61 protein-coding genes (1 of these 61 cut by a window edge) are annotated in these 56891 nt (G+C 48.1%); 43 read left to right on the top strand and 18 right to left on the bottom strand.

From position 1 onward, the window contains the following. Nucleotides 1–359, bottom strand: partial view of a homoserine dehydrogenase gene (locus ACTHTU_RS01430; RefSeq protein ID WP_440361544.1) — the start only. It extends 949 nt beyond the left edge of the window; the window shows 359 of its 1308 coding nt (coding positions 1–359); it begins with the start codon at nt 357–359; its stop codon lies off the left edge, out of view. A gap of 205 nt (nt 360–564) precedes the next feature. On the opposite strand from ACTHTU_RS01430, the gene ACTHTU_RS01425 reads away from it, so the two are divergent. Beyond that, on the top strand, nt 565–939 hold the full coding sequence (locus ACTHTU_RS01425) for an Mth938-like domain-containing protein (protein WP_440361543.1): 375 nt from the start codon (nt 565–567) through the stop codon (nt 937–939). Nucleotides 940–1183: 244 nt separating this feature from the next. Here the strand turns inward: ACTHTU_RS01425 and ACTHTU_RS01420 are convergent, their stop codons facing one another. The 4 genes from ACTHTU_RS01420 to ACTHTU_RS01405 are packed head-to-tail and all read right to left on the bottom strand — an operon-like array spanning nt 1184 to nt 6855. Next, a complete protein-coding gene (locus ACTHTU_RS01420; RefSeq protein WP_440361542.1) occupies nt 1184–1870 on the bottom strand; it encodes a DUF4400 domain-containing protein in 687 nt (228 codons plus the stop codon). Then, nucleotides 1863–3911 (bottom strand): type IV conjugative transfer system coupling protein TraD, encoded by a 2049-nt coding sequence (traD, locus tag ACTHTU_RS01415; protein ID WP_440361541.1) that lies wholly within the window; start codon nt 3909–3911, stop codon nt 1863–1865. The genes ACTHTU_RS01420 and traD overlap by 8 nt, the downstream gene beginning before the upstream one ends. After that, nucleotides 3908–6430: a MobH family relaxase gene (gene mobH, locus ACTHTU_RS01410; RefSeq protein WP_440361540.1), complete on the bottom strand. Its 2523-nt coding sequence runs from the start codon at nt 6428–6430 to the stop codon at nt 3908–3910. The genes traD and mobH overlap by 4 nt, the downstream gene beginning before the upstream one ends. Then, complete coding sequence (locus ACTHTU_RS01405; protein WP_107986751.1) at nt 6427–6855, bottom strand: hypothetical protein; 429 nt, start codon at nt 6853–6855, stop codon at nt 6427–6429. Before ACTHTU_RS01405 ends, mobH begins: the two co-directional genes overlap by 4 nt. A 611-nt stretch (nt 6856–7466) precedes the next feature. Here ACTHTU_RS01405 and ACTHTU_RS01400 point away from each other — a divergent pair. The 41 genes from ACTHTU_RS01400 (at nt 7467) to ACTHTU_RS01200 (ending at nt 39039) form a co-directional block, all read left to right on the top strand. Then, nucleotides 7467–8777: a GspE/PulE family protein gene (locus ACTHTU_RS01400; RefSeq protein WP_440361539.1), complete on the top strand. Its 1311-nt coding sequence runs from the start codon at nt 7467–7469 to the stop codon at nt 8775–8777. Beyond that, the gene (locus ACTHTU_RS01395; protein ID WP_440361538.1) at nt 8764–9426 is read left to right on the top strand and encodes a hypothetical protein; all 663 of its coding nucleotides are present in this window, start codon (nt 8764–8766) and stop codon (nt 9424–9426) included. The genes ACTHTU_RS01400 and ACTHTU_RS01395 overlap by 14 nt, the downstream gene beginning before the upstream one ends. After that, the gene (locus ACTHTU_RS01390; protein WP_440361537.1) at nt 9407–9820 is read left to right on the top strand and encodes a hypothetical protein; all 414 of its coding nucleotides are present in this window, start codon (nt 9407–9409) and stop codon (nt 9818–9820) included. The genes ACTHTU_RS01395 and ACTHTU_RS01390 overlap by 20 nt, the downstream gene beginning before the upstream one ends. Continuing rightward, complete coding sequence (locus tag ACTHTU_RS01385) at nt 9801–10343, top strand: OmpA family protein (RefSeq protein ID WP_440361536.1); 543 nt, start codon at nt 9801–9803, stop codon at nt 10341–10343. The genes ACTHTU_RS01390 and ACTHTU_RS01385 overlap by 20 nt, the downstream gene beginning before the upstream one ends. A gap of 12 nt (nt 10344–10355) precedes the next feature. After that, nucleotides 10356–10658, top strand: a complete 303-nt coding sequence (locus ACTHTU_RS01380) for a type IV conjugative transfer system protein TraL (protein ID WP_107986761.1) — start codon at nt 10356–10358, stop codon at nt 10656–10658. A 1-nt stretch (nt 10659) separates the two neighbouring features. After that, nucleotides 10660–11505 carry a TraE/TraK family type IV conjugative transfer system protein gene (locus tag ACTHTU_RS01375; RefSeq protein ID WP_440361535.1) on the top strand — a complete coding sequence of 282 codons (846 nt, stop codon included), beginning with the start codon at nt 10660–10662 and terminating at the stop codon, nt 11503–11505. A gap of 8 nt (nt 11506–11513) precedes the next feature. Continuing rightward, nucleotides 11514–12461 carry a hypothetical protein gene (locus tag ACTHTU_RS01370; protein ID WP_440361534.1) on the top strand — a complete coding sequence of 316 codons (948 nt, stop codon included), beginning with the start codon at nt 11514–11516 and terminating at the stop codon, nt 12459–12461. Continuing rightward, nucleotides 12461–13690: a TraB/VirB10 family protein gene (locus tag ACTHTU_RS01365; RefSeq protein ID WP_440361533.1), complete on the top strand. Its 1230-nt coding sequence runs from the start codon at nt 12461–12463 to the stop codon at nt 13688–13690. The genes ACTHTU_RS01370 and ACTHTU_RS01365 overlap by 1 nt, the downstream gene beginning before the upstream one ends. Next, nucleotides 13687–14322, top strand: a complete 636-nt coding sequence (locus tag ACTHTU_RS01360) for a TraV family lipoprotein (protein ID WP_440361532.1) — start codon at nt 13687–13689, stop codon at nt 14320–14322. Before ACTHTU_RS01365 ends, ACTHTU_RS01360 begins: the two co-directional genes overlap by 4 nt. A gap of 38 nt (nt 14323–14360) precedes the next feature. Continuing rightward, on the top strand, nt 14361–14687 hold the full coding sequence (locus tag ACTHTU_RS01355; protein ID WP_440361531.1) for a TrbC/VirB2 family protein: 327 nt from the start codon (nt 14361–14363) through the stop codon (nt 14685–14687). A 27-nt stretch (nt 14688–14714) separates the two neighbouring features. Continuing rightward, the gene (locus ACTHTU_RS01350; protein ID WP_440361530.1) at nt 14715–16754 is read left to right on the top strand and encodes a DNA topoisomerase 3; all 2040 of its coding nucleotides are present in this window, start codon (nt 14715–14717) and stop codon (nt 16752–16754) included. A gap of 55 nt (nt 16755–16809) precedes the next feature. Further along, nucleotides 16810–17430: a DUF6012 family protein gene (locus ACTHTU_RS01345; RefSeq protein WP_440361529.1), complete on the top strand. Its 621-nt coding sequence runs from the start codon at nt 16810–16812 to the stop codon at nt 17428–17430. A 12-nt stretch (nt 17431–17442) separates the two neighbouring features. Beyond that, nucleotides 17443–18036: a hypothetical protein gene (locus tag ACTHTU_RS01340; RefSeq protein ID WP_440361528.1), complete on the top strand. Its 594-nt coding sequence runs from the start codon at nt 17443–17445 to the stop codon at nt 18034–18036. 66 nt (nt 18037–18102) lie between these two features. Further along, nucleotides 18103–18504 (top strand): hypothetical protein, encoded by a 402-nt coding sequence (locus ACTHTU_RS01335; protein ID WP_440361527.1) that lies wholly within the window; start codon nt 18103–18105, stop codon nt 18502–18504. A gap of 41 nt (nt 18505–18545) precedes the next feature. Beyond that, nucleotides 18546–19103 (top strand): YcbK family protein, encoded by a 558-nt coding sequence (locus tag ACTHTU_RS01330; protein WP_234405108.1) that lies wholly within the window; start codon nt 18546–18548, stop codon nt 19101–19103. A gap of 6 nt (nt 19104–19109) precedes the next feature. Continuing rightward, entirely contained in the window at nt 19110–20066 is a 957-nt protein-coding gene (locus ACTHTU_RS01325) for a hypothetical protein (RefSeq protein WP_440361526.1), read from the top strand. Nucleotides 20067–20284: 218 nt separating this feature from the next. Further along, nucleotides 20285–20788 (top strand): DUF3577 domain-containing protein, encoded by a 504-nt coding sequence (locus tag ACTHTU_RS01320; protein WP_440361525.1) that lies wholly within the window; start codon nt 20285–20287, stop codon nt 20786–20788. A 133-nt stretch (nt 20789–20921) separates the two neighbouring features. Then, on the top strand, nt 20922–21200 hold the full coding sequence (locus ACTHTU_RS01315) for a hypothetical protein (RefSeq protein ID WP_440361524.1): 279 nt from the start codon (nt 20922–20924) through the stop codon (nt 21198–21200). After that, the gene (locus tag ACTHTU_RS01310; RefSeq protein WP_440361523.1) at nt 21197–21328 is read left to right on the top strand and encodes a hypothetical protein; all 132 of its coding nucleotides are present in this window, start codon (nt 21197–21199) and stop codon (nt 21326–21328) included. The genes ACTHTU_RS01315 and ACTHTU_RS01310 overlap by 4 nt, the downstream gene beginning before the upstream one ends. A 1069-nt stretch (nt 21329–22397) precedes the next feature. Beyond that, entirely contained in the window at nt 22398–22745 is a 348-nt protein-coding gene (locus ACTHTU_RS01305; RefSeq protein ID WP_440361522.1) for a hypothetical protein, read from the top strand. Between the two features lie 80 nt (nt 22746–22825). Then, nucleotides 22826–23332 (top strand): DUF3275 family protein, encoded by a 507-nt coding sequence (locus ACTHTU_RS01300; RefSeq protein WP_440361521.1) that lies wholly within the window; start codon nt 22826–22828, stop codon nt 23330–23332. A 285-nt stretch (nt 23333–23617) separates the two neighbouring features. After that, complete coding sequence (locus ACTHTU_RS01295) at nt 23618–23935, top strand: hypothetical protein (RefSeq protein WP_440361520.1); 318 nt, start codon at nt 23618–23620, stop codon at nt 23933–23935. A gap of 254 nt (nt 23936–24189) precedes the next feature. Next, nucleotides 24190–24531, top strand: coding sequence for a hypothetical protein (locus ACTHTU_RS01290; protein ID WP_440361519.1), 342 nt, complete (start codon nt 24190–24192; stop codon nt 24529–24531). Nucleotides 24532–24678: 147 nt separating this feature from the next. After that, entirely contained in the window at nt 24679–25392 is a 714-nt protein-coding gene (locus tag ACTHTU_RS01285; protein WP_440361518.1) for a hypothetical protein, read from the top strand. A 13-nt stretch (nt 25393–25405) separates the two neighbouring features. Beyond that, nucleotides 25406–25663 (top strand): hypothetical protein, encoded by a 258-nt coding sequence (locus ACTHTU_RS01280; protein ID WP_440361517.1) that lies wholly within the window; start codon nt 25406–25408, stop codon nt 25661–25663. A gap of 226 nt (nt 25664–25889) precedes the next feature. After that, complete coding sequence (locus ACTHTU_RS01275; protein WP_440361516.1) at nt 25890–26525, top strand: hypothetical protein; 636 nt, start codon at nt 25890–25892, stop codon at nt 26523–26525. Nucleotides 26526–26540: 15 nt separating this feature from the next. Then, on the top strand, nt 26541–26861 hold the full coding sequence (locus tag ACTHTU_RS01270) for a hypothetical protein (RefSeq protein WP_440361515.1): 321 nt from the start codon (nt 26541–26543) through the stop codon (nt 26859–26861). A 541-nt stretch (nt 26862–27402) separates the two neighbouring features. Then, nucleotides 27403–27729, top strand: coding sequence for a hypothetical protein (locus ACTHTU_RS01265; RefSeq protein ID WP_107697282.1), 327 nt, complete (start codon nt 27403–27405; stop codon nt 27727–27729). Nucleotides 27730–27758: 29 nt separating this feature from the next. Next, nucleotides 27759–28094 (top strand): hypothetical protein, encoded by a 336-nt coding sequence (locus tag ACTHTU_RS01260; protein ID WP_440361514.1) that lies wholly within the window; start codon nt 27759–27761, stop codon nt 28092–28094. 75 nt (nt 28095–28169) lie between these two features. After that, entirely contained in the window at nt 28170–30650 is a 2481-nt protein-coding gene (locus tag ACTHTU_RS01255; protein ID WP_440361611.1) for a DEAD/DEAH box helicase family protein, read from the top strand. A 107-nt stretch (nt 30651–30757) separates the two neighbouring features. Continuing rightward, complete coding sequence (locus ACTHTU_RS01250) at nt 30758–30964, top strand: hypothetical protein (protein WP_107697279.1); 207 nt, start codon at nt 30758–30760, stop codon at nt 30962–30964. Nucleotides 30965–31496: 532 nt separating this feature from the next. Then, nucleotides 31497–31721, top strand: coding sequence for a hypothetical protein (locus ACTHTU_RS01245; protein ID WP_440361513.1), 225 nt, complete (start codon nt 31497–31499; stop codon nt 31719–31721). Between the two features lie 69 nt (nt 31722–31790). Continuing rightward, nucleotides 31791–32909, top strand: coding sequence for a DUF6094 domain-containing protein (locus ACTHTU_RS01240; protein WP_440361512.1), 1119 nt, complete (start codon nt 31791–31793; stop codon nt 32907–32909). An 80-nt stretch (nt 32910–32989) separates the two neighbouring features. After that, nucleotides 32990–33328, top strand: coding sequence for a hypothetical protein (locus tag ACTHTU_RS01235; RefSeq protein ID WP_440361511.1), 339 nt, complete (start codon nt 32990–32992; stop codon nt 33326–33328). Nucleotides 33329–33560: 232 nt separating this feature from the next. Next, nucleotides 33561–34148 carry a hypothetical protein gene (locus ACTHTU_RS01230; RefSeq protein WP_049323170.1) on the top strand — a complete coding sequence of 196 codons (588 nt, stop codon included), beginning with the start codon at nt 33561–33563 and terminating at the stop codon, nt 34146–34148. A 215-nt stretch (nt 34149–34363) separates the two neighbouring features. Further along, nucleotides 34364–35143 carry a hypothetical protein gene (locus ACTHTU_RS01225; RefSeq protein WP_440361510.1) on the top strand — a complete coding sequence of 260 codons (780 nt, stop codon included), beginning with the start codon at nt 34364–34366 and terminating at the stop codon, nt 35141–35143. 89 nt (nt 35144–35232) lie between these two features. Next, entirely contained in the window at nt 35233–35712 is a 480-nt protein-coding gene (locus ACTHTU_RS01220; protein WP_107697271.1) for a hypothetical protein, read from the top strand. A 564-nt stretch (nt 35713–36276) separates the two neighbouring features. Beyond that, the gene (locus ACTHTU_RS01215) at nt 36277–36588 is read left to right on the top strand and encodes a type II toxin-antitoxin system PrlF family antitoxin (RefSeq protein ID WP_440361509.1); all 312 of its coding nucleotides are present in this window, start codon (nt 36277–36279) and stop codon (nt 36586–36588) included. A 1-nt stretch (nt 36589) separates the two neighbouring features. After that, the gene (locus tag ACTHTU_RS01210) at nt 36590–37039 is read left to right on the top strand and encodes a type II toxin-antitoxin system YhaV family toxin (protein WP_107697268.1); all 450 of its coding nucleotides are present in this window, start codon (nt 36590–36592) and stop codon (nt 37037–37039) included. Nucleotides 37040–37699: 660 nt separating this feature from the next. Beyond that, the gene (locus tag ACTHTU_RS01205; RefSeq protein ID WP_440361508.1) at nt 37700–38407 is read left to right on the top strand and encodes a hypothetical protein; all 708 of its coding nucleotides are present in this window, start codon (nt 37700–37702) and stop codon (nt 38405–38407) included. Next, nucleotides 38407–39039 (top strand): recombinase family protein, encoded by a 633-nt coding sequence (locus ACTHTU_RS01200; RefSeq protein WP_440361507.1) that lies wholly within the window; start codon nt 38407–38409, stop codon nt 39037–39039. Before ACTHTU_RS01205 ends, ACTHTU_RS01200 begins: the two co-directional genes overlap by 1 nt. Nucleotides 39040–39055: 16 nt before the next feature. On the opposite strand, the gene ACTHTU_RS01195 is transcribed toward ACTHTU_RS01200, so the two are convergent. Next, complete coding sequence (locus tag ACTHTU_RS01195; protein ID WP_440361506.1) at nt 39056–39883, bottom strand: lytic transglycosylase domain-containing protein; 828 nt, start codon at nt 39881–39883, stop codon at nt 39056–39058. A 61-nt stretch (nt 39884–39944) separates the two neighbouring features. On the opposite strand from ACTHTU_RS01195, the gene ACTHTU_RS01190 reads away from it, so the two are divergent. Further along, a complete protein-coding gene (locus tag ACTHTU_RS01190) occupies nt 39945–40163 on the top strand; it encodes a hypothetical protein (RefSeq protein WP_440361505.1) in 219 nt (72 codons plus the stop codon). Nucleotides 40164–40211: 48 nt separating this feature from the next. Here the strand turns inward: ACTHTU_RS01190 and ACTHTU_RS01185 are convergent, their stop codons facing one another. From ACTHTU_RS01185 to ACTHTU_RS01130, 12 genes are all read right to left on the bottom strand, one after another. After that, nucleotides 40212–44654, bottom strand: coding sequence for a conjugal transfer protein TraG N-terminal domain-containing protein (locus ACTHTU_RS01185; protein ID WP_440361504.1), 4443 nt, complete (start codon nt 44652–44654; stop codon nt 40212–40214). Nucleotides 44655–44666: 12 nt separating this feature from the next. Continuing rightward, nucleotides 44667–46223 carry a conjugal transfer protein TraH gene (locus ACTHTU_RS01180; RefSeq protein ID WP_440361503.1) on the bottom strand — a complete coding sequence of 519 codons (1557 nt, stop codon included), beginning with the start codon at nt 46221–46223 and terminating at the stop codon, nt 44667–44669. 12 nt (nt 46224–46235) lie between these two features. Further along, complete coding sequence (gene traF, locus ACTHTU_RS01175; RefSeq protein WP_440361502.1) at nt 46236–47231, bottom strand: conjugal transfer protein TraF; 996 nt, start codon at nt 47229–47231, stop codon at nt 46236–46238. A 12-nt stretch (nt 47232–47243) separates the two neighbouring features. Beyond that, nucleotides 47244–48278 (bottom strand): tetratricopeptide repeat protein, encoded by a 1035-nt coding sequence (locus tag ACTHTU_RS01170; protein ID WP_440361501.1) that lies wholly within the window; start codon nt 48276–48278, stop codon nt 47244–47246. Between the two features lie 10 nt (nt 48279–48288). Further along, nucleotides 48289–49437, bottom strand: a complete 1149-nt coding sequence (locus tag ACTHTU_RS01165; protein ID WP_440361500.1) for a TraU family protein — start codon at nt 49435–49437, stop codon at nt 48289–48291. A 9-nt stretch (nt 49438–49446) separates the two neighbouring features. Further along, entirely contained in the window at nt 49447–50535 is a 1089-nt protein-coding gene (locus ACTHTU_RS01160) for a TrbC family F-type conjugative pilus assembly protein (protein WP_440361499.1), read from the bottom strand. After that, nucleotides 50468–50989, bottom strand: a complete 522-nt coding sequence (gene lepB, locus ACTHTU_RS01155) for a signal peptidase I (RefSeq protein WP_440361498.1) — start codon at nt 50987–50989, stop codon at nt 50468–50470. The genes ACTHTU_RS01160 and lepB overlap by 68 nt, the downstream gene beginning before the upstream one ends. Then, the gene (locus ACTHTU_RS01150) at nt 50989–51519 is read right to left on the bottom strand and encodes a hypothetical protein (protein WP_440361497.1); all 531 of its coding nucleotides are present in this window, start codon (nt 51517–51519) and stop codon (nt 50989–50991) included. The genes lepB and ACTHTU_RS01150 overlap by 1 nt, the downstream gene beginning before the upstream one ends. 110 nt (nt 51520–51629) lie before the next feature. After that, nucleotides 51630–54137, bottom strand: coding sequence for a TraC family protein (locus ACTHTU_RS01145; RefSeq protein ID WP_440361496.1), 2508 nt, complete (start codon nt 54135–54137; stop codon nt 51630–51632). A 65-nt stretch (nt 54138–54202) separates the two neighbouring features. Further along, a complete protein-coding gene (locus ACTHTU_RS01140; protein ID WP_440361495.1) occupies nt 54203–54613 on the bottom strand; it encodes a single-stranded DNA-binding protein in 411 nt (136 codons plus the stop codon). 317 nt (nt 54614–54930) lie between these two features. After that, nucleotides 54931–55482, bottom strand: a complete 552-nt coding sequence (locus ACTHTU_RS01135) for a hypothetical protein (protein ID WP_440361494.1) — start codon at nt 55480–55482, stop codon at nt 54931–54933. A gap of 204 nt (nt 55483–55686) precedes the next feature. Next, nucleotides 55687–56891 (bottom strand): AcaB family transcriptional regulator (locus tag ACTHTU_RS01130; RefSeq protein WP_440361493.1); only part of this gene is annotated, 1205 nt, incomplete at its 5' end.

Raw genomic sequence — 56891 nt, 5'->3', positions numbered from 1 at the left:
TCTTCCGCCAAAGGGAATATTTCATTGCCGTATTCAGCCAGCAGTTTTTTATTGGCAGTAACAATGTGTTTGCTGTTTTCAATCGCTTTCAATACCGCATCTTTGGCAATACCAGTACCGCCAAACAATTCAACAACAACATCAACATCTTGCTGTTGAACCAGCTCAAACGGATCTTTGATAAAAGCAGCATTCGGGCAAATTTGTTTGGCTTTTTCTTCGCTCAAATCACAAACAGCAGAAATACGGACTTCACGTCCCAAGCGGCGGCTGATTTCCGCAGCGTTGTCCTGCAATACAGTGGCCGTACCGCCACCGACTGTACCCAAACCTAAAAGACCGATATTTACTGGCTTCATTGTGTCTCCTTTTGAGCCGATACTTTAAAATAATCACGAAAAACCAAGGCTTGTTATAATCGCTTGCAATCGTAAATTCAGAGCAAAGCATCAATGCACAAGGTCAAACGTTGAATCCTACCTGATATTGCTTGATTTTGCACCTTTTTTTGCAAGTTTCCCAAGGCCGTCTGAAAATCGTTCTACCATAAAAACAGGAATTGCCATGAAAATCACAGAAAACCATATCGATGAAGCCACATCATTTTTTTCATCCTCACAAGGCATATTGCAAATCGGTGAACAAACATACTCAGAACCCATTTGCTGGCAAAATGGCAAAGTGAGCATCATTCCTCAAACAACCATCGAAGAATTAAATGAACAAATTTTTATATCAGCAATTAAAACAGCAGAAAACCGTCCAGAAGTCATTATCATAGGTACAGGAGCAAAACAAAAATTTCTGCATCCCAAAATTGCTGCAGTTTTATCAGCCTACGGCATCGGCTTCGAATGCATGAACACAGCCTCCGCTTGCCGAACTTTAGTTTTACTACAAGGAGAAGGACGAAACACATGGGCTTGGTTGTGGCCATAATTTGTAGAAAAGACTTTTGCATCATACTAGTACAAATTCGCATAATTTATACTATGTAAATTTCAAAAATAATCAAGAATATAGGCCAAATGCTTTTCCCACATAGCATGTTAGCAATTACTGTTTTTTAGGTATAGTATGATAGTAAACCTTTTATGTAATTAAAGTCAACCATAGGTATTTCTAAGATTTTGTTGTAATTTTTTAATTTTAAGAAGACTTTGTCTTATAATCATTTCATAATTCATAAATATTTTTTGAGGTATTTTGCTTGAAAAAATCCAGTGATGCTTAATAAAACGACAGGCAGTAACAGAATAATTGGATCAATAGCGAAGGGCATACTTAAGTAAATAAATACTGTTGTCCAAATAATACCGGACCGCCAAAACTTGGCCCTGTGGTAAATAGCAGCAGATTCCCTTGCCGCATTTTGTTGCCGGATTTTTCTCTTCATGAACCCATCAAAAACCGCACTACCTACCATAATAATCAATAATGGAATAAAAGCCATGATATTCCCTACTCGGATGGCGATGATTTTAAGCGTATCGTTTAGGATGGACAGTTCGGTTGCAAAATTTTCCAACATACCTGCGAAACTTGAACTTAGAGCATCATTCTGCTGTCCGTTAAGCAACGGGTCGATTCCGCTGAGTTTGAAGATAACCAAATATAATCCGTCGTAAATCCAGCGGATAACTGCAATATGGAACGGTAGCTCGGTCGTGCTGCTTTGGACAAAAATCTCTTGGGTTTGAATCAGTTCTGATTTCAATAAATCATCCTGTCCGAAGTAGGTTTGAATAGTTACCGACGAAAAAAACAGGATTGCAGTAACCAACAAAATGATGAAAGCCCATTTGAACGGTTTTGTCAAAAAACCAATGCTGGTTGACTTGGCCAGAAATTCGGGTGATTGGTTAACCATAATATTGTCCTTCTACAAAAGCATTATTTTCTGAGTCATCAGTGCGATTCAAGCGGACAATTTCACGCATTTTTTCAGCAACGGCAGTCAAATCGGATGGAACATCAATGTTCGGGTCGGGCAAGGGAAGCGGGAGTCGGATTTTATAGAGCTGCCCGCCCTCTAGTAGCGCAAAAGCCTGTCCTTTTGGCAGGTTAATCAAGTCTGATGTTTGCAGCATCGGGACGGTTTCTGTTGCTAACCGGTCTTCGTTCGAGCTGGTAAAATCCTCCATGTCTTTTGGAAGTGCGACATCTCCGGCGGAAGAGACTTGGGTGCCTGAAACGACTTTGACATCCGGTAGCTGGCTGGTCAGCAATTCGGCGGTTGATTCGTGCTTGACACGGAGCATAATCATATTGTTCAAGTTACCGGCAATTTGACCTGCTTTGGCGGCTGAACCGATTTTGGCTTCGACATCAGACCATGTTTGTGTGTAAACAGTTACTTGATAACCGGCACCTCCGGCTTTATTCAGCAGCGGAATGAACTCATCCCCGATTAATTCATTAAATTCGTCTGCATGAATAGCCACTTTCCGTTTTTTAGTTATTCCTGACTGGCCAAAGCCATGGCCGTGCTTGTAGATATGACCGGAAAGCGAAGTCAGGTCTGCAAACATTGCATTACCGACTGCTGCGGCTACTTCAGCATCGGTCAGTGCATCCAGTCCCACATATACCACTGCTTCGGAAGCCATGACTTTACGCCAGTCCATAACTGGTCGCTCATCCGTTAAATCATTGAAATCCGGACTGATTAATTCGGCTACTTTGCCGCTGGTCAGTTTTTCAAGTAATGGGTACAGTGATGAAACTAATTTATCGAAGTAGGTGCGCTCATTACCTAAAATGCCGATAACGGCATCCGTCAATGGATTGTTCGATCCTTTTGATTTCAGGAAATACGCGGTTCTAACCGTTTCCATATCCCGACCGGTTTTGCCGGCCGTTTTCTTTTGTTCTGTTTCCAAATCGTAAGATTCATATTCTTTTTCCCATCCTGGATATTCCAAGTTGAGCGTTTTTTCAAAATAGGCTTTAGCCAAATCATCCATATTTACTGCGCATTGGTAAATGCTCAAATAGGTTGGTTTGATGGAAATGGCTTCCATAATTTTGGCTAGCACGTTTACAAAACGCCATACGAATGCTTTAAATGCTGCCGAATTGCCTTCTCCTGGCAAACCATTGGACATACGGGTGGCCACTTCGGTAATCCGGGAGAAATCTCCAACAGGATTGTAACGGCAGGATACTTCGGGAAAACCTAGGTGAAAAAGGTAAAATGGCCGTTTCATCTTTTTTGCGCGCGCATACATCATCAGCATTACATCAGCATCACCCTTGGGGTCGAACATAATGGTTACGTCGCCACGGCAGATGTCTTGGTTAATCATGACCTCTGCAAGGCGGGTTTTACCGACACGGGTGGTTCCCCAAACCCCAGTATGGCCGACGCGCTCACCCAACGACATGAAGATTTCCTCTTCCTCAAGTTCGACGCCGTGAATTTCAGGAGAGCCACCGACGGGAGGCAAGGGGGCCACCGGATTCCACCAAGTATTTGATGAAGTCAGCTTGGTTAGCCATGTTTCTCCCGGTGTTTTGATTTCATGCAGCCGTGCAGCCTTATACAACTTTCCTGGAAGACGGAGGTGATCGTTTTCTGGCTGGCGAATCATCATCAAACGCTGGGTATGCTTCTGCGTCCATCTAAACCCTTTTCCTAAAAACAATGCTTTGTCGGATACCGGAATTTGATCGGGAGTAGCCGCATAATAGGGGAGGTTTTTCACATTTTTCCGATACCGGCGGATGCGGTTGCCTTCAAAATAGCGTTTGACTGCCAGCCCGCTTAGAACCGGAATAACCGCATAGCGACTGATTCCGGGCAAGGGCATGAGTGTGGCTGCCAGCATCGCGGCAGAATAGGATGCAGCGCTGCAAAATTCATAGGGGTAGCGGTATACATTTTCAGGAAGACGGATGGTCAGACTCATGAATCTTCTCCAGTCGGTTTAGATTGAAGTAGGTTTTGGCTGTCAGCCAGTGCAATATCAATGTTGTTTGGTGGTCTGCTGTCGGCTTTCACAATTAGGTGTAGTTTGTCTTCAGGTATCAGATAGCAGTGAAACAATAACTTCTGCTGTGCTTTCACGGCTAAGGCGGTATAGATGGCAGAACGCTTGGTGCGACCATGAAGACCCAGTGCGGTAAATCCTTTTTGTGCCAAGAGGCCAGGGCAGCTTGGGTTGTTTTTGTCAAAGACCCCACCGGCGTATTCTCTAAAGATGGCCGGCGTAACCAGTAACATTCCTTGTTCGACAAAATGGACGGGGGAGCCGCTTTGGTTAACGGTAATACTGCCCTCGGCCAGTCCATTGGCCAACCAGTTCCAAAAGCGTTTTCCCTCATCTTTTAGTGCCTGCTTTTGCCCGTCCAGTACATCATTGGCTTTTTTGTGGATGGCAGGTTGCTGATCCAGCATATTGTCCTGTCGGTGAACCGTGACCGGTCGTGGGGAGCGTGTCGGTAGGGATTTCCGTTCGTCTTGGATTTCATCCAAAGCGGCGGCTGCGGTATCCTCTGAGGAAAGATATTGCGGCACACTCTGTTGTGGTGAAACTGGTTTATCTTGAATATCAGGATTGGTATCGTTTTCAGATGACGAGTTGGGTTTTTCGGCACTTTGTCCGTTAAAGTCGGAGAACAGAGAGTCCAGAACAGACATTGCTTTTTTCTTAGGTTGTTTCTCCTGTCGTTTAGCTGGGGACAGACTGTTAGCGGTCTGTACTTCAGACGTCGTAGTAGTAACCTGATCGGTCAGAGCCGGTTGTTTCTTCTGTTCTGTCGGATTCGGTGATTCTTGTATCTTGAGGGGAATATCACTTGAAGTATCAGTATCTTCCTCTTCCAGTAGGTTGTGCAGGCTCAAAAGTGCATCAATACCTGATTTTGCTTTCGGTTTGTCTTTTTTCGGTTTGGCTTGAGGTGGCGGCAGGATTTCTACTTCCGACTTAGAAGGGGAGGATGGGGCAGGTATAACCTCAGTTTTCTGTTTGGGAATATCTTCCTGTACTGCCAAAAAATCCATTTTGCGCACAGGCGGAGGGGGGATGTTGTCGATTTCGTCGACTTTTTCTGTTGGCGTTAAAGCAGATTCAGCCATAATTCCTGGCTCGTTTTTCAAATCAGCAGTATCTTCTGATGCAGGTTCGTACATCTGCAACGTTACATCAGGGCATACTTCCAACATTCCCTGAAATTCGTGCGGGTATTGGCCTTCAGGGTACAGTGTGTTCAGCTTGAAACACAGCATGGTAAAAAAATGCGATTTAACGGCACCATCCATGCGTTCAAAACTGACGGCAACAGGAGTAACGGCTTTACGGTTGTCTTTCGGGTTGGGGAGGACAGCACCGTATTCCAGCAAAGTATCGAAAATACGCTGATTATCTGATGGAAATAAAGCTGCGTCAGGGTGTTTACTTTTGCCAAGATAGGTTCGGATGTAATCGGGAACATTCTTGGCCATCATAAAGACCAAATCGCCTTTTCTAAAAATATCGCCGCCGGCGGTAGAGGCAATGCTGAAATGGGCGCCACGTTCGGCCAACATGCTACGCAAAGTATTCATCACGATTTCGACGAGAGGCGGACGTTTTGCTGAGGAGAAACGCTGTCTCGAGCCATGACGCAGGTCTCGGGCTGTGGATGTCATGTCGGCTTGTTTGATAATGTCCGTCAGTGGACTGTCTTGTTGCTGGCCAGAAAGATAGCTACGCAATGCTTTAATCAAATTCGGATCGGCTTCATTCATCCATTTGCGTGCATTGGACGGTACGATGCTTTGGAAAAACGTCCAACCCAGCGCGGCATGAGCTTCGTAAGCAGCTTTATGATTCGGAAAGGTCACGCGGTACAGTTTTTTACCACTTTCGTGCATGTTGCCTGTATCGGGCATCCATAAGGAAAATTTTCTACTATTGGCTTTTTCGTATAACTCAATTTCGAAAGAAGTCAGCGTTTTACCGATGTCGTGTAGCAGGGCGGCCGTCAGGATACCGTAGCGCCACACGGCAGTCAGACGTGCTATGTCTTCGGTTTTTGCATTCGGCGGCCAACTGCGCGAAGAAGAAGCGAGCAGGGCGAGGGCGGCAACGTCAAGCGTATGTTTGACCAAGCCGCCGTCGCCAGCATGATGGTGAGATTCTGAGGCAGGAAGACGCTGAACAAAAGCTATGAAATTGCGTAATAAGGGCAGACCGTCCCTGTTCCAGTTTTCATTTGAGAGACCGAGATTGGCTTTGATGTTGGCAATAGAAGGCTGTAAATCTAATTCTGCAATCAACTCATCAGCTGACAGAATCAGAAACTTATCGCCATAAATTTTTTGAACGGCAACTGAAACCGGTGCAGGGGATTGCTGCGGTTTTGAAGGTTTGCGGTTAAGGTAGAAATAGGCAGCTCCCGCGCCGCCTATTAATGCCAAGCCTGTGTAGGATAGCCAGTCCATCATGCGTAAGCCACATAGTCGGGATGGATCATCCGCATCATTTTAAGTTTGAATTGTAGTGCCGGCGCATGAGGCTGGTCACTGATATACAGATTGGCATTGGGGCAATAGCGGTAAAATTCGCAGAACGGTTCATTCAGACTGTTCCAGTTGCCGTTCGGTGTTTGTGCGATGAAGTAGCAGCCTTCGAACTCCCGGCTTAATAAGTCAGCGATATGTTCATCAGTCGCAGTTACAGGAAGTTGTTCCAGCAAACTGGTGGTTTTTTCAACCAAAAACGCCTCTGTGGATGTTTCATTCAGGGTATATTGCTCGATAAAACCCTCACACTGGTGCAACATTGACAACAAAATGCCGGACCACCTCGGGCTGGCTTTGTCAAAACGTTCTAAGCTGAAGCAGAGTTGGTTGAAATGGTAATTGTCCATGGTGAGTTTCCGAAAGTGGTTTTAGTAAAGCAAATGTTATCCTATGTAGAAAGGTAGGCAAGCAATAATCCGTATCAGGGCTTTTTCGTATTGTTTCTTGACAAAAGTCCAAAACCATGAACTCTTTTCAGCCTTTTCTCTTTTTGACAGCCATGGACAACCATGGCTGTCGTTACCTTTATGGCCGTTTCTTTTTCCTTTAAGTCTTTTTAACTCTTACATTTAAGGCGTTTCCATTAACCATTAAGCCTTTTAAAAAGGAAATATGCGGTTTTAAGCATATTTCCTTTTTGGCTTTTCTGATAAGTCCTTTACCATTTAGGTTCATACTATTTCGATTTTGTCAAGAAACAATACGATAAAAATCAAATTCATATTATTTCTGTCAAAATTTTTGACAAAGTTTCACAATCAATCCCGTCGCTTATTACGACAACTTTTAATTTAAAACCGACCTGTGGTTTGAAGATAGAGGTGGGGGTACCTTTACTTTAACCTGCTTCGTATTCTTAAAGAGGAGCGTTGGCTATCCTGTTCCATGCAGACGTCACCGTATAGCGTCTGTTCCAGCGTCCTTCTTTAAGAATATGGGCATGTACAAGGGTCGCATCATGCAGACAAATAACCAAACCGCCATTCCCGCCGAATTTGAGATGCTGCTGCAAGAAGTAGGCAAAAAATACGACATTGGCGACTCTGGCAGGTTTATCAAGCAGAACGAAGGCGATGAAAAAGTTGTCAGCTTTCTGAATTGGGTATTTCCTTACGCCAAATCCATTAAAGCGTCCGATGTGCATTTTTCCAGCCGCGAAAACGGCTGCCAAATCCGTATCCGTCACGAAAACATGCAGATAGCCAACGAATGGCTGTTTACCCGTCAGGCCGCGCTCATCATCAATAACCAAATCCGTGCCAAATGCCGCTTACCGATACACGACATTGACTCCTGCCTGGATTCATCGTTTTGGATGCTAGATAGTGATGGCGAAGCCATGATTGATATCCGGGTCAGCATCGCACCTACAACCTTTGGTCAAAACATTGTGTGTCGATTAGGTAATCAGGCTGCTGATTTGCCGTTATCCAAAATCGACATGCCAGAAGATGTGCGTTCTGCTTATTTGCAAGTATTGGACAGCAAACAGGGCATGATCATTGTCAGCGGGCCTACCGGCTCCGGTAAAAGTGCGACTCTGGCAGCCAGCATCAGCCATCTGAATAAAGAAACCATCAACATCATGACGGTAGAAGATCCCGTTGAAAATCGTATTTCCGGAGCCAATCAGGTCAGCATTAATCCGCACCGTACCTTTGCCAAGGTTCTGCGCTCTTTCTTGCGACAGGATCCGGACATCATCATGGTAGGCGAAATCCGTGACACGGAAACTGCTGCGATTGCTACAACTGCAGCCAATACCGGCCACTTGCTGCTCTCTAGCGTCCATGCCAATAACGCACCGGCAACATTACTGCGCTTGATGGATTTGAATGCCGAACCGTATGCGTTGGCTGAGGCTCTGCTGTGTTTCTTTTCCCAGCGCTTGGTAAGAAAACTATGCAGTAACTGCGCTAAAACGGTCAATCTGAGCGAGGAGCAACAGGATCAATTACCAACGCGTTTCCCGAATAGATCCTATTACGCCATTAACGAAAAGGGCTGTGAATTGTGCGGACATCAGGGCCATAAAGGGCGGATTCCCGTATTTGAAATGGCATTTAATACCATCGAGGTCCGTCAGGCCATTCTTTCTCAGGACTTAGACGGTGTGCGTGCCGCATTATTCAAGCAATCTGTGTACCGGACATTGACCGAAGCGGCACTAGAACTGTCAGCAGTAGCCAAAGTCGATTTTTACGATGCGTTATCCGTAACCCAAGAAACTTTTTTATCGGATGTTGGGGCAAGTTATGAAACTGTATAAAACCGCAATAAGTATCACCTTGGCAGGTTTGCTGTTTCCGAGTATGGCGACGGCGGCACCTGATTTGCAGACACAGCAAGCATCGAAAACAGCCGCTGATTTAAGCGGCATCATCAAACCGTATCAAACCGTCGGTAACTTTAAAGATGAGGCGAAGCGGATTTATATGTTTGTATCGTTTGATTGTCCGTATTGTGCCAGCACGTGGGCAGGCTTTGCCCAGTGGGGTCGAACCCTGCCTGAGCCGTACCAGCTGGTTTTTGTGCCACTGTTCGGAACAAAAACACAAAACGCGGCTGCTACGGCTTTCTACATCGTTAGAGACATGGCTCCTAACCGCATTAACGAATACATGCGGTTGGCTTATGGTGAAACGACCAACCGCAGGGTAACACCGGATACCTATGTAGGCATCCTACGCAGCATGGGTTTCAGTCAGGCGCAAATCAATGCTTCACTAAACAGTAAAAACATCCAAAACCGCATTGCCCGAGCCATAGACTTGTCACGCCGCTACCGAGTTTCGGTTACGCCTTCTTTCGGTGTTGTCGGCAAATACACGACCCACGCCGGCTTTACCAACGGTGATTACAGTCTGCTGACCCAGTTATTAAACGGATTGGTATCAGATGCGATGGAAAAGATTTAAACCTTACCGCCGCCTGGCTTTTTGGACGGCAACCGTACTGTACGGTCTCTGCATGATTAATGTTCCTCCCGCCCAAACATGCCAGCTACCTAATGAGTGGATTGATAAGGGTCGGTTTGTTGCGCAACATTTGGACAAGCCCATGCTGATGGCAAGCAAAACAGTATTTAGCCTGTCGCTCTATCCGAAATGCTTTGCTCCGGTATCGGAGTCAAATGGAATAGACGGTTGGACGGCCGAGGCATTGAGACCGTTGCAGAAACATGCTTACCGCAGTTATAAAAATTGGATGTCCGTTATAGCTTGGGCGGTATTGATTAACGCAGTTTGGTTTTGGTTGTTTGCAGCGGCAGCTGCTTGGAAAGGCATAAATAATGGTAATCAGCAAAAGTAATTCGGCAGCAGTCGTGATGACGGCATGGTTGTTGGGGGCTTGTGCATACCCTACCCAACAGGGTCAGGCACAAGCAGAGACGGCCGTAATGCCGGTGAGCGAGCGTACGGAATTGGTAGTGCTGCGCCAACCTGCCGGATATTCGGATGTGGCTTTGATAGGGATAGAGGAAGGTACCTATATCTGGAAACCGCAAGAAATCAGTCCGTTCGGAATCCAACTTTCTTTCGGTAACAGTGATGGCGGTTCGAAGCACCTTCATACAGTGTATTTCGCTACCGATTCCGCCACCATTAGTAAAAAAGAGAAACAGCGTTTAGAAGCAATTGTCGCATCACTGCCTGAAAGCGGAGTGATATTGTCAGGATATGCAGACCCAAGAGCCTCTGGTTCTTATAACTTGGAATTATCGCGCAGACGTGCCGATGCAGTAGCCTCTTACCTTCGTTATCACGGCATCAGCGTGGACAAAGAATGTGCTTACGGCAAATACCGGCTTCCGGATGCCAATTTGTGCCAGTAAGGAGAACAGAAAATGACGAATGAAGAAGTGTATTACCCCGAATGTATCGATACCATGCAGCAGGTTCTAATTTTTGAAGCCGACGATCTGATGCCTATCTTTTTGGGGTTGGCGGCAGCGGCCATTATCAATATGCAGGTCCGTTCCCCCATGCTGTACATATTCGGGCTGCTTGGCGGCATCCTGATGAGTGTAATGTATATCAGATTGAAACGGAATGCCTTGCCCGGCGCGTTTATCCACCTGATTTACTTATGCGGCCTACCGCTGAACAAAGTCTTTAACAATGGCCTGTTGCGTCGTGTGGAGGATTGATATGCAACTGAAAACAGCCCGTAAGAAGATGGCGGATTTATTGGGCGAAAACCGGACTTTGAAAATTGTCTGCCTGTGTTTGGGGATTGTTAGTGTGGGTTTGACCTATAAAGTTGCCACCATGCACGAGCGCATTGTCATCCAACCGCCGAACTTGACTAAAAGTGCAGTTGCTGCATTTGACCACGCTTCCGTTGAGTATTTCGAACCGATGGCGATTTACATCGTTTCAACCATTTCTTCAGTTGTGCCGGAGTCCGTGGACTTTATTTCAGACAGTATGGAACAGTTTTTTGATCCAGAGGTGTGGGTTTCGTTAAGACCGCAGTTGTTGGCTGTAAAAAGTAATCCAAAATACAACGGCATCAATGCCATGAGTTATTTTCAACCGACCAACGGCGTGATTTACGAGCCTTCCACTAAAAAATTCTACGTTAGCGGCAAACTTACTTCGTCAGCGTACAGTAAAGGTGCAGTACAAAGTATCGGTTCGGTACAGGCTACTTACGAATTGAAGATGTATATGAAAAACGGTCTTCCGCGAGTCAGCTACTTCAAAGCCTATGTAGGTGAGCCGATGACCGAAGAATGGATGCGCTCCCATAAAGACCAGGCAGAAAAACGTCAGGAGCGGATGAAACAGGTTGTTCCCGATGCCCGTGAAAGTGAAATACAACGGGATCCAACAATACAGGCTGCCGAGGAGCAAGCGGTTCAGAGCGCCCCAGTCACGCAACCGGCATCGGAAGTTCCGACAAAAACAACCAACCCAGTCGGATTGCAACCTTCGGGTACCGGTATTGAAGGTGTAGAGCCGCCAGTCGGCAAAGAGGACATTTTACCGTGAGGAAGACCATGAAAAATTACCGTTTGTTGAGTTTGGCCGTCTTAACGGCATTAACAGGCTGTGTATCGACACCACAATCACAGCCCGAACCCAAAGAGGAGGTTTACCGGCCGGTAGAAGAAGTTTGGCCGGATGTGGTGGCCAAACCTGCTCAGAAAACCACAGTTAAAAGAAGCAAAGCTACGACTGCTAAAAATGCCAGTCTGCCCAATAAAAGCAGCTATGCGCAACGCCGTGTTGTTCAGATTAAAACACCTGTCAGCGGCGGTTATCAGGACAATATCCAAGAAGGCATGGTGCGTGGAGTACACAATATTACTTCGCTTTACGGCGAAAACCATACTGTGCCGATTGCCTTGAATTATCCGTCCATTATTATGACACCATTTGCCAATCCCAAAATGGTGGGCAACAAAAAACTGTATGACGCAGAAATCCATGGTCCGAATTTCATTCTCAAACCGAATACGGCACAGAAATTCATGGTCATGGTATACGACGAGGGGAATCCGACGCTGCCTGTGTCTCTAACTTTATCGCCGCAAGCGAAATTAAATTCACAGACCATCAGTCTGGCGACGGGCGGGCTTTCTCCCTTGGAAAAAAGCGGTACCCGTGTTGGTAAGCAGGGCGAGTTTACCCAAATGCTCTCGGCTGTATTACAGGATATTGTCAAAGGGGTTGTACCGACCGGTTATACCGTCCGTCCTCTGAGTGAAAAAATGCGCATGGCCAACGGTATGGCTTCGGTACCGGTTGAACGGTACAGCGGCAGCCAGTTTGACGTATATCGCTACCGCCTGACCAATACGACCGATACGCCTCAAGTGCTGGCTGAAGAAATGTTCGGCGCCAATAAACGTGTGATGGCCGTAGCTTTCTACCCTAAAGTCAGCGTTTATCCTGGCGAAACCACAGATGTGCTGATCATGGTATCAAAACTGGGAGCGAAATAATGAGCCTCAAAAGCAAATGGTCGAACATGACCGGCAAACAGAAACAGATCGCCGTACTTGGTAGCGTCGGCGGTCTCGGTCTGTTGATTCTGATTACCGCCGCCATGCGGGATTACAGCAACGGGATACTGCGTAAGCCAGAGAAGAATACTGAAACCCAAGTTTTAACTCCTGCAACACGGAATATGAACGAAGAAAGAATGGCGGCAGAAATTCAAGCACTGCGACAGCAGATGGAAGCCGACCGGCGTGAACGTATGACGCAGCAGCCAGGACAAGGGGTGCAGGAAAAGGGTTTAAGTGAAGACGAGGTAAACCGCAAGATTGCTGACGCATTGCAGGCAGCCGAAGCCGCTAAAGCTGCTTCCGAGCGTGACACGGTCAATCCCGGTGCTCCGCTTGCCGATGGCAACGGAGATGGCGGCAAAGTCACTTTACCGTCTGAAACCGTACCGACGGAAGAAGAGCAAGGTGATGAATCAAAATCTGCCTTCCAAAGTACCGGTGGCGTTAAAAAAACTGCAACAGGGACATCCAAGAAAGCTGCTGATGCAGATGATGAAAGTAAAACCTACCTGCCCCCAGGTGCTACCTTGTCGATAGCGCTTCTGTCCGGTGTCAACGCACCGACCAATACCAACAATGACAGCAAGGATCCGTTGCCAGTGTTGATGCAGGTTAGGGGAACGGCCATTCTGCCTAACGGCTACCGTTCCGATTTATCCAACTGCTTTGTACTAGCTTCAACTTTTGGGCAATACATGGATTCCCGCGCCATGATGCGCACAAAAACCATTTCCTGTATCCGCAATGATGGGAAAGCGGTCGAAGCAAACATCCAAGGGACAGTATTTGGAGAAGATGGAAAGCCGGGCTTCCAAGGCCGTTTGGTTTCCAAAACCGGCAAAGTGATTTCACAACTGCTCAAAGTCGGCGCGATGGAAACTATGGCCAATATCGCCACCGGGGTCGCCAACGGCATCAATATCAATACCGGTAGTTCGAGAAGTACCTCTACTAGTACGCAAATCAACTTAGGCGGAGTAAGCGGACAGGCAGCCGGTAAAGCGGCCAGCAAAACTTTTGACCGTATCGCCGATATTTACAGCAGTTATGGCACGCAAGCCATTCCGGTGGTTGAGGTCGAGCCGTTGCGCACAGGGGAAATCATTCTGACTCAAGGGGTATTTTTACACATCGTTCATGACACAAAGAAAGGCCGCAAATGAAATCCTTAATTTTGGGAGCGACAGTATTGCCGGTAATGCTACTTTCAGCTTGCTCCTCAACATTCAACGTCGGCGACAGCAGCAAACTTTCCTGTCCGCAATCGGTAAAAGGCATGCCGTGCGTTACCGTTCGAGCCGCCTACTATGCGGCGCAAGAATACGATCCTGACGAAGTCATCCAAATCGGATTGGTAGATGAAAAAGGCGGCAAAACCAAGAGAACATCAGGAGGCGTAGCTCCCTTTTTACCGGAAAGCGTACCTAATGTAGCAGCTATCGGCGAACCAAAACCGTTATTGGAACCTGCCAAAGTCATGCGTGTATGGGTCAATGCCTACGAAGATGAAAGCGGTAATTTGGTTTATCCGAGCCGCGTATTTTCCGAAGTGACGCCGAGGAAGTGGGATGTCGGTTATTCCGCCTCGCAGGGTTTGCAAAGTTCACGGCGGATTACACCGCTGGTCGTAGCCCAGCAGGATGAAGCGGAAACTGAAAGTGATGCAGACACTGCCCAAGAAGCAGCTGAAGAAACCGCGAAAACAGTACCGTCCGCACGTCAAAACAACCGCCAGCAGGACAATCAGGCGATTCCCGATTCTTTACCGGCCGGTGTGATTCCGCCGTTGCAGTAAGGTTTTTAACTCATGTTTTTCACAAAAAGGAAATGAAAATGGTTCAGACGAATATCGCCAAAAAATTGCAGAAGAAATATTCCAATACACGCCGAACAACATTAACGGCTTTACTGTTTGCTGCTGTATCTGCACCAGCACATGCCAGTGGCGACCAAACCTTCCAAGACGGTATCGACTGGCTGCTCAGTATGATGCAAGGCAGTATGGGTGGATTCATCGTTTTAATCGCCATTTTGGTGGCCGCTATCGGTATGTTGTTCGGTGGCTGGAAAGGTTTGTTGGCCGTGATCGGTATTATTGCCTGCCTCATTGTGATTCCAGCAGGTGTGTTGGCTTTATTTTCAGCCAGTATTCCCTTATAACGATAAAAGGGCAGACAGGAGTGCATGATGAAACTCTTTCTTTGTGAAAAACCTTCCCAGGCAAAAGACATCGGCAAGGTGCTGGGTGTAACCGGCGGACGTTTCGACGGTTACTTCCAAAAAGGCGATACGGCCGTTACTTGGGCGTTCGGCCACATTTTGAGTCAAGCCATGCCTGCTGCATACGGGGAGGAATTCGCCGATTTCGGCAACATCGACGCACTGCCTGTACTACCCGACAACTGGAAAATGGAGGTCCAGCCTAAAGCGGCCAAGCAATTCAAAGTCATTAAAGGGTTGTTGGCCAGAGCCGACGAGGTCTTCATCGCCACCGATGCCGACCGCGAAGGCGAAGTAATCGCACGGGAAATTTTGGATCTGTGCGGCTACCGCAAAAAAGTCTCGCGTTTCTGGACCAGTGGTTTGGATACTGCCTCAGTCAAAAAAGCCTTAGCTTCCATTATGCCTGGCAAACAGAAAGAAACTCTGTATCAAGCAGGTTTAGCACGTTCTCGCGCCGACTGGCTGGTCGGGATGAATCTGAGCCGAGCCTATACCGTTGCATATTCAGATGGTTTCGGCAAAGAACATACGTTGTCCATCGGCCGTATTCAGACCCCGACCTTGAACTTGGTGGTACGCCGCGACCATATTATCGAAAATTTCCAACCCTATCCGTATTACGTTTTGAGCGCTGTTTTTCAGACGGTCTCAAAAGAACAGTTTGCAGCACAATGGCAGATTCCCGATGCGCTGAAAAATTCAGACGGCCTGTGTACCGACAAAGCATTTGTCGCAAACTTGGCAAAACAGTTGGCCGACGCGACAGGTACTGTCGTTTCCGCCAAGACCGAACGCAAAAAAACACCGGCTCCGTTGCCGTACAGCCTTTCAGCCTTACAGAAAGAAGCCGGTAAAAAATTGGGCATTTCGGCCTCAAAGGTGCTGAAAATCGCCCAAGAGCTATACGAAAAACACAAAATCACGTCCTACCCGCGTACTCCGTGCCGCTACCTGCCTCAGTCGCAACAAAGCGAAGTGGCTGAGGTGTTTGCGGCCATGACCGCCATTGACGGAAGTCTTACACCGGTGTTGATCAAAGCCGACCCCACCCGCCCGTCGCGGGTATGGAACGATGGTCAGGTAAACAAGTATTCGCACCATGCGATTATTCCGACCACAACAGCCAATTTCAGTCTGTCGCAACTGGATAAAAACGAGCGTGAAATCTACCTGATGATACGCAACCGATACATCGCCCAGTTTTATCCCGACTACGAATACGATGCGACTGTTATCTTGGTAGAGAGCTGTGGCCAACAGTTCAAAGCCACCGGCCAAACCCCTAAAGTCCAAGGCTGGAAAACATGGTTGGATAAAACTGACGAGGACGGCGGCGATGATAATGACAGCACCGTCTTACCGGCCGTTTCAGACGACCAACAACTAACCGTTACCAGCAGCAACCCCGAAACCAAGAAAACTGCACCGCCACCGCGCTTTACCGAAGCTACGTTGCTGGACGAAATGCAAACCCTGTCCGACTTCCTCAAAACCGTGGACGACGAACAGATTAAAAAAATCCTCCGAAGTACCGAAGGATTGGGAACCGAAGCCACCCGTGCCAATATCATCGACCGCCTGTTTGAGATGAGCTACATCGATAAACAGAAAGGTAAAATCGTTTCAACCGAAAAAGGGCGCAAACTGATTAGCCAAATACCGGCAATGGTGGCTGATCCGATAACGACGGCCAAATGGGAGCTGGCTTTGGCCGGAATTGAAGCAGGCAAATTAACTTTGGATGAATTTATGGCCTATCAGCAGAAAGTGATTAAAGAGCTGGTCGGGCAGGCGAAAAAGGATGCCGCAGGAAAAGCTCGTCCGCCAAAACAGAATCATTCAGCCAGTGTAAAAAAACAGGCGGTCGCCCGAAATGAAGACGATACCTGTCCAACCTGTAAGGAAGGTCATCTGAGACAGAGAGGCTTCAAGGAAAATTCGGAAAAACGGTATTGGGGGTGTAGTAGGTATCCCGAATGCAAGCACTTCGAATGGGTTAAATAGGCGGTTTGGACTGTATAGAAGCATGTCCTTTTAATAAACTAAAGGTTATCTATCCATGTACTATCATATTATTCCTAAATACTTTGCAGACACTTCAGATCGCGAAATAAAACTGGCCTCTCTTGAAATACCTGAATTAGGGCTGAACCTGACTGACAAAGAACTTAAGACGATTAAGCCATATCCCAACCAAAGGTATCATATTGGCTGTCTGAGACACGGTTTCAAAGGCAGGAATTTTGTCGGACTTATCCTTGAAACAGATCATATCATATCGGAATTTACTAAAATCTGTACATGGACTGTGCATTTTCACCCACAAGATATAGTTAAGATAGCATTCAGGATGAAACATATAACCAAATATAAGTTGTTAGACAATAATAATTTGATGTTCAGCGAAGATAAACCGTATCTTTCAAAAATACGGACTGAGAAAAATTATTGTGATATCTCTGTTATGGAATATTGTTATCCATATCATTTTGAAGGTGTAAATGTTCAAGATGTGTATGATAAGAGCGTCGATGAAATTTACGATGATGAAGGAGTCATTATTCGTCGTGAACAACAGATCGAAACATATACGACTGATATTGAGGCTTATCGTGATAAAAGTGCGAGAAATAGAATTTGGCCATCTGTGGAAGCTGCACTTAAACTCTATAGCGTATGAGAGAAATTGTATATGAAGAAGAACAGGTTTGTTAAATATTTGGCTGATACAATATTCGGAGATCCTTGTATAGAGTATGTGTTAGATGAAAACTATAATTACAAGGAGCAATACAACGCTAATACAGATTTATTTATTTACATCAATGGTATTGACGTAGGGAGTATTTCACCTGGCGAACTGCAAGAATTGCAATATAGAGTGTTTTATTCTGGTAGCCTTTGGTGGAGTATCTTTAAGAATTTGATAGGATTTTTTTTGAAACCCGCAATAATTGCGCTTACTGCCCTGCCGCTGGGAGCCTTGGTTTTACTGTGGTTGAACACTGACAATCCTGAAGCGTTTAATCGAGTATTCATGATGTTACAGGATCCAGCACATTTTGCAGAAACAATGTCCGGACTTTTTCATCTGTTTTATTGGATATCACTCTTTGGTACTTTTGTTAAATTAGTTATTAACCAAGATTCAATATTTTCACCATTTGATAAAGAGCTTGCTGTAAAAATACAGAGTTACAAGAAATTTAAAATGCGCGGCTCGGGCTCGATGGATATTGTTTCGATTAAATATAGGTTAAATGAAGAGGGCATTAAAAACAAATGAACTTAACTCGAACACGTTAATCATAAAATTTGTATTTCTAAATCAACTTAATATGGGAGTAGAACTATGAAAATTTCTTTAATAACCGTTTTGGCCGGTATGTTTTTATTAACCGCATGTTCTACTAATTCTGATGGCAGCATCAACTGGGCCGATAACCCAATTGAGCGAGCCGCACAGAAAATCAATGCCGGTATTTCCGGTACCAATGTCGCACTGGATTCTGTTGCAAATGCAGGTTCCAAAACATCAAAGAAGAAATCCAACGACCCGTTGGATGAGACTGTTTACTCTGACAGTAAGCTAACTTACCGTGCTTTGTTGGATTTGGGTTATATCCGTAAGAATCCAGATTATCCTAAACATGCTACCGAACCTTATGTCTTTACTTCGCTTAACTGCAGCAGAGGAGGCAGCCAAAACAGAATGTGTTTGCGCAATACACGCATGATTGCCCCTCGTCCATGAATTTTTGATTTTGGAGCAGCAGTATGAACAGAAGGGACTTTTTGACTAAAGCCCTCCAGTCGGTCACGGCGGTTTATGCAGTCGGAGCGGCCGGGCTTCTTTTTCCTGATGAGGCATTTGCTTTGTCAGATGATAACGGATTTTGGCAGCGTGACCGTCTGATTCACTTCAGACGTGCCGACACTGGCGAAAAGGGCGTTATCCAACATTATTCCAGGCAGTACGGTTATCTGAAAGAGGGATACCGTAAAGCCTGCTGGCATCTGCGGGATGCTAAAGACAATAATTCCGTTGCACAAATGGACGTACAGCTTCTGAATCTTCTGTATGCGATACAGGAGTGGGCACGTATGGCCGGTAAGTCCGACCCTCTGATTACTATCAATAGCGCCTACCGTACCCGGCGTAGAAATGCACGAATTGAAGGTGCGGCACTAAACTCTCTTCATGTTCAGGGGAAAGCTGTAGATATTACTGTGCGCGGAATTGAAAACTGGCAGGTTGCTGAAATGGCCAAACATTTTAATGGCGGCGGAGTAGGGCATTACAATACCTTTACCCACGTTGATACAGGCCGTCTGCGTGAATGGAGGGGGTAGTCTGGTATGGAATCCGTAACCGATTTCACACAGCAGGAATATATCCCTGCCAATATGGTTTCAGCGGTAGAGTGGTTGAGCAGCCTGAAGGTCGATCTGGATCAGTATTGCCGTTACGACTTAGGACTGGATTTTGTAGGTGACAGCTTACATGCCAATTTAAATTGTGCTATGTGGCCGCATACGTTTTTATCTAGAATAGTACCGTTTTTGTCCCTCTCTCGTGAAAAAAGCCCAACATATCCGGCATATGTTTCTCCCTCTCGTGTTATCAGTACGAGCATAAACGGTTATCCTGATGATGTACCGGAGGATGAAGTAGAGCAGCGCATTCAGAAATACTCAACCTGTTTTAGTCATGATAATGCAAGCAGTTACATGTATTTCAAACCATTAGGTTTCATTGTTGCTCATGAAGGCAAGCGCAGAGTGGCGTTTATGCGCAAGCACCAACAACCCAAGCTAGCGGTCAATATCAGCGAATACAACTATCCCGATCCAGAACAGATTCAACTGGTTTTCCGGGAAACCACTCATGAAACACAATATTGGGCTGTATTGGATGGTAAGATCGTACAAAAGGTCATGTTTCCTCGCTTAACAAACCGTATTATGAGAAATTACGGCGTCCGAACGGTTGGGTGGCGTGATATTTTCCAAGTATATGGTTATGATTTCATCGGCAATAAGACTGGAGAAGTATATGAAATGCCTTGGTCACTCGGTGTAGGTGGTTTTTATGAATCTGCAAAATCCCTTTGGACAGGATTATCGAGTGATGAATTATTTTTTCTGTTGCTGGAACAATCATTTGAGGAAAAAGACAACTCCGGTAATTCTAAAAGTATTGTTGAGTTGGAAAAGGTATTTGAAAAGGCTAAAAAAATTGCCGCACACCACGAAACGCAGTTGAACAAGTCCCGTTGGGGCGCGCTGAAAGACGCGCTGTTAGGAAGTTACTGAGTATGGTAAAAATATTAACTGATTTTCTTGACAAAGAATTTTAAATCGTCCAATATAAAACTATTTCATGTGTTTTGTACTTTCACTAAAAAAGTACGGTATGTTGCCATTCACGCATACACCCGTCTATTCGGGCATGGCTTTTTATCAACCCTCTTGGGGATACACATCCCCAAAGGGCATGGCGTATCCCCTTAATTTATTTATGGAGATACATCATGCAAACCAGCAAAACTGAAAAAACTTTCTTCAACCTGACCTGCGAAGGTGTCGGATATATGAACCGCCCCCGCTGGGTTGAAAGTAAGAAAAGTAAGTATATTGCCTGTACCATTCAGGCACTTCGTGGCGACGAAGAAGACAAGACTCGCTTTGACGTTCGCGTCGTTGGTGGACAAGCACAGAAGGTTTTTGAAGATTTATTGGAAGCCTATCCTGATTTGCTGTCCGATGACTACAAAAAACGTCCATCCGTTACCATCGGTTTCCGTGTCGGCGATATTTACGCAAAAACGTATGAAGCCAACGACCGGAAGACGGGAGAAAAAATCCTGACTCCGACTATTGACGGCCGTCTGATCAGAATCAAATATCTGAAAGTACGGGGCGAAGTGTTCTATCGTGATGAATCTAATGTCAATCAGGCAGCGGATTCTGCTGCTTCCGATAATGCTGTTCCCAAACAGTTTCATCAGGACAATTATGGTTCGCACCGCGAATAACCGACAGTAATTACTGTCTTTGAAGCGAAAGTCTTAGGACTTTCGCTTTGCTATTTTCCCGCCGGGATAAACACTATCCCGTAGGGGCTTGTGTTTATCCTGGCTTTTTTAATTCATTTTACGGAGGATAAACATGAGAAGATTATTTAAACGCGCAATAGATCGGGTTGCTAGCTTTTACAAATTGTACCAAGTTTATATCTATTCCATTTTGGATAAATATAAACTGACAGAAAAACAGATTGATTTCATCACTTCTAGGCTGGAGCTGCTGGGTGGTGCGGCAGTTGCACAATTTGTCGTATTTCCTTTAAAGGCAGAATGGTCGAGCATTTTGGTCTGCATTACCAGTCTTGGATTCTGTGCTACAATTTGGTTAACTACTTTCATTATGAAAGGACATAAAAAATGAATGTATTTACCGTAGTTTTTACTACTCTCGTCGGCATTGTAACCATGTCAATGGTTGCCTTTATCTTCATTGAAGGTAAAAGGGCGATGAAAGAAAAGGAAGAACAAGAAAAGCATTCTGTGAAATAAGGAAATAAGTAACCTGAAATTTAAAAACCTGCGCTTCGGCGTAGGTTTTCCAAAGAGATTTTATGAGAGATTTCTCCGGAAAACCTACCTTATCTTTGTAAAATTCGATTTTATCGGTTACAATTCAAGATAAGCGGTAGATATGTGCGGATGCCCTAATCCGTACCGCCTTCATTGGCGAGGGCTGTGTAATCCTTCTAAAATTTTGTTTCATATCTTTCTGACAGTTGTCCAAATGCAATTTTTCAAGCCAAGTTATATTTGGACAACTGTCTTCTCAATCATCTTATAATTTCTGCTCCCAATGTCAAAAAAGGTACGTCCGGCCTTTATCGGACGAGCTTTCTAACGATTGTTTTTTTGTCGATGCCGGTCTTTGGGCCGGTATCTGCAAGCAAATAATCGGTTTTCACTTTGCTCCTTAACAATTTGGACTTGATTTTATATACGCAGCCGGTATTTTCCGGCTGCATGACCTTGTTTTAGGTCTTTTTAGGTAAGCTTGCATCAGCAGGCTTATCCGAACGTATGGCTCGTATTTTCGGATAAGCATGTTGGAATCCTCTGAAGTAGGGGAGGATAAAAGTTCCCACAGCCTGACTAGCTATATCAGTCTCGATGTCGCCGATAAACAGCATCAGCCATATTCGTATGGACGCGGCTTTTTTCTATCTCCCCCCTGTGGAACTGTCAATCTTACAGGGGCAATTCGGTATTCCTCCCCACGGTGTTTACCGGTTGTCTTGTTTAAAACGGAACACTTTGACAAGCCTTGCTCTACGGCGACACTGGATGTTGACCGTATCAATATCCCTTGCCCCTGTTGTCGAAGGACAGGGTGGTGTTTTCGTTACTCGCCGTATATCCAAGATGCGGCTATTGCCCGCTGCGAGCGGGTTTACCAAAGGTCGGAGCTTTTGGTAAACCTATTTCACAGCTGAAAGACTGCCTTCTTTCTCTGCATTGCCGTTAAACAGTGCAAACCTGGTTCATCAGGTACGGCCTTTTCTTTCAACCCATCGGGGCACCTCCCCCGACGGGTTTGGTGTCCCTTTTTTTGGAGTGCACCATGTTTCATTTCTTTTCCCGCCGAAATACCGGCGTTCTCCCCATCAAATCTGCGGAAATCCGCAAAGGTATGGTTCTGACTCATCTGCCCACCGGCACGCGCCGCACAGCGGTATATGTTGCATCAAGCGGACTGCTTTTGATAGACGACTACGGACACCTGTTCAGGCCGTCTGAAAAAGAGCTGGCACAGCAATACTTCCTGCGCGGCTACAAACTCCGCTGCGGCTTCGAAATCGAAGCCCTGTGGAAGAAGGCTATTCAACTGCATCAGGCCGACAAACGCCTGCTGACACGTTTGGGCTTTCGGCTGAACCCTGAAACCATCCGTCGTTCTCTGGCAGCCTGATCAAACTTTCAAATTTTTCTATTCAGCCCTATGGGGATATACCCCATCAGGGCGGTATATCCCTTTTTTGGAGATATACCATGTCTATTAATATCCCAGGCACCTTGGCGGTGCAGATCATACAGGGTCGTCGAGGCCCTTTCAAAACGGCCAAACTGGCCACCTCTATCGGCACTTTCGATGTCAAAAATCCGGTTTTAAAACAGTTCGAGCCTGGTGAATACCAAGGAAACTTCATTATTGAACAGCTCAAGGTTAAGGCTTATGAGTGGGGTGGCGGAGCCACCTCCTATATTGATGCAGCTTTGGACTGGCAACATCTTGCAGATTTTGCCCAAGAATGCGGCTTTTCAGATGAACAATCTAATCATGCTTCTACTTTTGATCCTGTTTCTGAAAACGGCATTGAATTGCCAGAATTTGCCGAATCTGTCGAACAGGTCGAGCAGATGATTGAAGACAGATGGTCACATATCAGGTTCGGTGAGTACATTCTTGCTGATCGTGAGGATTTAAGAAATGTCGTCTCGATTGTACGTGAGGCTGGCTATTCCTATGATCCTCGTGAAAAAACTTGGTATATCTAGGAGGCCAGAATGCTTTATCTCACTTCCAGAAACAACCTTATGGCTGATGCCTTCTTCATTTGGGACCGACAGTTGATGTTCGCTTCACTACACGGCCGAGATGCGGACATGTTGTCCTTTCAGGCGCAGCTGCAATCTTCGCAGGGTTACGGATACGACAGACTGGGTTTCAGACGGCCTGACGATTCCCTGTCCTGTCCGCGTCTGACAACTGCAGAGTGTTTTATCAATCTGAGTAAACACATAACAAAGTACCCGACCCATAATTACGGTTCGGTGACGCATATGTTTTTGCATACGGAGTGTTTGATACAACCCGATCGTGATGTGAAAACCGGTTGGGTAATGCTGGATGATGTTGCAGCTGATTTAGACAAAGCAGCTTGGAAGTTGGTACAGCAGCTTTCCGACATCCCGTTGTTGGATCATTGGCAATACGCGGTGTTATCGGAACTTTCCACAGACAATTCCGTACTGCGTTTCCCTCCCGTGATTGGTGAAGAATATGCCGCCGTAGGCGTGCAGGCCGTCAAAGTGGCCATCCCTGGAGATTTTGATGTGCGTCTGACCGCGATGCTTCAAAGCGGTCGACTGCATCCTTAATTCCAAGCCCCTTAGCGGGCTTTTTCAGACGGCCTTGCAAAGGCTATCTGAAAAAGTCTGTTACCAAGGTTTTGACACAGATGACGGACTGTATATTCCGTTGATGGATACTGCTGCTGAAATTATCCGACCATTTTCATATGGTTGCGGCGTTTTTCTAACCATACGGTGATGCCGTAATTTATTTTAAACCCTGACGGGAACGTTTTCCCGTTGGGGAAACCGCTTCCTGTCGTCATTCGAAAGGAAACAATATGTCACAACTGATCGAAATCATTGAAAATGCTTCGAAACATTTTAAAACTATTGAAATATTTAACCCAAACGGCAGAGATCTGATCTTTAAAGGAACTGAGTTGGTGAAGCTCACCAGTTCATCTGGAAATCCTATCCAAGGTTTGCCGGAAGGTGAATACATAAGCATTTATATGACTGACAAAAATAAGTTTGTAGTTTTTGACAGCCGAAAAAATGAAATGGAAGGACCTTTGGTCATTAATGATAGACATGGTCTAGCATTTGGTTTTTACGGATACGATCGTGTCGCTAAGGCACTTTATCGCCTGCTTACGATTGATGCTTACAACTATGTCTAATGATGATTGTTCTGGCATCAGACTTTTAAGCAACCCGTAATCCCACCTCAGTTTTCTGCCGGTGGGATTCTTATCACTTCTCACTCAACCCTTTGGGGATACTGTTCCCAAGGGGGACTGGTATCCCTTGTTTATGAAGGAAATACAATGGGAACCTCTAATTTTTTATATAACCACAAACTTGATGTCATCAGTGGTACCTCATTCAGCACTTTTGATCTTGAAGCCTATAACAAGGAAATGGATGAGGAAGATCGTCTCAAAGCAGATGATTACGAAGCCATCGGAAACATACTTCGTTGGAATAGTGAAAATGCCGTCGAAGACATACGGTATCGAGCTGACGAGCCATATCGGGAGTGTGATCAATGGAGAAAACACCGTATCGACGGGTTTCGAATCTTATCCACAACCGACGCAAGTGAAGACAAGGGTGAATATATGACCCGCTGTTTCGGCGGTACCCGGATAGCTACCTTGACGGCAGAAACGCTATTTTGGGGTGTCAATATCTGCATGGAGTTGGATGTCATCCTTCGTTGCGGGTACTACGACGGCAACAATATCGACCAGGAATTCCGTATTTATACTGAATACAGCAATTACAGTATTTTGGAAGGATATGAGATGTCTTCGTTTGATGAAGCTATCGACTATGTGATTACGGAACTGGAAGATGCTGATATAGCCACATATCAACAGCTCTGCACTCATCGAAAAGGTATAAACCGTCGTTTGTGTGCTTTGGAACAAGTTCTGTGGGAGCGTTATGAAGAGTTAATCTCTCCATGGTGTGAGCAGTATCAGGTGTTTGCCCGTTTCAGCAATGGCGAAACATGGTACAACAGAACAGCGGCGTGAAGGAGGACTTATCATGTATCAGATGTACGATATTGCTCCAAATGTCGATGTTTCACTTCATTGGCACAAAAACAGTACAGTTACTGCGCGTTTGTTTGCTGATGGCAAGATAGTGGAAAAACGCCTGATTGCCGGATGGGAGGAAGCCGAAGATGTGTTTGCATCTGTCGTCACGATGGCTTCTGATTACGCCAACCGTATTGTTACACCGGAAACCTTGGATTTGTATCATCAAGTTTTGGCTTGGTATCAAGAAGAATGTTTCTGGTAATACCTGACGCGTTGCGTCCTGCTATACCTGCCTTTGGGCAGGTATTTTCAGGCGACTTTAGTAAGGTCGTCTGAAAATACCTGTTTACAGGCCGGCAGACCTTATCTGTCACTCCGCGCACTGCCGTTACCCATTGCGCACGTCCTTTGTGGCGCACGGCTTTTTTTCAACCCTATGGGGATACGTCTCCTACAGGGGATGTTTTCCCCTGTTTTTGGAGACTGTCATGATAGTTTGTTACAACGTTTACGAACAAACCGCCTATTTGCGTACATGCGATTTTCGTGCGGAATTTCTTTTTGAAGACGAGGAAACTCGTCGAGTAACTCGTGTTCTTTTACCTGAAGCCCGTTTTGGACGATATGCCTATCTTTCAGGTAAATGGTTGTTAGAGGATGCCAGTGTGTCAACCAGATTGACAATGGAACTCAGACTGCCAATTGCCTGGAAAGACTACGGGTATGACGAATTTAGGCAAGCTGTAAGTCAAATGGCAACTGACTGGCTGGAACAACGTATTTGTGAATTGGAAAATGATTTTACAGAAGTCATTTACGATCCTGATACGGTGTTTCAACAGCAAGATGTACGAGAAATGTTACTTGGAAAGTACAGCTACGGCGGTGCTCAGATATTACGAAATGTGGTTCTCTCGTTCTATAGGGGCGAACCTGTCGAGCTGGGTACGGTGACACAACTGGATCGGAAGCATTATGCGATTTTCCAAGCCATACTTACCCATTACCGCAAACACCGCGAAAGTGAACAACTTCGCGAGATAGTAGGCGAAATGAACCGTATGAAGGCTAAAAAGGCGCAAGCCGATAATGCCGAAGAAACCGAAGAAGACTTACTTTTTTGATGGAGTAACATGGTTATGAATATTTCCAAACCCGAAAATGAAGATCTGCGTGTTGCCGGCGAATTCATCGGTATGATGAATCTGGTCGCACAAGGATACAATCCTTTAAAAAAAGATGAGTTCGATGAATTCATAATGTTGGAAGATGAGGACAAAGATAAAGTTTTGAATGCTTTGTGCGAAAAATTCAACAACTGTGATTTGGATTGGCTATTTTGCGTTTTGGGTGTTCTACTTTCACCTAATGCGGGCGTTATTGATCAAGAGTCAGATATCTTGGTCATCCATCCCCGGCAGATACCGGCGGATGGTAATGCTGAAAAATCCGAAGGCTGATTCTTTTTTTAACCCGAGCGTTTACATTCATGTGTAAACGGATCCATTTACCCCCAATAGGGATACCGATATCCCTATTGGGGGTAAGGTATCTCTAAGATGTTTTAGGAGATACACAATGCAATATATCAAGGAAATGACTGTCGAAATTCGGATTACGAAGGAGGGCAGTGTTTATGGCTGTGATGTGGTCAATACCAACGGCGAATTAATATTCGGATCAGACCCGGAATTTGATACCGTTAAGGAGGCACTGACATTTTCCCTATCTCAACCGGAGGTTGGGTTATGTGGTGAGTCCAGTTAAGCCAGATATGATGTAACCCTTATTCTACCTGCCTTCGGGCAGGTATTTTCAGACGACTTTAGTAAGGTCGTCTGAAAATACCTGTTTACAGGCCGGCAGTCCTTATCTGCCACCCGCGTACTGCCGTTATCCATTGCGCACGTCCTTCCGGGCGGACGGCTATTTTTATCAACCCTGTGGGGATACGTCATTCCCTAGGGCATGGCATATTCCCTATTACTTGGAGCTTATGCCATGCACGCATTACCCTTAATTCGCCAATTCAGCGAAACCCGAATCAAACCGAAACTCAACGAAGGTAAAACCTTGGACATCGGGTTGATGTATAAGAAAGCCAATAATGCCGCCGAACGTGGCTATTATTTGCATGTAAGAGAACTTATCAGAGAGGGACTATTCGTCAGATATATTCTTTTCAAATCCCCATACCTGGAACTGCAACTGAACACCGTTTCCCGAAAATCGGCTAAAGCGGAAGAACAGGCATTTAGTATTCTGAAAAGTTTGGTGGATTCTGACCGTCTGAAATCCGCACTGGAAAACGCCGGCTTTACCTGTTGATTCCTATTTTCGAACACTAGGAGAGCAATATGCACACAATGAGCAGAATGGTGGCTGTTTCTTCGGTAACAGTTTATGTATATTCGTCGGAAACACCGTTGAAACAGGCGGATATAAACCTGCTTGCCCCTAGCGGTCGGATCCGCATCACTGCCGAAGTGGAAACCGACGCAAACGCAGATATTATCTGCGAGAGTTTACGCATTACCGACCTCGCCAGTTCGGAACTGGTGAAGGAGGATGGTGAAATTATGCCACTGCCCAGCCTTGACAACCGTCTCTATAACGAGGCCGTTTATGCGGCAGCAAGCTCAGTTTATGGTATCGGTGTAGGTTTGGTGCAGCTTCCCATCCAATACGAATAGTTTTACCTTTTTTAAACCCCGACGGGGCAATTCCCCGTCGGCGGGGTTTTGCTCCGTTTTTTATAGGAGCATATGATGATATACCCCGCATCAAACGCTGAAGGACTCTTTCCTGATTTCGCAGAACTAGACGAAACTGTGAAACTGATGGAGGAGCATCAAAAGCAAATCATTGAAGACTTCAACCGGATCGTCCGAAGAGTGTGCGAAGAGGCCGAGAAGGCAAATGTAACTGAAACAGCCGAGGAAACCGCCGAAGCAGAGCAGTCTGATACCGACATGCCGCTGACGCAGTTTTTGGCCGAATTCGGCGAAAGCCTTTTTCAAGCAGTAACGGAGCAGAACCGGCCCGTCTATCACGGACAAACCTATCCGGAGCTGGAGGAAGTGTTGGATGGTCTTGCCCGACCACTGTTTACGGCACAACGGGAAGTCGTCCGTGCCGTATTGCAGCAGTTGGTCGAGGAAGACAAACCCGCCGCCATTATCAATGCTGAAATGGGCACCGGCAAAACCATGATGTCCATCGCTGCAGCTGCGGCGGCCCATCGTGCAAGACTGCACCGCACCCTGGTACTCAGCCCGCCGCATTTGGTATACAAATGGCGGCGCGAGATCCTCAATACTGTCCCTGATGCCCGTGTGTGGATCCTCAACGGAGCCGATACATTGGCCAAGCTGTTGCAAATCCGCGCCCTTGACAGAAAACCCGAAGTGCCGGAGTTTTTTGTGATGGGCCGTGTGCGGATGCGCATGGGCTACCATTGGCGGCCCGCCTACGCAGTACGCCGCCGGTGGATTCCATCAGAAGGTGCTTCTGAAGGTTATCCGGTAACGGAATACTACTGTCCGAAATGCGGCGGTGAAATCCGGGATGAGGAGAATAAACCGTATCTCAACGAAGTCCGTCTAAAAGACGTGCTGTCCAAAAACCGTTTGTTCTGTAAAAACACGCTCAACGACAAACGCTGCGGCGAACCGCTGTGGACGTTATGTCGGAAGGAGCAGGCGGAAGAGGGCGTTGCTCCAACGGTGTACGAGCGCGTTCTCAAAACCATGACCACTTTGCCCGGCATCGGCCCCAAAACCGCTGCCAAAATCATCGGGATGTACGGCGAGCAGTATCTGGCCGGTCTCTTGGAAAACAACATTCAGGCGTTTTCCAATTTGATGGATGAAAATGGTGATTTTTTGTTCGACGACCGTCAGGCGGCGCGCATTGACCGGGATTTAGGCAAAGCGGAGTTCAGCCTCGGACGCGGCGGATACCAACCCACCGAATTCATCAAACGCTACCTGCCCAAGGATTTTTTCGGGTTGTTGGTGGTAGATGAAGGCCACGAGTATAAGAACTACGGTACGGCTCAGGGGCAGGCGATGGGCGTTTTGGCACGTTGCTGCAAAAAAATCCTGTGTCTGACCGGCACCTTAATGGGCGGCTATGCGGAAGACCTGTTCTTCCTGTTATGGCGGCTCTGGCCACAGATGATGATTGAGGATGGATTCGGTTACAACAAGGGTAATACCTTGGGTTCTGCAAGTATGGCGTTTATGCGTAAGCATGGCGTACTGAAAGAAGTCGTCCGGCATCTTGGCAGCGAATACAGCAACGGATCGTTTACCAGCTCCAAGGCGGAACGCAGCAGTGTGCGAACCGCCAAGGCACCGGGGTTCTCCCCGTTGGGCATTATGCGGTATGTCCTGCCGATTACCGTGTTTTTGAAGTTGCGCGATTTGGGCGAAGGCGTTTTACCCGGCTATACGGAAGTTTTTCGGCCGGTGTTGATGACTCCAGACCAAGAGTCAGCCTACAAAATCATGGAAACTACGCTGCAAACGCATTTGAAAGCGGCACTCAGAAGCAGAGACAACACCCTCACGGGTGTGGTCATGAGTGCTTTACTGGCTTGGCCGGATTGCTGTTACAAAGCACAGGAGGTTTATTGGAAAAAAGAAGGCAAGGTACTCCATCGCACCGAACCGATGTTTGGAGAGGAGGAGATTTCTCCCAAGGAAGCCGATGTGCTGGAAGTAGTTAAAGAAGCCCTTGCCAAAGGCCGTAAAAGCCTGGTTTACACTGTCTATACCGATACCCGGGATACGACAGGCCGTCTGAAAGAGATTTTCAAGCGGCACGGTATCAAGGCGGCGGTGATGAAGGCGACGGTCAAAGCCGATCAGCGGGAAGACTGGGTTGAAGACCGGTTGGCAGAAGGAGTGCAGGTGGTTATCTGTAATCCGGAGCTGGTCAAAACCGGTCTGGATTTGTTGGCATTTCCGACCATCTACTTCATGCAGACAGGTTATAACGTTTATACCCTGATGCAGGCTGCACGTCGTTCGTGGCGTATCGGTCAGAAGGAAGATGTAGAGGTTTATTTTGCCGGGTACAGCGATACCGCCCAGCAAATCTGCCTTGAGCTGATGGGTAGGAAAATTGCCGTGACCCAATCGACTTCCGGCGATATGCCGGATTCGGGTTTGGACATTCTCAACCAGGTCGAAGATTCGATCGAGGTCGAGCTGGCCAAACGTCTGATCGCAAAACATAATTGATGCTTTTGCATCCAACCCACGTCAAGTGGGTTTTTTCAGACGACCTCAACGCGAGGTCGTCTGAAAAAGCCTGTAACTTGGAATCTCATATACTGCAAAGGAAAACCATGAAACACTCTGCCGGTAGTTACATCTCGGATCTGAAAGTAATGCAATCCAATGCCGGATATTATGTCGGCAGGGATTACACTGAAAATTCATTTCCCGGAATGAAAATGCCTTTTTCACGCGAATCAGATTATTTCGCCACTTACGAACAGGCGCATAACTGTCTACAAATCATGAAACTGGAAATGTCCTTGGAAGGTCTCTGATATAATTATTTCAAACGCCGACAGTCGTTTTACTGTCTCGATGCTGCCGTTAAACATCATCATCCACATTCATGTGGCACGGCTATTTTTCAACCCCTTGGCGGTGATATGTTCTCCGCTGGGGGATGTATCTCCGCCTATTTTGTAAAGGAGATACATTATAAGGAAAGGGAAAAACCATGATCATGACCTACAGCTTACTAATTCTGATTGCCGTCATGTTGTATGGTATCTTTAAGCTAGTGAAGTTTGGTGAATCACAGCAAGACACTAATACAAGAAATGACCGGTCATGTTAATTGGTATTCCCATCTTTTAAATGCTTTGTTGCGATTTAATACCAAAGCAATTTAAACTGAACGCTGATACGTTCCTTTTTGGATCAATCCGGCTTGTAGCCGACAATCCCGCTGTTCCGTACCTCTGTACGGCAGTGGGATTTTTCTTGGAAGCTATGCGGTTACGTTTTTTAATCGTATGCGTGTATTCGAACCAATTGTAGGAGTAAGACCTATTTTTTATCGGAGAAAAAATGAGATATAGTACAAACAAAGATTATCAAGTGTTTATACATCAACTGGTATCGGGGGGGGAATGGATTTTCCTACCCAAAAACAGCCGTAAGCACAGTGCATTGCAGCACCGGCTGACCGGTCGAAAAATTCCGATACCCGGCTCGCCGGATCAGGATCCGCGCGGATTGCTGAATTTTAAATCCATGGTACGCCATATAGAACGCGGTAGCACCATCGACTGAACTTTACTTTAACCCCTGCGGGGACTGTCCCGCACGGGGTGGTCTCCGTTTTTTTGAATGGAGACCAATATGGAAACCAAAAATCATCTCATGCACCCCCGTGTCGCAAACAACCACCGCGACCACGGCTATTTCCCCACCGATAACGCCACACTCGCGCGTATAGCGGCCTACCTGGATACCTCAGTTTCCGGCGGTACGCTACGTCTTTTTGATCCCTGCTGCGGTACGGGCGAGGCTTTGGCCACTATCGCGTCCACTCTGCAGACGGAAGAAATCCGCTGCCAAACATTCGGTGTCGAACTCGACAAAGGTCGGGCACAGGAAGCTGCTGGCCGGCTGAACTTTGTTGTCCAATCCGACATTGAAAACTGCACCATGCAGGCTTCGGCCGTCGGATTACTGTTTCTCAATCCGCCTTACGGTTTTACCGCCAAAGACAACCTCTCCAATCAACGCACCAAACGCCTGGAAGAAATTTTCTTTGCGCGTACCTTCGGTACTTTGCAATCAGGAGGCGTATTGGTGATGATTGTTCCTGAAGCCGCGCTGACGGAACATCTGACCGGCGAAATCGCTACCCACTGTACGGATGTCCGTATGATTCGCGCAGCAGTGGATACCTATAACCAACTGGTGATTTTCGGCATTCGACCGAAAAACAAAGCGTCCATAGGTAAGAAACTGGCGGACGCGCAACAGCGGTTACTGATGGACTATGATTCAGCTCCGGAAACGCTTCCAGCCGGCACTCCTGCATACTGTGTGCCGGAGGCTTCGGCCAAAGGGTTCCGCCCAATGAGCTTCAAGGTGGAACACGATGTGCTGGATGAGGAGCTGAAACAGTCTAAAAACCGTACCTTGTGGCCATCTTTCGGACAGCATTTCGGCACTTCTGCCGTATCTGCAGAGAAAAGACGGCCCTTGTGTGCACTGGGTCAGTGGCATGCCGCGTTGGCACTGGCAGCAGGCCAGGTTAACGGAATCGTTACCTCGGCCGGCGGTCGCAGGTTATTGATCAAAGGTTCGACACACAAAACCAAGGTCGAAACCAAGTCAGAGGAGTACGACAGCAAAGACCGCCTGGTCGTGACGCTGACTTCGACCGACCGGTTCTCCCCCAGTATCCGCGCGGTCGATCTGACCGTCGGTTCGCCCGATTACGGGCGTGTCCTGACGATCAAGTAAACAACCGTCAAATTTTTTTCTAACCCTGCCGGGTACGTCCCGCAGGGGGTGTATCCGGAATTTTTTGAAGGATATACCCTATGAACTCCATCAATTTGGCAGGCTTGCCGGAAAATCTTCCCGTGCTTTTCCCTGTCGGCAGGGTGGTTTACACCCGCTCGCTCGACAACTGGGCGCAGGAAAACCTTCCGCGCGACCTCTACGAAAACAACCTCTACATCAAGATTTTATTAGACGCACATCAATGCGGCGTGTGGGATGACCTGCCGCCGGATGATGCCAAAACGAACCGTCTTGCCCTAAAGCCGGGCGAAGAAGGACGGATATTTTCTTCCTATACGGTTGCCGATCATAAAATCTGGGTAATTACCGAGTGGGACCGCAGCGTTACCACGTTTATGTTGCCCAGCGACTATTGATGCGGTGTTTTACCGTAACACCTGCCTTCGGGCAGGTATTTTCAGACGACCTTGATTGAAGGTCGTCTGAAAATACCTGTCTTTACAGGCTGACAGACCTTATCTGTCTTGTGTCCTGCCGTTAAACATAACACACATCCTTCGGGATGTACGGCATTTTCTTTTATCAACCCCGTGGGGAACACAATCCCTACGGACTGTGTTCTCCGTTTTCTTTTTAAGGAGCAACATAATGCAAAACTTTATTGTATGGATGAATCCCGATAGGGAAGAATCGGCAGCTGCGGCAGCTAAATTAAACGGTGCAGTTTTGACTGCCCACACGGATGGTGCCATGGCCGCTATTAGACGTGAACTGAAAATATTGGGATTAGGGGCTGATTTGGCCATCTTTGCCCAAACCTGTGAAGAGTTTGCCAAACAGGCTAATGCCGACATGGTTTGTATCAGCAGTAGCAATGGTGATGCTGTTGCAGCCGTCACTTACCTTGAGGACGGATACGCCGGTGAAGGCGTATCCGCCGTTGCCGACATGCGCTATCTGATGTCTGCCTATCGGCAGTATTTTAACCGTCCTGACAAAATGGTTATTTTTCAGGTGGCATTGCAGTATTTATCAGATGAAGACATCGCCTGGATTTTCCGCCGCCACAGCAATGCCATCATCGAGTGGCAGTCGAATGAAGGGCTAGGACTGTACGAGTTCGGTTTCAGTCTATCCGATGTTCTGCCTGATGGCTGCCGCCATGTGCTACGCGAAGTCGTCACCGGCTGGCTGCACCGTGAAATCCTGCCCGAACTGTACGCAGAGTCGGCATAACTTCCGTGCTTCTTTTCCAAGCCAGTGGGACCGTCGTTCCGCTTCCTGAAGGCAAAGTTACCGTTTCGGTTTCTTTGCCTTTTATCTAAAGCACCTGTCGTCTGAAATGTGCTCCGGATTCCCGGTGGCGACTCTTTTATCAACCCGGGCGCATGCCCATTAACCTGCGGGTTTCCTTATCCGCAGGGATAGGGATTCCTGCTTAGGAGCTTTATATGCCTAATTGGTGTAGTAACAGCCTTCATTTTGAGGGCAACCCCGAACGTATCGCTGAAGTGGCGGAACAAATTCTGATCAAAACCGACGATGGGTATCAATTCAGCTTTCAGCATATTGTACCCATGCCGGAGGAGCTGATTCTTCCCGAGGTGCCTGATAGGTACATGCAGCAGACCTGGTTTCAAATTGCTCAACAACCTGAAAAGAAGTTGATCAATTTGGAACAGGAAATGCTGGAACAGCGCGATAAATCCTCTTGGTCCGTTCAATATAGATTGCCGGATGAACTTTTCTCCGAATTAAAGCAATATTTTTCGGAAAAATTTGATTGGGACAATCTGACTGTTGGTGAAGTATTTACCCATTTTGAAGATAACGCTGAAGTCGCATCTCGTTTTCGTTACGATGTACAATTTGCAAAGCGTATTGCGGAAAACATCCACCAATACGGTTATCCGGATTGGTATGAGTGGCGATTGGCTAACTGGGGCTGCAAATGGGACGTAGATCCCGACTGCACTTTTGTGACGGTTGGGAAAAGCGACATCTGGATCAGCTGTGACACTGCCTGGGGTCCTCCGGATAGGCTTTATAAAGAAATCGCCAAACGCTTTCCTGACCTTGTCTTTGAAGCCAAATACTTGGAGGAGGGAATGTGGTTTGCGGGATCTTATGAAGGTCATGAAGGAGCATTGTTCGATTATCCGTGCACAGATGATGAAGTCCGTGACTTCGCTATCGAGCACTTTGGATGCGAATACGATGACGATGATTAAAGAAATTTGATTTCGTTAAACGTATTGGCAACTCATCCTGCGGGGACAAACCCGCAGGGTTGTCTCCCGCTTTTTTATGGAGATTAAAAATGATTGATAATCAGGATAAAGGGGTCACTCAGGCTTCATGTGGAGCCCGATTCATCCTAAAACAGGAAAACGGTAAACGTATCCTTTACCTTAACCTGCCCGATGGTAGTAACGAATTGAATACCATTTGGCAGACGGACGAGTATGACTTCACCGTACCCGACTTAGAAGTCAGCATCGATGTTGAATCCCTTTACACTGCTGTTAGACTTTTGAACGAAAACCAGGGCATTTTGCACAGCATCAGTGCAAAATGCAGTGCGGATTCGTTCGGTTTCGAAGGAAAGTTGAGATACGAAAGATTGGATGTAAAGCCTTTCCCTATGAATTCTTTCTCTTATTATCTGGAGTTCTACAACGACTGGACAGGGACGCTGTATGAACTGGACTTATCACCGTTTCTGGAAGACTTTTTCGGAGAGTGTGATCCTGAATCCAAGCTTGAAGCCTGTTTGAGGCAGCATTTGTGTCTCAAATAATCTTTTTCAAAACCAACGGCCACTGATGTGGCCGTTTTTTTATCTTCATACTCTTCTTTTTTGGGGACTCTGCCCCCAAGCCCCCGGTCTCGCCGCCGACGGCTCGGGAACAGGGAACGGCCTCCAGCCTACACCTGCTCCCTCACTTAATGATCATTTAGGGGAGGGGTTGCATACGGTGAAGGCCGTCTGGTTTTTAGACGACCTTCACAATAGATAGAAAGGGAATCCACGGAAATATAAAAGGTCGTCTAACCAGGCGACCTTTTATATTCGGTTAATGTTATCCACAGATTTTGTGGATGTCTTGGGGAAATCTTACCCTCTCAAAGCAAACAGGATGATGAGGAGTGCAGCAATGCGATTGCCTTGCTCATTTAAAGGTCGAAGGGATTGGGTATTGACTTCGTAAGGAAATTTCCTTACAATAAACAGAATGCTTTAATCTAAGCAGTTTTTAACAATATCAATAAGTTCCCAAGCCGTTAAGTAGATGTGTGTAACTAGGACATTGAAGTCGCAAGTAGCAACAGTAAATTTGAATGAAGGCAGGGCAAAGAGACCATGAAGATTATTTTTGATGCAGTGTCAACCATGACCAGCAAAAACCAAACAACCATTCCCGAGTCAGTACGCAAGGCATTGGGGCTGGAAAAACAGGACAAAATCCGTTTTTCCGTCTTAGACGGCGGACAGGTATTGCTAGAAAAAAACAATACTGAGGAAGAAGAATTTGAGCATGATCCAGTTGTTGGAAAATTCCTGCATTTTTTGGAAAATTCTATGACAAAAAATCCGAATTCCATCAAACCCACATCTCAATCACGCTTTAACCGCCTTCGCCAACTGACTTGGGAGACAGATATGAAAGACTAATATGCCTGACTCCCCCATGCAGATAAACGGATATACCGTTTACGAACACGAATGCTTTACGCAGCAATTAGACAGACTGGCCACTACGATAGAAAGCCAGAAACGATCCGAAAAATCCAGTAGATCCGAAGAGACCAAACTGCTGAAACGGATCTTAGACGAAATAGAAAATATTGCTCTTAATCCGGATAGCCCGGAATATCGGCTTGGCAAGACACTCGGCTCGGAATACAAATTTTGGCGACGTGCCAAGTTTATGGGTAGATATCGATTGTTTTTCCGTTACGACTCAAACAGTAAAATCATCATTCTCGCATGGGTAAACGACTCGGGTACGAAAAGAACTTATGGCGGCAAAAATGATGCATATACCGTGTTCAAAAAAATGCTGGGGAACGGAAATCCTCCTTCAGATTGGACTACACTGCTTGACGCAGTATCAAAGGAATAGAACAAAAGAGAAACAGCCCTTATGGGCTGTTTCTCTTTTTATACTATCCCTTGCCTAGTTGGTGTTCAGGCTGCAAATCAGCTTTCGTTTCATAGGCACTGCGGCGCGCCCATCGAATACCAAACCGGAAGAGCAATCGGTTGTGAATTGGTCTTATGATATGGGGCTCTGATGCCCGTCAAATTACTTAATTATAGGAAAATAATTTCAATACTCTTTCTTTTTTCATATCAGTTTTAATTTATAACGTACGATATAAATTAGATTTACAAATACAATCAAAAATTTTTTTTAATTTAATTTATTAATTTATAGAAACTTTAAGTGGGCCACTTTTTAATAGACACTTTAAATTAGGCACTTATTAAAAATTATACTAAAATATCCTAGTCACTTAGGGTATACCTTAAGTTACCTAGCATAAAACAAAAAAATCACCCAACCGTTTAGAAGCAGGGTAGAGCACTCAATATCCGATTCGGATATTAGTCACCCGTGCAACCGACAGGGTTAAGAGTGAAAGTTATTTTTCAAACCGCGTCGTTTTTTCTCTTCATTGACAAAGTGCCGAAACATGGTCAGTGAAAACCACATAAGGCAGTAACAAGTCGCGGATTTACCTGTTAAGCAAGATGCAAGACAAAATCGAAGAGATTTGAAATGAAGAAATTGATTTTAGCAGTGGTGGCTTTTGGTTTTAGCGAAACGACCTTTGCGGTCTATCAAGGTTTATATACCGGCAGTGAAGGGCGGAGGATTGTATTTTCACATCATCCTGATGACGGCATGGTTGTGTACAGCCTGAATATTTCCGACAGTACAGGCCGGCCGATGACGAAAAACGGTATTCTTTACCAATCCCGTAATACCAAAAAACCAGTAGCCAGAAATGACTATACATTCGGCCAAACCAGCCCGTATTATGATGATGATGCCAAAAGCGGATGTCTGATTTCGGCAAAATGGGAGCAGGGCGGCGTTTTAAAACTTTCGGCAGATAACAGTTGCAGTAAAACAGAAAAAACCGTTTATACCGGTCGTTACACTTTTACAGACAAAATTGTATTCCCTGAAAAATACCGTGGCGCTTGGGCAGCTAACTGCCGGAACAACGATCCGGCTGAATGGTTGCGTATCGGCAAAAACTCATTTACCCAATTTACGGATTTCACACCGGCAACCGTTATCAGCACCAACAAAACGGACGGTATGCTTGTTGCCGCCGCAGTTGAAATCAGTGAAGGTGCCAGCAGTCGTTCGTTTTTAATGCTTAGATCGGAAGGGAGTAAGCTGAAAGTAACTGGCGAACATCACGGCGACAGAATTGACATGACTGTGCAAAAATGTTCCGCCAAGGCAGGATTGTGATGAAAATAGCTCGTATTTACGGCCGTGTCAGTACGGATGACCAAGATTTCAAACGACAGTACCGTTTGGAAGAAGAGGCCAGGAAACAAGGTTATTATGTTGCCAAGACCTATATGGAAAAGGCTTCGGGAACAACGGCCGACCGGCCTAAACTGAACGAACTGATCGACGATTTGCAACTCGGAGATGTCGTTATTGCCGAGCACATCGACCGGATCAGCCGTCTGCGGCTGCCGGATGCCGAACGGTTGGTCAATCGGATTAAAGACAAGGGAGCGGTATTGTCGATTCCCGGGTTGTTGGATTTGTCGCAACTGAACATGGATGGTCAGCCGGAAATTGCCAAGATTTACCTGAACGGCCTGTCAGATATGTTGTTGAAAGTCGCTTTGCTGATTGCGCGTCAGGATTACGAGACCCGTAAGGAACGACAACATCAAGGTATCTGGCAAGCGCGGCAACAGGGTAAATACCGTGGCCGCCGCCCTGATGTCAACCTACACCGCAACGTATTCCGGTTGCGCAATGCGGGTACAAGCATCAACGAAACAGCAAAATTGGCAGAATGCAGCCCGACTACGGTTAAGAAAATTATGAAGATGTACAGCAGTATTGATGATATTCCGCTTTGATTAAGCATAACCCGCATCAACTGCCAGTAGATTGGAAATAGCCGCCGGTATCGGTCGCAGCATGGGATATGGCCTTGCCGGTGGACTGGAAGTTTCCGCTACTACTTGGGCGCACGGCAGTGCGTTCAGTTGTATGGAAATAGCCTTCCTGTTTCTTAACGGATTTTTTAGTGGCTTGGGCTGTGTTAAGACGGCCAGACCCGCGCATCGGCGTTGGCTTGGAAGGCAGGCTGACACGGGGTGTTTCAGCCATTGCGGAAACGGAAATTTTTTGCAGATTTTTCTGTCTATAATTCTCTGTTTTGGATGATTTTTCTTGAAACAGACGGTATAGGGAAGTAATATTGCGGACATAGGCACGGGTTTCCTTAAATGGGGGAATACTGTGACCGTATTTGCGGACTTTTCCCGGTCCCGCATTATAGGCAGCCAATGCCAGATCGACGGAATTAAATTCGTCTAGCATCTTACGCAAATAGCGGCTACCGGTACGGATGGAAACTTCGGCATCGAATAACTGCAAATGGTGCACACCCAAATCGGCAGCGGTACCTGGCATGACTTGGGTCAGACCTGTCGCTTTGACCTGTGAAACCGCCTTGCGGTTGTAACGGCTTTCGTAAGCCACCAGTGCCTTGAACAAATCTGGATCAACACCTTCCTCGCGTGCGATTTTTTCAATGGCGGGACTGTATTTCCAGTAGTTTGCAATCATCGTCAGACAGGATTTGTTAGCAATTTTGCCTTGCAGACACCCCTCTACCTGCTCTTTGGCACTTTTAGCGAAAGCGGGTTGTGCGGCCAAAAGCACGGCCGCCAAAACGATAACGACGTTTTTTTTCATTTTGCAATACCTCGGACAAACAAACGGGATATTTTTGGAAATCTTCGACAGGAGTAAGGCTATGAAACAGAATAATCAGAACATCGACCTGACCAAAGTGGATTTGACCCAGTTGGATAGTGAGTCTATGGATCGGTTGATTGATGCCTTTAAAGGAACACAATACTATAAACACCAAAATAAAATTGCAAAAAACTTTGCTGCAATTATATTTTTAATAGTAGGAAGCATATTCATGGTACCCGTTCTCTTTACTGTTTATGCACTTATATTTGGTTAATTTAAAATGACTTTTTAAAAAAGAGCTGACTGGTTAGCCAGCTCTTTTTTATGCTCCACCAAACGTACTCTTGGCATGTAGCAGCGCAGCCCGAACATCACTCAGGCTCAAATGGGCCTTGTTTTTGCCCACTCCGTGATAATAGCTTTGGCCGGCAGCCACCTGCTGCACATGGCCTTTCATGGCGTGCGGCACAGGGAAGGAGGCCCATTCCTGAGCCATGGCTATCATCGCCTTATTAAGGTCGTTGTGCTTGCCTTTGATAAAGTCCAAAGCCGCACCGCCGCCTGCTTTGCCAATCAGGTATTCGCTGAAGAAACGCTCCTGCAATTCCGGCGTAAATTTTTCGTTACCGGACAGCCCCAATGCTTTAACACCGGAGGCGAAGGTGGGCGGAGTCATCTGATAGCGGCCGACGGTATTAAACTCCTTTTTTCGTTGGGCGGCCATGATTTCGTTTATCGTCATACTGGTCAAATTGCGTGTAGCGGCTCTCTGTCCGTAGCGTTCTCCTAAATTGACCGAATTGTAACCGCCTTCTCCTTTACTGATGAGGGAGCGCAATGCTGACATCGGCGCGGCATTGTCCGGTGCTGCGGATGCGGTAGTTGGACTGCTTGAAGTAACTTCGCCCAGACCGCGTACTTGACCAGATTCGGCCAGCCTTTCGAAGCGCTCCGCAGCCGCCTGATTCTTAAAGTTGAAGTGGATGTGGTTGCCGGTGGCACCGCCTTCGCCTTTCTTCTCATAATCCACATAATAGTCTTTGTCACTGAACCCGTTTTGCTGCATAAAGTCACGGATTTTATGTTCTGCCTCCATCCAACTGGTATGGCCGGTACCCAAAGCCTGCGTGCTTTTGCCTTCTTGATCTAAAACCATATCAAGTGCCAAACCGCGTACATGTGTACTGTTTGGACGGTGATCGACATGATAGGAGTCGTTGAAGGCACTGAAACGGACATCCTGTTTGTCGGTATCGAACAGTTTTTCCATTGCGTGCGCCATCGCTAATACACCTTCCTGGGTTTTCACCCCGTTTTTGGCTTCGCCACCAAAGGCTTTGTTGTGTGCCAATGTAGTCAGTCCTTCACGGTCAGTGGGCAGGTAACTGCCACCGTCCTGTGCATTCAGCGAGGTTTTGTGCAGGCCACTGGAAGAGGGTGCATGATTTTGGTCGCTGTAATCCAGCATTTGATCTGCTGTCGGTGCAGTTAACTTGCGACCAATAATGCTTTCTAGCGACGAGCCGTCAAACGTTTTGCTGGAATCGTTAGGATTGTAGTTGTCCAACATCTTATTCAGTTCGGCATAGCGTTTATTGAGAGCATCAGTATCGCCAAATACGGCTGTTTTACCCAGTAAGCCGCCCCCACTTTCTTCTGTTAGATGAGTAATAGATGCCGCACCATCAGCAATTTTTTCTAGACTACTACGTTGGCGCAGTTCCTTCTCAATCGCCTGCTTTTCCTCAATCGCAGCCACTTTCATGGCATTGTTGGCCTCAATAACCTTACGCTGCTCGGCGATGGTCATGCCCATGCTGTTGACCTTTTCGCCGACCTGCGGACCGAGGTTGCGGGTACCGCCTAACCGTTCACCAACATTCAAATCCTGACGGAAACTGCCAAGGGAAGCCGCGTTCTGAGGGTCGATGTCTTGGTTGATACGCGCTGCTGCCTGTCCCTGCATCATCTTCTGATGCTCAAGCATATCCATACGACCTTCCAGCATTGCTTTGTGGGTTTCGATGCCCTGCATATCACTGTGGTTGAAGATTTCTCGCATGGCGGCATTGGCCGCTAACCGTTCCTCATCGCTGCCACCGGCATTGAATGCCATCAATTTGTCGAACAGTGCACCATTGGCATTGCCGCCGAAACGACCCGCATCCATAATGGTCTGCGCCACTTTGTCGCTGTACTGCTCGGCAGCGGTAATGGCTGCATTACGCTGGATGTCGGCGGCCTGACTGTCTCGGTCGACATTGATCATGACTTCATTGAACATTTTTTGGTCGATACTGGTGGCGCTGCTGCCGGATTGTTGCAGGGAAGCAGCGTTTTCCAAACTACTCATATCGGAGCGCAAATCGGAAAGGGTCTGGCTGTGAACCTGTTGCAGTGTCTGCGAGTCCAGGCTTGCCGCCGTCATGGTCAGACCGTTGCGGTTGGTTACACTGCTGCTGGTAGTCGTACCCTCCGATTTCTCACTACCGGTACTGGTGCTGTTGGTGTCAGAAGTTTGGCCATTTGCAGAAAGCTCAACCATACCTCCTGCTTTGGCACTTGCAGATGCACCAAAGCCTAGCAATTCTGCTCCCGGAGTAGATAGTTTTAATGAAGCATCAGCTCCCGCATATACCTTTCCTCCTATTCCCTTCGTAGTTGAATCCGCCATCACATGCGTACCCGCTTCCACATAACGCGCCGAAGCTTGCTGGCCGGTCGCCTGGTCGATAACCCAGCCGGAAGAGGTGGCCACGCCGTCTGAATCGACATGGGCAAACGTCATCTGCTCCGCCGTCGTACCCAACGCGCTGGCCTGTGCGGACAGTACGCGCTTAGCCGTTTCGGTCTGACTGTCGGTCATGGCGAGGTTGAAAGTAGTTGGGCTGTTTGCATAGGCGTTAGACTGCAAATCCTCCATGCTTTCCACAGGGCCGTATTGAGTCGCATTCTGAATCATCCTCTCTGCACCGATGACGCTGGTTTTATGGAGATCTGGCGCTTCCAGTTCTTCCTTGATGGCATTTTGGCCGACCAAGTTGGCACGGTTGGCAATCGCCGCAAATCCATAGGCTGAACCGCTCAAAATAAAGAACAGAATGGTCGGTATATAGGCCATCAGCGATGAACCGGTTAGAATGGATTTTTGGATGCTGTCGAACAGTCCGGCGGTAAATCCCGGAGACAGCACCACGTTCGGCGTACCACTGTACATAATGGCCAAGGTAGCTTTGTATAGGTTGTCCATCAGGTTTTGCTGCATGAAATGGGCAATCAGGGTGTCAATCGGCAGCCAGGCGTTAATCCACGCCGCCAACATGATGTACATGCCCAACAGTTTGAAACCCGCCCAGCCACGAATCACTATCATGAATACCATCAGCGGGGTCACCCCAATATACAGGCACAGCATCAGGTTCAAGAAGCCTTCGGCCAGCGTCTGAAAAATCGACGCTTCACCGGCGGCATCCACGGCGGAAGTACCGATGGCATCCGTCATCATGGCGGCGGCCTGGGTACAGGAGGCATCTTGTGCACCGATACACTGATTTGCGATTTGATTAAAAATCATCGAAGCCTGAATCGAAGCCGCATCAATCTGCACGCCGGCACTGTAATACTGTGCCAGGGCATTTGGTGTCAGGGTACCGCTCTGCTTTGCCATAGCGTAGGCCGTCGTCAATACGTCCGCCGGTCGCGGATTGCTGCCAGAAGAGCCTCTGACCTGGGTCGCCAATGCACCGGGTAATTCATCCAACTCGGTCTGAATTTTGACTGCACGCGCAGACGAGTCTAACGTTACACCGGAGCTGCCACTCATGTTGCGGGTAGCCACAATCTGATTGGCGGCTGCCGAAGCGCTTTGCGCGGTTGCCGGAGTAGTGTGGCTCAATACTTGGGCAGCGATGATTTTGCCAGCATCGGCACAGTTCATCGAAGTTTGGATAGCCTTGCCGCCGCTAGCCGGATCGGGAACCATAATCTGTGTCATACCGCTTTGATGGCCGCTGGTCAGCACGCGCAGGAAGCCTTCTTTACTCACGTCGCTCCAACGCACATTCCAGCCGCAGGAGCGGGTAGCAATGGCCATATTGGTCATGATTAGGGCGTTTTCAGGGGTGTTGAACTGACGGCGCAACTGCATCAGTGTACGCAGCGGACTAAAAAAGCCCTGCGTTCCGTGTACCGACAGATTACCGGCTACCGGCCCTTCGACGGCTGCCGTACCCGTCCAGTTGACATCGGGCACTACGCTACTGGCCGTGTCGATGCCTTCGGTAAAACTCTTACCCAACTTACTGAACAAGCCCAACGTCCATGCCACACCAACCGGGATGTTGTCCACCTTACGGAAACGCACCGCACCGGCATTGCTGTTCAATGCTTGGTCGTAATAGGAGGCAACATATACCGGCGTAGTCGGAATAATCGCGAACGCCAAAAAGATGATCATAAGGATGGTTTTGAACGGCTCTAATTTCATCGAGGTTGCCGCGCTCAGGCACATTAGCGTGATAGCTATCAGGATGGCCAGCTGAATGGCGGAGATGACCATAGAGCCGGAATCGCTGTTGAACAGCATGGCTATCATACTGAAGGTACGGGCAACCATGTCGATGTCGCCGACCACCCAAATGGTCGAGATATCGGCATTTCCGGGAATTTCGCTGTCGGGAATTGCGGCATAGGCGGCTGGTACGAAAGCCGCCAATAAAGCCAAGACAGCACTGATGCGGGCTAGGTGGCGTTTCAGGGAAGGCATGATACGGTTTCCTTATTTTGCTGCAGTGGTCAATCCGTTTTTAATCGCCAATGCAGTATCCAGCATCTGCGACAGGTTCTGCATGGTTTGGGAACGCGCATTGAAGGCCAGGCGGTTGTTGGCTTCCTGCTCCAGTTTTGCCATTTGTGTTTTTTGGCTGTCACTCAGCGGCACGATGTGCTTGCCGTTTTGGGTCACGTTGGCAGAGTAGGCCGAGGCGATGTTTTTGTTCATGGCCATCACCAGCTCTGCGCCCATCTGCTCCGCCCATGCATCGGCAAAGGCTGAGACGGCTTGGGTTTGCAGACGCGTACCGGATTTGGCTGCCGCAGCCAGCTTGCTGCGGATTTCTTCCGGAATCGAATTGACGAAGGCAATCTGCTTGGTACTTTGAGGGATGGTATTGTCAGCCAAGTGCGCCATAATCGAATCGGAAGCGATAGCGGTTACGACGGAGTCACCCATACTGCTGCGGTCGCCGTAAGCGGTCTGTTTGCCGGCCATCATATTGATGATGTAGCGTTTCACGCCGGGAAACTCGGTTTCAGCCATGGTCACAGTTTGGCAGCTGTCGGCCTTATTGATGTTGAAATCGGAACATTTGTAGCCGTCCAATGCCGCACCGGTCTCTCTGCCATACACCAAATCACGGAACGACCAAATCGGTTCGTACACCTTATCGCCTTTTTCTTTGGATTCCTTAGCAAACATGCCGCCGGAAGTGCTGGAAGCGGCATTGCTTCCGGTCAGCGCAATGGTGGTGCCGTACAGGTTCATCGCCAGTTGCAGGTAGCTCTGGTCGCCACCGTAAGGCTCGGTATTGATACCGCCTCCGCTCTGACCGTTTTTGCCGAATACGCCTGCGGATGCTAGGGTATTCATCATGTTGTTGCCGTAAATGGTAGACTGTTCAGCCGCATCATCAGGACGATTGGCATTTTTACCGGAATAGCTGCGCTTTTGCAGGGCTTCCGAAAAATCGGAAACCGCACCTTTGGCCGCGCCCCATGCCGCCTCGAAGCTGCCTTTGGTTTCGCCGAGCATGCTACTTATCTGTGAAGTGTCGCCGCGTGCCGCTTCAACCATCGCACTGCTGATTTGGCAGGTGTTTTTGGCTGCTCCGTTAATCTTGCTAGTCATGTCGTGCAGACCGCTCATGATGTTTTCGCAGGACGGACACATATTGTTCAAGGCGATTTTGAGGGCATAGCCGGTACCGTTGGCCATGATTGCGCGGATGATGTTGCGCATATTGTCCACGGAGATCATGGAAAACGAACCAAAGTAGGCATCAATGCCGCCGCATCCGGCCGAAAAGCGCGGCGGGTCGTAGGCCAGAATATTGAACGAACGCACTGGCGAACGCATACTCAGACCACCAAGCGAACCGCCGTAGTTACCGTTGACAGCTCCCAATTCGGGAGAGGTCGTCGTCCACATCGCATCCATGCCGGAAGCGATGTCGGCCTGAACGGTCGAAGGCAGGGCGGCAAACAGCAGTGAGGCGGCCACTACGCCGATTTTGATGGTCGCGTAAGTGGTTTTGGCTTTGTTTTTCAGAATCGACATAACTTGGGTCTCCTACATTTTGTTTTTGATGATGCCGTTCAGCATTTTGACCACTTCGTCCATATTGTCTGGGTCTTCCAACTTGGTTTTAGCGGCATTCAGATCCTTGCTGCTGATCATTCCGCGCTCGTTCAGTTTGGCGATGTTGGTCAGGTTCGGATCAGCCAGATTCATGTCGATGGCCGCCGTGACGATTTTTTGCTCCAATTCACTCATACTCATTGCACCGTGGGCGACGACGGCCACGCGGTCGGGCGGGGCAACCAAAATGGTTGCAGGTGTCAGTTGGATGCCCATGCTGCGTGCGCGTTGTCCACCACGGTCATAACGGATTTGCGCGGGTTTCATGCCGTTGATGACACCGCCGTCGGTACTGATATAGCGCACCTGCATGTTGTATTTCTTTTCCAGCATCTTGGTGACTTGGTACTGGCTTTGGCAAAAGGCGCAACTGCTGTCGAAAAACATCCAAATACCGGCTTTGCGGCTCAAATCCTTGATGATGCCTTCTTTGGCCTGGTCGATCTGCCACAGTACCTGTTGGCGTGCCAAGGCGGAAATCGGTACGCGCACCGATTCTGACAACATCGGGTCGGCATCGGTCACTTTTTTGCTCATACGGGCAAATTCGTCGGCCTTATCGAGCATCAGCCGGTTGACGTATAGATAGGCGCGGACGTTCTCTTCGGTCGGATTGGAAATTGCCAGCTCGAGCAACTCTTTCTGTTTGTCGCGTATCCAGGTGGCGGAGCCGAACTCGGCCTTTTTTTCGGTCTTGGGTGCTTCTTGTTTTTCATACGGCTTCGGAGCCGGCACAGCTTCCGGTTTGGGTTCTTCTTTGGACTTAGGTTTGGGTTTAGCGGCAGGCCTGTCCTTGTACCAGAAGTAGCCGTCGTCGATAGCCTTCCCGAAGGCGGAACCCTCTGCCAGTGCCTGCATGCTCCAACCCGCACCAACCAAAGCGGCCAGCATCAGACCGGCGGCGGTTTTTGTTTTCCAGTTTTTCATCGTATTCAGCCTCTAACGGATGGTGGCAGGGTCTTCAAACAGCGGGGCGGCGTAGTCGAACGGAGCAGGGCGGATGCCTCGACGTTGCAGCCACATAGTGACGGAACTGCCGACCCGCTTCTGCTCGTCCGGCTTCAGACTGTTCATGGCGCGCTTAGCATAAGATGCGTACTGTTTGTCGGTTGCCGCCGCGATTTGCAACCAGCGTACAGCTTCGAGACGGTTTGCTTTGTGCATGCTGTCGACTTTGCTGTAATAGCGTGCCAAAGCCACCATTGCGCCACTGTGCCAACGGTCGGCAGCACGGTTGTAATAGGGAAGAGCTGCAGGCTGGTTTTCAGCGGCAATCAGCAGTCCATAACGGTAAAGCGCATTCGGGTCGCGCATCCGAGCGGCATTGGCATAATGGCTGCGAGCCTCAACCAACTGCGTCGGTGCTGATTTGGCTGCCGCCTCCTTAATCAGGCCGGCATGGTATTCGGCCGGCCAAAACACGGCGTTTCGACCTTTGCTTTCGCGATATGCCTGTATCGCGGTCAGAAGCCATTTCAATGCACTACGGCTGTCTGGAGCCACACCCTTACCGTAGTAGTAGGCCAGACCGAGGTTGTAAGCAGCCAAATGGTTGCCGGTCAGGCTTCCGTCGGGATTTTTAACTGCTTTTTGATAGGAACGCAGCGCCAGTTGCATATCCTGACGGCCGGACAGTTTGCCGGTTTCGGCCAGGTAGCCGTAATAAAGCGAAGCCCAACGGTTGCCTCCGTTGGCCGCATCCCTCAGCTTGGCTGCATATAGGTTGTCGCCGTGGGTAAAACGTTCGTACAGTTGTCGTGCCGCCTCCTGTTCGCTTGGTTTGCGCTTGTAGCCAGTTTTCGGGGCGGGGTTATCCGCTTTTTTCTCTAACGGTGCTTTGGCAGCCGGCGTACCGATACTTCGGCGCTCTCCACCGAAAACTTTTCTGTCCATTTCCTGTTTGCCATCCTGTGCCGCCGCATTCAGAGCGGTCAACAGAGTCAGACAGACAGCAGCGGTTTTAACGGTATTCATCTCTCACTCCTCAATCAAATTCACAGCAGTCCACCCAACGCCACAACAGGTAAACCGCATCTTCGTCACCGGTTTTCGTACCTTTCTCGCTGCGGCCCAAACCCCACCGCAAGCTGCTGGTTCCGAGACGATGGGCGCAGCGGCTGGTAATGTTCAAAAAGCTCGCCACCTCTCCCGCGCTTTGCTTGACGGCTGCCCCCAAATCCAAACCCGCGGCACTGCCGGAAGCCGAACCAGAAGAAGATTCGCTGTACGGATACAGCATGGTGGACTTAAATTCGGATTTGCGCGGATAAGGAGCGGGTATCGGAGAACACAATGCGTCGTCGCCGACGGTACTCATGCTGGCAAAACCGCCAGTGCGGTTGGATACCATGATGGACCGGTTTAGAATCGTCGAGGTGGCGACGGTGCTGTCGCGCTCGGCTGACAGCGAACCGACGGCCGGAAGGTTGTTCCCCATGCAGCCGCCTAACCAAAAAGCGGTATCGTCGGCATAACCCCAACCGGCTCCGGTGGTATTGGCCACACAGGAGGCAGTATGCGCCGCCATATCGAACAGGGGATTGTTGACTACATTGCCGATGGCCATCCACTCCGGATAGAGCAGGTTGCTCCATACCACGTCGCTTTTCGACCAGGTAGGCTGCAATACCGAACTCTCGAAAGAGCCGCGATAGAAACAGCGTGGTGTCCAGCCGTAAATGTTGTACATCGGGAATTCCCAGCTGTGGTAGTGATAGAAACCAGTATCATATTTACCTTGGCCGACACTACCGCCGTTGGCGGAAACCTCGCCGGTCAGTCCGCCGACACGAGACATCTGTTTCAGAACCTGTCCGACTTTGTCGCCGTAAACAGGCGAGCAGGAAGGATTGCGCACGACTTCGACCAAGCGGGTAGGCAGCCACATACCGCGCGTATAGCCATAGCGGACATACGGTTCTTTGCCGCATTTGCAGATACTCTTATTGGTCGCGTGCGGTGGATTGGGTACGTCGTTACCGGAAATAACGGTGTTGCCCATGATGCGTAAAGGGAAGGCCGAATCAAAGCAGAAGTCGGTGATTGCGCCCATACCGGCATTGGAACAACTGTTGGCCGAAGCAAAACCGGCTGCTGCACCAAAGAGCAGGGTGGCAAGGATTTTTTTCAACATGACGGACTCCTACGGATTCTTTACTTCGACGACATCGAAATGCTTGCCGTTCTGACGGTAATAGGTCGGTACGGCTTTGACCTGCAACAGCTTGCGGGTTCTGTCGTCCAACGGCGCGGCATTCAGTCCCGCATCGTCCAAACGGCCTAAGCGTGTGTACAGCACCACCAGATCGGGATGGTATTTCTTCATGGCTTGGGCGAAACGTACCTGCCAGGCATTGCGGCCGTCGATGACCACCAAACCGCGCACGCCGGCTGGATCCAAGGCCAAAACATTGAAGCGTGTTCCGCGCGGATACAGAACCTTGCCGGTTTTCGGATCGGTAATGTCGAAAGCGGCCATCTGATAAGGTATCACGTGGGTAATTTTGCGCTCTGCTGCTGCCGGGAGATTCAGACGGCCTGCCAAGGCTGCCTGTGCATCCTGACGAGCTTGTGCCGCTTCCTTGTTCCAGTCGCGCTTTTGTGCCTGTCGGCGCATAACGTCTGCCTGATCGGGTTCGCTTACGCGCCACTGCTGGCTCAGGCGTTGGTTGAAACGGCGCTCTTTGACCGCATTGACCGAAGCGTTGATGTTTTGTACACCCTGCACCAGATACCATTTGTTGTTGCTGTCTTGATGCAGCAGTGCTGGAACGTAGGTTATCTGGTATTCGGCAAATGCAGCCGGCTGCACAATGATGTTCGGCGGGTTTTTCTTGGCACGCTGCGACAGCTTTTTATAGAGGGTGTCGGTGTAATCGAACATTTCCTCCACACTGCCGTTCCCCCAGCCGCGATAGGCAAACACCACGTCTTTACGTCCGGCTCCCTGTTCCAACAGGCCCAATACAATCTGTTCCGGCATGGAACGGCTTAAAAAGACCACTGTGCGCGTGTGCTGTAATTCCTCCATGGTCGGATTCTGTCCGGCCGGCAGACGGCGGCTCCCCGCCGTCAGTTGCTCGGCCTCTTTGGTAAACTGCACGCTGCGTGCTTTCTGCTGCCGGATCAGGTCGCTTAAAAACGCCGCGTCATCGGCTTTTGCCTCAAAACAGAACGCGCAGGCGGCCAACCAAAGCGCTGACAGGATACGGCCCCCAGTAGCGGGAGTCATACGAGTGTTTTTCCGTTCCATATACGAAAACTTCATCCTTTCCCAGACGGTATTCGGTATCCCATGCCGTCAGAGGTTTGTTCCACTTGCCGGCGACGTAGCGCACATCGCCCAAAAATCTGCCGTTGATGTACAGATTGCCGTTTTTGACGGTCACTCTGTCTCCCGGCAGTCCTGCAACCAACTTGCCGACCATCTCGCCGTCTGCCAGCACCGGCTGCATGTTTTTAGCCGGAAACAGCACCAAATCGTAACGCTCCAACTGTCCGACGGCTTCTGTTTTATCCCAAAGATAGACCGACCACGGCAAGCAGCCGGAAATCGTGCGCTCCAGCATGATGCCGTAACGCTCGGTAATGCCGACCGAGGCGAGCTTGACCGCCAAAACCAACGGCACCGCCCACAGGCCGCGCAGCCAGTCGTTCCGGGTCAGCTCTTTCCCCAACACCTTCATCAGTCCAACTCCGCTCCGCCACCTGCCGTACCGGTTGCCGGCAAGCCGCCGTCTTGAGGCAGGGAAGCCGGCGGCTGCACGGCATTGGGAGAAAAACCTGTTTGCGGTGCAATCAGCGTAATGCCGAGTTCCTGCGCCACCCGCTCGGTAATGTCCGCCCCTTTAGGGTAGGTTACGACGGCCGAGCGTTGGACGATAATCATGCCGTCATCGGACATCTGACTGAGTTTCGCCTGTACCTGCTCGAGATTCTGCGTCAGCATCCGGCGTACCTCGTCAGGGTCTTGGTTTTGCGACCTGCTCATTGCCTGTGTCAGGTAAGACGCCGCCAAGCGGTCGCTGTCGACTACATAAAATCCTGCGGCAGGTTTGGCCATAAGGCTGAACGACGATTGGTAAAAGTTGTAGCCGGCCAGCATTAGTGCCACCGCCGCCAACCCCAAGGCCAGCAGGCTGCCAGAGCCGTTGTCGGCCGTATCGGTACGACCACCTGTTTCCTGCTGATTGTCTGTTTTGGCTTTACTGCTCATGCATACTCCTTTTCAGATTCCGTTTTCATCAATCCAACCATTGTTATCGATGCCTGTTATTTTCGGTGTTCGCCGAATATGAACGTCGCACTCATTGCATAATCCTTTTCTTAGTCAAACGTACCGTCGCCGTAACGGTTCCAGGCTTCGCGGCGGATAAGGTCCGCCACTTTCTCACCGGCACGGATGCGGTTTTTCAAATCGGTAAAAAATACCCCTTCAGTACTGAACAGTACGCGGTTGAACGGGGTTTCGATCAGCCGCACAATGCCAGCCGTCTCTTCGCCGGAAATCAAGACGAACTCGCCGTACTCGCCTTTGACTGTATGAATTTTCTGCAACAGGCTCGAAATATAGGGAGAGGGCTTGAACCAGCCTTCCCGCGTCGCCTGTTCCAACGAATCGCCGGTCTGACGGAACATGAATTTGGTGTAGGTTGAACCCATGATGTCGTAACCAAATTTGGTGGCGAACACCTGGTTGAAGGTTTGGCCGACTACCCATACTCCGCCATCTTCTTTACGGACTTTGGAACACAACTGCCCTGTCCATTGCGCGAACGGCGCATCCTTCAGCAAGTCACCGCACTCTTCCAGCCACAACAGCCGTTTGCGACCGTCATGTTTAATAAACATTTCCTGACTGATGCCAGTTGCAGTCATCATCAGCACCACATCGTGCAGATGGCGGTTGGTCGCCAGTCCCGACATTTCCAGCACCGTCCAGTCCGCCTCGGTCCGCAGGTTGTTTTTACCCCGGAACCAACGCCCCATGCTGCCGGTCGAGCCGAAAGGCATCAGCAGCATGGCCAACTCATGTTGTTTTCCGCTCATATGGCCGCTTTGCGCCTGCAAATACTGAATCACGTCAGTTACTTCGGCATCATTGGCTTTGGCCGTAAATACAGACTGGATCGCTTCCATCAACAAAGCGCTTTCCAAATCGTCCAAACCTTCGGTCGGTTTGGCCATCTTCCCGAAAATCGGAATCAAGATTTCCATCTCACGCTCGATGTCGCTGATACGGGTAAACGGATTCAGGCAGATGTTGGAGTTCGGATGGAAGTCGATAACCTGTGCGCCCGCGATTTGCGCCGCCGCCACATAACTCATACCCCGGTCGATGGTCCAAACCTTGGTTCCCAGCGACAGTTCGTCCTGAATCATGCGCTGAGATAGTACCGATTTACCCTGGCCGGACTGGCCCAAGATCAGACCGTTGTAATTTGAGTTCTGCGAGTCGAAAATACCGAATCGGAAAGGTTTGCCGCGACGAGTGGTAAACATGCTGCGATTGCCGAAACCCCGCCATTCGTCCATCACTGGCAGAAGGTGTGCCGCCATAGCGGTCGGCATGGTTTTAAAACGGAAAGTCCGTTTGATGCTCTCTGGCGATGCGTTCATCGGCAAAGTATTGAAGAAGCTGACTGCCGGTAACAGCCGTTCTTGACGCATAAGAAAGCCGTTACTGCGAAAATATGCTGCCATGCGTGCCAAACTTTCACGGATCTGCCGGCGGGAATGATGAAACAGCGAATACGTCGTGCAGACCTCGACCATCTGTCCGCCTTTAGTGATTTCTTCCTGTATCATTTTGAAACCTGCGAGACGGCGGCGCAGCCGAGGGGAAATCTTCAACGCTCCCGGTACTTTGGCTGCTCGTTCCGTCATCAGGTGGTTGGAGCTGACCTTGGTGCGCTTTTTATCCTGATTCGGAAAATGAATCGTGGTCTGGAACATATACGGCATACCCGGCTGCGGACCGCTGCCACTCGGATGACCGATCAAATCGATCATGCGCGACATATGCCAGGGCTTCTCTTGGGTCGGATAACGGTCGATCGTCAGAATGCCGACGTTTTGATTTTTACCGTCATGCGAAAAGCCTTTACACAGCAGAATTCCCTGTCGGAATACTCCCCAGTCCACCGATGTCCCCGGTGGGAACAGCTGCACATTCAACGGCATTTCCTCATCAATTCCGCCGTCCCATTTGCCGTCCATATCAAAGGGACGCCGTAGAATCGCCATCGCCTCGGAACGATCCGCCAACCGGATATTGAGACCGGCCGAGCGCAACTGGCTCAGACACTGGCTGTACAGCCGTTTGAACTCCTCACATTCCTTCATAAACTTGCGGTAGTCCTCTTCCGAGCCGTCCAAAGGGTGTTTGGTTTTTAGCGGAATCTTGAGCGTCCAAGTACACACCGGCTGCAGGATTTTGGCATCGCTGGCATGTAGCAATTTGCGTTTCGTTCCCTTCCGAAGGTATTCAGCACGTCCGACTACCGCTTCTTTAGCCAATGCGACCGACTCGTCACCGTAAGCACCCAGACGTTCCGCCTCGTAACGGCCAGTTACTTCGTCAATGTCGGGGATGCCAAAATTGTGAAAAGACATCAGCGTGCCTGCTGGATATTGGATTTCCAGCAATTCGTCAAAGGAATTGCCCATTTCAGCATTCCAGCCCGGAAGCGGATCGAACAGGCCCATGGTCGCAATCGCATTTTCGTTTTCGTAATAGAAAATTCCATCAGCATCATCGCCGGCAATCAGACTGACAAATTGACGTCCGCCGTCGCGGTTACGGTTGATTTCAAAAATATCGGGTTTAGACATGTTTGCCCCAAAGTGAGAGTAGCCAGGGGCGGCAGAAAGCCGCCCTTATTCCGTATAACATGGAATCAGAACGGCGCGTCATCCGCTTCGTTCGGACGTGGCGGACGTAAGGTGACGGATTCAATGCGGGTCGAATCCAGATTGAGGTAGATGTCTTCTACGCGGATTTTACGGGTACGGTGAACCACACCATCTTTCTCATAAGAACCGATGCTTTCTCGGCCAGTAATTGTTACAGGCAGCCCCTTGACTAGAATACTGGCCAAATGCTCGGCACGGCGCTCCCAGTATTCGCATTCGACCCATTCGGTATGACCTGCGACATAACGACGCTCGCCCGACGAATTATCGGGACGGTATTCGGTAGAGGCGATGGAAAAATTTAATACAGTGACTTCTTCGCCACCAGAACGTTGGATTTTTTTGAGGGTAATGTTTTGACCGAGATTACCTCGGATTTTCAGATCAATAGACATGCCAGGCATTCCTTTCGGATTGCCTGTGTTTTGAATATGGTAAATATAAACTCTACCAATAAAGATGGGGGTAAAATGCAATTTACCCCTGAATTTTTTATTTGTCAATAGGTTTTGTGAAAATTTTGCAGATGTTTTTCAATACTAAGTGGTTGAAAATAAATGTGATAAGCATAATCCTACCTCAGAAAGCGTCGACACCCACAAGCCTCCGGCTCATATTCGTTCCTGAGGGTACAAAACTCTTTTCTCTAGATTTTACTACTAGGATAGGAACAACATCAGGCGGCCTCCTCTAAACACCTCCAGCCTCTGCTTCAGTATCCAGGCAAATCTTCTTCAAACGGATTGTAACGCACCCTGTCGGGCAGCATATTTTTTTCAAAACCGCTCACAGCCAGCGCTGCCTCAATTTCCACTTTCATGTCGTACAGCTGCCTCAGCCTGAATACCAACAACCCCGCACGGTGGAAATAGTCCTTCATGGCAAAATACACTTGGAAGTGAATCATGATTTCATCGAACGATGAGTTCTTTTTTTGCAGCAATTCAAAAACCTGTTCCCATTCGTTGAGGTTCTGCCCTCGATACAAAAAGCACACATAGGGAATGTGGTACTCGTCCCGAGGATAATGCGGTAGGTTTTTACCCATACCGTAGTTCCTACGGGAACGAACCCCAAGAAACAAAATGCCCTGTTCTCGCATTTCCTTGACTTCTGCAACAAACACCTTCGCATCCATGGTCAGCTCGCGCCATTCTGTTTCAAAACGGCGGATTTGCCCATTTACGGCATCAATGCCCTTAATACGTTTCAAACTGCCGAAACGCCCGTATAGCGTATCCGCAGTTATATCTTGTCTTTCCATGCTATCCACTTGCCAGTTAATAATTTCCAATCAACCCACGGTATTGCCATGACGGAAATGTCCACAATCCATATGCTTTATCCACAGACGCTAGAATGTATAGGGAGTATACACCTATCTTGCTTCAGCTTCGCCCTTACCCTTAAAAGTCTTTTAGCGTATTGACTTTAATTACACGAATTTTCCACCGAAGAAAATTTACTCTTATGCTTCTTCCCCGATAGCCAAAAGCCCGTATTGCGCCGCATAAGCCGTCATTTTTTCCAACTCGGCAGCCGAGAACGGAGAGCGCAGGAAAATGTATTGAGGTACGGTTTCATAGATCAACACATTATGTGGAATAGGATCAACCGCCTTTTCATCAATTGCTGTTTTCAGACGTTTGCCCAGCGAACCGTCTTCATCATTCAGGAAGTCGTGACGTGAAAGGTTTTTAATCTTGCGCATTTTCATCGTAACCAAGTACAGATTTTGGTTCAGTCTTCTGATATGCGAACCGCCCTCTCGGATGATTTTGTTACATACCGAGTTTTCCAACAGACCTTTCAGCATCAGTGTTTTGGCCAGACGGATATACATGTCGTATGCCGTCAACAGTTGGATTAGGCTAAAACCGTAACCACGGATATGGCCGACAGGAATGCTTACCGGCTTCTCGTTTTCAACCACACCGATATGGATTCCGGAAGTGTTAACCCGTTCCACCAACAAACGCATTTTATCGGTTTCGTCCTTCAAAAAAGCCGCAGTCTGAGACAACTCGTGTTCGAACTTGATTAGTGCGGCATGGGCAAACGGATTACCGTCTTGGGTCATTTTAATCAGTTCAGCCGTCAATGCCATTACATAACGGATTCCCGGCCAACGTTCACGGATACGGTTCTTATCATTCATCCCCTCCCATGCACGTACAGCCTGTTTGGTATGCAGCAACATATAGTCCTGTTGGAGATCACGCAGTTTGCCGATACTGTCAAACTTGGAATCAGCACTCATAAAAATTTCTATGTCTTCCAAAGTAGCCCCGGCATTTTTAAAAAATGGATTGATGCTATCAGCACCCATAAGAGGGGCTAGCCGTTTATCTCGGATATATTTTTGAAGCAACTGTCTGTGACTGGAGAATTGGCGCACCGCCTCATATTCGGGATTATCCTTCATAACGCTAAAAATATTGATTTGGTGGACACCGCCAAACAAATTGCCTAACCGCTTTTCTTCGCCGTTATAGTCATACCCGTTGGAGAAGAACGACTGTTTGACCGTCGGTATTTTCTGAGACCATTCGGGCGGTGTTTGAATAGCGTAAGGCGGAATAACGATACGGTGTTTTGCACTCATGAAAAAGCTCCTCGGGTTAAGTTGATAAACTGGTCGGATTTTTGAGCCAGTTGCGGAAATTAAATTCG

Origin of the sequence: Neisseria sp. P0020.S005, from assembly GCF_051957055.1 — a bacterium.
GTDB lineage: Bacteria > Pseudomonadota > Gammaproteobacteria > Burkholderiales > Neisseriaceae > Neisseria > Neisseria subflava_A.
The sequence above is the reverse complement of the archived record's forward strand: the minus strand, read 5'-3'. Positions and strand labels throughout refer to the sequence as shown.

Excerpts from the sequence above, each read along its gene's own strand:
- ACTHTU_RS01425 (WP_440361543.1), top strand. The coding sequence starts at position 565 with ATGAAAATCACAGAAAACCATATCGATGAAGCCACATCATTTTTTTCA.
- ACTHTU_RS01420 (WP_440361542.1), bottom strand. The coding sequence starts at position 1,870 with ATGGTTAACCAATCACCCGAATTTCTGGCCAAGTCAACCAGCATTGGT.
- traD (WP_440361541.1), bottom strand. The coding sequence starts at position 3,911 with ATGAGTCTGACCATCCGTCTTCCTGAAAATGTATACCGCTACCCCTAT.
- mobH (WP_440361540.1), bottom strand. The coding sequence starts at position 6,430 with ATGATGGACTGGCTATCCTACACAGGCTTGGCATTAATAGGCGGCGCG.
- ACTHTU_RS01405 (WP_107986751.1), bottom strand. The coding sequence starts at position 6,855 with ATGGACAATTACCATTTCAACCAACTCTGCTTCAGCTTAGAACGTTTT.
- ACTHTU_RS01400 (WP_440361539.1), top strand. The coding sequence starts at position 7,467 with ATGCAGACAAATAACCAAACCGCCATTCCCGCCGAATTTGAGATGCTG.
- ACTHTU_RS01395 (WP_440361538.1), top strand. The coding sequence starts at position 8,764 with ATGAAACTGTATAAAACCGCAATAAGTATCACCTTGGCAGGTTTGCTG.
- ACTHTU_RS01390 (WP_440361537.1), top strand. The coding sequence starts at position 9,407 with ATGCGATGGAAAAGATTTAAACCTTACCGCCGCCTGGCTTTTTGGACG.
- ACTHTU_RS01385 (WP_440361536.1), top strand. The coding sequence starts at position 9,801 with ATGGTAATCAGCAAAAGTAATTCGGCAGCAGTCGTGATGACGGCATGG.
- ACTHTU_RS01380 (WP_107986761.1), top strand. The coding sequence starts at position 10,356 with ATGACGAATGAAGAAGTGTATTACCCCGAATGTATCGATACCATGCAG.
- ACTHTU_RS01375 (WP_440361535.1), top strand. The coding sequence starts at position 10,660 with ATGCAACTGAAAACAGCCCGTAAGAAGATGGCGGATTTATTGGGCGAA.
- ACTHTU_RS01370 (WP_440361534.1), top strand. The coding sequence starts at position 11,514 with ATGAAAAATTACCGTTTGTTGAGTTTGGCCGTCTTAACGGCATTAACA.
- ACTHTU_RS01365 (WP_440361533.1), top strand. The coding sequence starts at position 12,461 with ATGAGCCTCAAAAGCAAATGGTCGAACATGACCGGCAAACAGAAACAG.
- ACTHTU_RS01360 (WP_440361532.1), top strand. The coding sequence starts at position 13,687 with ATGAAATCCTTAATTTTGGGAGCGACAGTATTGCCGGTAATGCTACTT.
- ACTHTU_RS01355 (WP_440361531.1), top strand. The coding sequence starts at position 14,361 with ATGGTTCAGACGAATATCGCCAAAAAATTGCAGAAGAAATATTCCAAT.
- ACTHTU_RS01350 (WP_440361530.1), top strand. The coding sequence starts at position 14,715 with ATGAAACTCTTTCTTTGTGAAAAACCTTCCCAGGCAAAAGACATCGGC.
- ACTHTU_RS01345 (WP_440361529.1), top strand. The coding sequence starts at position 16,810 with ATGTACTATCATATTATTCCTAAATACTTTGCAGACACTTCAGATCGC.
- ACTHTU_RS01340 (WP_440361528.1), top strand. The coding sequence starts at position 17,443 with ATGAAGAAGAACAGGTTTGTTAAATATTTGGCTGATACAATATTCGGA.
- ACTHTU_RS01335 (WP_440361527.1), top strand. The coding sequence starts at position 18,103 with ATGAAAATTTCTTTAATAACCGTTTTGGCCGGTATGTTTTTATTAACC.
- ACTHTU_RS01325 (WP_440361526.1), top strand. The coding sequence starts at position 19,110 with ATGGAATCCGTAACCGATTTCACACAGCAGGAATATATCCCTGCCAAT.
- ACTHTU_RS01320 (WP_440361525.1), top strand. The coding sequence starts at position 20,285 with ATGCAAACCAGCAAAACTGAAAAAACTTTCTTCAACCTGACCTGCGAA.
- ACTHTU_RS01315 (WP_440361524.1), top strand. The coding sequence starts at position 20,922 with ATGAGAAGATTATTTAAACGCGCAATAGATCGGGTTGCTAGCTTTTAC.
- ACTHTU_RS01310 (WP_440361523.1), top strand. The coding sequence starts at position 21,197 with ATGAATGTATTTACCGTAGTTTTTACTACTCTCGTCGGCATTGTAACC.
- ACTHTU_RS01305 (WP_440361522.1), top strand. The coding sequence starts at position 22,398 with ATGTTTCATTTCTTTTCCCGCCGAAATACCGGCGTTCTCCCCATCAAA.
- ACTHTU_RS01300 (WP_440361521.1), top strand. The coding sequence starts at position 22,826 with ATGTCTATTAATATCCCAGGCACCTTGGCGGTGCAGATCATACAGGGT.
- ACTHTU_RS01295 (WP_440361520.1), top strand. The coding sequence starts at position 23,618 with ATGTTTTTGCATACGGAGTGTTTGATACAACCCGATCGTGATGTGAAA.
- ACTHTU_RS01290 (WP_440361519.1), top strand. The coding sequence starts at position 24,190 with ATGTCACAACTGATCGAAATCATTGAAAATGCTTCGAAACATTTTAAA.
- ACTHTU_RS01285 (WP_440361518.1), top strand. The coding sequence starts at position 24,679 with ATGGGAACCTCTAATTTTTTATATAACCACAAACTTGATGTCATCAGT.
- ACTHTU_RS01280 (WP_440361517.1), top strand. The coding sequence starts at position 25,406 with ATGTATCAGATGTACGATATTGCTCCAAATGTCGATGTTTCACTTCAT.
- ACTHTU_RS01275 (WP_440361516.1), top strand. The coding sequence starts at position 25,890 with ATGATAGTTTGTTACAACGTTTACGAACAAACCGCCTATTTGCGTACA.
- ACTHTU_RS01270 (WP_440361515.1), top strand. The coding sequence starts at position 26,541 with ATGAATATTTCCAAACCCGAAAATGAAGATCTGCGTGTTGCCGGCGAA.
- ACTHTU_RS01265 (WP_107697282.1), top strand. The coding sequence starts at position 27,403 with ATGCACGCATTACCCTTAATTCGCCAATTCAGCGAAACCCGAATCAAA.
- ACTHTU_RS01260 (WP_440361514.1), top strand. The coding sequence starts at position 27,759 with ATGCACACAATGAGCAGAATGGTGGCTGTTTCTTCGGTAACAGTTTAT.
- ACTHTU_RS01255 (WP_440361611.1), top strand. The coding sequence starts at position 28,170 with ATGATATACCCCGCATCAAACGCTGAAGGACTCTTTCCTGATTTCGCA.
- ACTHTU_RS01250 (WP_107697279.1), top strand. The coding sequence starts at position 30,758 with ATGAAACACTCTGCCGGTAGTTACATCTCGGATCTGAAAGTAATGCAA.
- ACTHTU_RS01245 (WP_440361513.1), top strand. The coding sequence starts at position 31,497 with ATGAGATATAGTACAAACAAAGATTATCAAGTGTTTATACATCAACTG.
- ACTHTU_RS01240 (WP_440361512.1), top strand. The coding sequence starts at position 31,791 with ATGGAAACCAAAAATCATCTCATGCACCCCCGTGTCGCAAACAACCAC.
- ACTHTU_RS01235 (WP_440361511.1), top strand. The coding sequence starts at position 32,990 with ATGAACTCCATCAATTTGGCAGGCTTGCCGGAAAATCTTCCCGTGCTT.
- ACTHTU_RS01230 (WP_049323170.1), top strand. The coding sequence starts at position 33,561 with ATGCAAAACTTTATTGTATGGATGAATCCCGATAGGGAAGAATCGGCA.
- ACTHTU_RS01225 (WP_440361510.1), top strand. The coding sequence starts at position 34,364 with ATGCCTAATTGGTGTAGTAACAGCCTTCATTTTGAGGGCAACCCCGAA.
- ACTHTU_RS01220 (WP_107697271.1), top strand. The coding sequence starts at position 35,233 with ATGATTGATAATCAGGATAAAGGGGTCACTCAGGCTTCATGTGGAGCC.
- ACTHTU_RS01215 (WP_440361509.1), top strand. The coding sequence starts at position 36,277 with ATGAAGATTATTTTTGATGCAGTGTCAACCATGACCAGCAAAAACCAA.
- ACTHTU_RS01210 (WP_107697268.1), top strand. The coding sequence starts at position 36,590 with ATGCCTGACTCCCCCATGCAGATAAACGGATATACCGTTTACGAACAC.
- ACTHTU_RS01205 (WP_440361508.1), top strand. The coding sequence starts at position 37,700 with ATGAAGAAATTGATTTTAGCAGTGGTGGCTTTTGGTTTTAGCGAAACG.
- ACTHTU_RS01200 (WP_440361507.1), top strand. The coding sequence starts at position 38,407 with ATGAAAATAGCTCGTATTTACGGCCGTGTCAGTACGGATGACCAAGAT.
- ACTHTU_RS01195 (WP_440361506.1), bottom strand. The coding sequence starts at position 39,883 with ATGAAAAAAAACGTCGTTATCGTTTTGGCGGCCGTGCTTTTGGCCGCA.
- ACTHTU_RS01190 (WP_440361505.1), top strand. The coding sequence starts at position 39,945 with ATGAAACAGAATAATCAGAACATCGACCTGACCAAAGTGGATTTGACC.
- ACTHTU_RS01185 (WP_440361504.1), bottom strand. The coding sequence starts at position 44,654 with ATGCCTTCCCTGAAACGCCACCTAGCCCGCATCAGTGCTGTCTTGGCT.
- ACTHTU_RS01180 (WP_440361503.1), bottom strand. The coding sequence starts at position 46,223 with ATGTCGATTCTGAAAAACAAAGCCAAAACCACTTACGCGACCATCAAA.
- traF (WP_440361502.1), bottom strand. The coding sequence starts at position 47,231 with ATGAAAAACTGGAAAACAAAAACCGCCGCCGGTCTGATGCTGGCCGCT.
- ACTHTU_RS01170 (WP_440361501.1), bottom strand. The coding sequence starts at position 48,278 with ATGAATACCGTTAAAACCGCTGCTGTCTGTCTGACTCTGTTGACCGCT.
- ACTHTU_RS01165 (WP_440361500.1), bottom strand. The coding sequence starts at position 49,437 with ATGTTGAAAAAAATCCTTGCCACCCTGCTCTTTGGTGCAGCAGCCGGT.
- ACTHTU_RS01160 (WP_440361499.1), bottom strand. The coding sequence starts at position 50,535 with ATGACTCCCGCTACTGGGGGCCGTATCCTGTCAGCGCTTTGGTTGGCC.
- lepB (WP_440361498.1), bottom strand. The coding sequence starts at position 50,989 with ATGAAGGTGTTGGGGAAAGAGCTGACCCGGAACGACTGGCTGCGCGGC.
- ACTHTU_RS01150 (WP_440361497.1), bottom strand. The coding sequence starts at position 51,519 with ATGAGCAGTAAAGCCAAAACAGACAATCAGCAGGAAACAGGTGGTCGT.
- ACTHTU_RS01145 (WP_440361496.1), bottom strand. The coding sequence starts at position 54,137 with ATGTCTAAACCCGATATTTTTGAAATCAACCGTAACCGCGACGGCGGA.
- ACTHTU_RS01140 (WP_440361495.1), bottom strand. The coding sequence starts at position 54,613 with ATGTCTATTGATCTGAAAATCCGAGGTAATCTCGGTCAAAACATTACC.
- ACTHTU_RS01135 (WP_440361494.1), bottom strand. The coding sequence starts at position 55,482 with ATGGAAAGACAAGATATAACTGCGGATACGCTATACGGGCGTTTCGGC.